A 57,671-nucleotide genomic window follows, 5' to 3' on the forward strand; every position below is an offset into this window, starting at 1 on the left:
CGGGTAAAAATGGTAGTACCGACTTTGGGCAACTTCGACTGAATTGCTGATGTAGCGGAAGGCATAAATGGATGGCAGATTAATTGAAAACAGCACCGGTAACCCGGATGATTCAAATATAATTGAAACAGCCAGACCGCCGGTGCCGGAGGATATATTTTAATGACTTTATTTTTTCTCTTTCCAGTGATAAACGGATTTCAATAATTCTTTACGATCAGGTGTTCCGTCAAAATTTTCATCTACAAAAACATAAGATACTTTTCTGTCTTTCCCGATCACGAATAGTGAAGGAGTAAAAACTTCTTCCGAAATTCCGGCAATACGATCCCAGATAGGCGAAGTTTCAGAATAAACTCCGTACGATCTTGCTACGTTAAAATCCTTATCGTGAATAATCGTAAAGTCGAGATTCAGCTTTTTTGAAATCCGCGAGATTTCCTTTGGAGATTCGTTGGTTAAAACCAAAAGTTGTCCTCCAAAAGCTTCAATCTGCGGAGCCAGCTCCTGCAAAGCTGCCAAATGTTTCGGTGCGTAACTTCCCCAGCATGGACAATAGAAACTCAAAACAAGTGGATTATAAGCAATCAGTTCCATTAGGGATTTGGAATCATCTGCAACAGAAAATCCCGAGACGGAAGTTACCTGCACGCCGTCTGCTGATTTAAGATAAAAGATTGGAGCAAAATCGCCGGTTTTTAATTCTTCCGTACGCTCATCCAATTCTCTTTCTTTTAGCTGAATGGTAGAAATATTCCCCAGTTCATCTTCGATTTCGTAATACATAATCGTTAGGGTTGTATACCTGTTTGAGTTTCTAAGCACAAATATATTATTAATCTATTTAATCTACAATATTAATAGACTTTTAATTTGTAAAGTTTTTTTCTAGTAGAAAGAAGAAGCATCTTTGTTTACTTACTATTATAAGCATTGGCACATGTTTGTAACCAGACATACCCTTTGATTTGACCCGACTATTATGAAACGTAAATTTCTGCTACTCTCATTTTTCGTTTTTTATCTTTCATTTTCAAGTTATTGCCAGTCCGTAAACTGGCGGGAAATCTATCCGGGTGTCTGGAAGGGTGTTGTAGGTAAACCTGATGTTTATAACCTATTAAATGCCGCAGATGTCCAGCCATCATCTGCACTTCAAAAGTTACAAAAGGCCACTTTTCCGCTTAATAATTCGAGTATAGTTGTTGAAGTAAAAAATGGAAAAACCTATTTACGTTTTCCTTTGGAACGGAATGAACAGCTTTATGGCTTTGGCTTGAATTTCCAGACAGTGCACCAGCGTGGCAGAATTATGCAGCTTCATGTCGATCATTATGGAAAGTCTGATAACGGTCGAACCCATGCTCCTACCCCTTTTTATATTTCTTCTCTGGGTTATGGCGTTTTTGTAAATTCTGCAAAATATATTGATGTTTACGCAGGTTCTTCGGTCAGGAAAGACAGCAAAAATCCACCGGAAGTACAGGACCGCAATACGGATGATACATGGAGCGCGCATCCATATTCAGACGCAGTAGAAATGCTGGTTCCGGCAGAAGGGATTGAAATGTACGTATTTGCAGGTCCAAAACCAGTGAATGTGATCGAGCGGTTTAATTTGCTTGGCGGCGGCGGTTGTCTGCCTCCAAGATGGGGATTAGGATTTACACAGCGTGTAAATCGTTTATATACCGACGCACAGGTAAAAGCCGAAGCCAAAGCTTTTTCTGATAAAGGTTTCCCGCTGGATTTTATCGGACTGGAACCGGGTTGGCAAAGTAAATCCTATCCCTGTACGTTTGAATGGGATAAAACACGTTTCCCGGATCCTGAGAAATTTGTAAAAGAAATGGATGAAGTGGGTGTAAAAATCAATTTATGGACCAATCCCTACGTATCACCGGATGCTGAAATTTATTCAAAAATAAAACCTTTCACAGGTTCGCACACCGTTTGGAATGGTATCGTGCCAGATCTTTCGATGCCGGAAGCCAGAAAAATTTTATTTGATCAGTTTGAAAAAGAACACGTCAAAATTGGAGTGAGCGGTTATAAAATAGACGAGGTCGATGGTTTCGATTCTTACGTTTGGCCTGATGTCGCTACTTTTCCTTCCGGGCATACCGCAGAACAAATGCGCCAGACTTACGGATTGCTTGTCCAGAAATATTCTTATGAAATGTTCAGGAAAAATAATCGCCGGACTTACAGTTTGGTCCGTGGTTCCAACGCGGGCGGTTCTTCCTTTCCTTATGTGATTTACAACGACAATTACAGCCATGAGGATTTTATTACAGCCTTGATTAACAGCGGTTATGCCGGTGTGCTGTGGACACCTGAAGTACGTGCATCAAAAACGAGTGAAGAGTGGCTGAGAAGATTTCAGACCGTTTGTTTTTCTCCAATGGCAATGATCAACGCATGGGCGAGCAGCACGCAGCCCTGGACTTTCCCGGAAGTAGCAGAGCAGGTAAAAGAAGTGGCGCAGCTTCGAATGCGGATGATGCCTTACTGGTATTCCACTTTTGCAAAATATCATTATGAAGGAACGCCGCCTTTTCGCGGAATGAGTTTGGAAGAAGGGTTTGGAAGTGATTTGACAAAAGAAAAAACTACGGCAAATCTGGAAGAAAATCCATACGAAGAAGCTACTTCAAAAGAAGTAAAAGATCAATATATGGCTGGGGAATATTTGCTGGTGGCACCGATGTTTACAGGCCAGACGTCAAGAAAAGTAATCTTGCCAAAAGGAAAATGGTATGATTTCTACAACGGAAATTTTGTTGGCGACGGTCAGGTTATTACCATCACACCGGGACTTGCCAAAATTCCTGTTTTTGTAAAAGAAGGAGGAATTATTCCTATGATGCCACCTCTGTTACATGCACCAAAAGCTGGCGAAAAAGTAGATCTGGAAATTCGTGTTTATGGTAAAAAACCTGCCGTTTCAAGATTATATGATGATGACGGTGAAACATTCGCTTACGAAAAAGATCAGTATTCCTGGCGTGATTTGATAGTAGAAGAAAAAAATGGCGTTTTAAAAGGGCATATTTCAGAGCCAGAAAGTGGAAAACCAAACTCGATCGGAAGGATAAAATGGCACTTTATTACCAAATCGATCAAATAACATTCAGATTTTTAAAATTTAGCGTGATATGCTGGATCGACGAAGTATTAAGTAGTAAATCTTTGGTAATAAATTCCGGATAAATGCTTTCGGGATTTATATTGTCAATTTCTCTCCAATGAAATAGCAGTTCTGTTTCGTCTTCTTTTATGATAAAATCATCCTGATTTTGAAGATCCGTGATTTCCATCTGATAATAAAATCCAATTTCATGATGTTTGATATCGTTGTATTCAAAGAAGTTTTCAACAATCCAAAGAAGATTACCGACGCTAATTGTTTTGCCAATTTCTTCCAGCATTTCACGTAAAAGCGTTTCTCTGGAAAATTCAAACATATCAACCCGTCCGCCCGGAAGACTCCAAAAATTATCAGTTAGCGTTTTGTGCAGAAGTAATTTTCCATCATGAATAGCGACGCCAGCTACCCGGAAGTTAAAAAGTGCGTTTTCAACAGGAAGACAAATCGCCGAAGAACCGTTCATGAATTATTTTACACTAGGAGACATTTACTATTTTCCCGGCAGTAGATTCCCGGATGATCAGAGAAGTTTTCAATGATCTGCTTTCAAAAATAGTAGGTTTTTTAGGATGTTCAATCAGTTTGATCAAAAGCTCCGTAGCCTGATTTCCCATATCCATGGCAGGCTGAACGACGGCCGTTAGTGGTGGATTAAGTAATTCGGCAACACCAATATTTGTAAAACCCACAATAGCGATTTCATCAGGAATCCGGATATGTTTTCGGTGTAAAACAGAAAGACAACCAGTCGTGATCCTGTCGCTGGCCGTGAAAATTGCATCCGGAACTTCATCCATATCCAGCAATTCCTGCACAGCGGCTTCATTTTCACTTACTACCATACCGCCGTGATGGCAATATTTCACATAAGATTCATCAAAAGGAATTCCGTTATCTTCCAATGCTTTTTTATAACCCGCAAGCCGTTCCATCGTGATCGACAAATAGATCGGACTGGTAATATGCGCTATTTTTCTTTTTCCTGTTTTGATCAAATGTTCCGTAGCCTGATAACTTCCCCCAAAATTATCAGCAACGATCTTATGTGTTTCTACTTTTTTAGGAACCCGGTCGAAGAAAACAATTGGAAGTCCTTTATCCAGTAATTCCTCAAAATGGCTTATATCCGTCGTCAAACTTGACAACGAAACCAGTAAACCATCTACTTTTCTGGAAACGAGATAATTTGTGTTGGCAACTTCCCGCTCATATGACTCATGACTTTGAAAAATCACAACATGGTAGCCCATATTGTATGCGATGGATTCAATGCCATTGATAAGCTGAGAGAAAAAGTTATTGGCAATTTCAGGAAGGATAACACCGATGGATTTGCTTTTACTATCCCGCAAACTTAATGCAATTGGATTAGGCCGGTAATTCATTTTCTCGGCATATTCCAAAACGAGTTTTTTGGTTTCAGTATTGATCTCATAACTATTCCGCAACGCACGGGAAACCGTCGAAGTGGATAAATTTAAGGCCCGGGCAATATCTTTTATGGTAATCGTTTCCAAAGAATATATTTGTTTATTTCAATTTATTCCTGAATTAACTCTACAAATCCTTCCAGTTAGTGAAGATACAAAATTAGACTACAAATCTGCAATGATCCTTTTGTAAACTTCAAATTTGAATCGATGATAACGTTCCCGATAACGATTGCACAAAAAAAGGCCAGGCATTGTTTGATGTTTCTGATTATTAAATCTAAACTCGTTAAAATTCATATTCGTTTTCCGGTACTTTCTTTTTTATTCATTGAAATACCGCAAAAGTTACAAGACCCATTTAGATGAATAGTACAAATTTATTCGACCTGACCGGAAAAACCGCGCTGGTTACAGGTTGCAACCGGGGAATAGGCAAGGCAATGGCCGAAGCCCTTGCCGAAGCAGGTGCAGATATCATCGGTGTTTCGTCTTCCCTTCCCGCCACTGAAAGTGAAATTCAAAAGTCAATCACAGAAATCGGGCGAAAATTTTATCCTTATCAGGTTGATCTGGGAGATCGTGCGAGCTTATATTCTTTTATCAAAAAAGTAAAAGAAGAACATAAAACGATTGATATTCTGGTGAATAATGCCGGCATTATTCTGCGCCAGCCAGCTGCCGAACATTCGGATGAATACTGGGATCAGGTTTTAAACATTAACCTGGACGCTCCGTTTATTCTTTCGCGTGAATTGGGTAAAGAAATGGTCGCCAGAGGTTATGGTAAAATTATCTTCACAGCTTCTTTATTGACTTTCCAGGGTGGAATTAATGTGCCGGGATACACCGCTTCCAAAAGTGCCATCGGCGGTTTGGTAAAAGCACTTGCCAATGAATGGGCTGGAAAAGGTGTCAATGTTAATGCCATTGCGCCGGGTTATATTAATACGGATAATACGGAAGCGCTGAGAAACGATCCGGTCCGAAGCAAATCCATTCTCGACAGAATCCCTGCCGGAAGATGGGGAATGCCTGAAGACTTCAAAGGCCCTGTTTTATTCCTGGCTTCGGATGCTTCCAATTATGTCAGCGGAACTACTTTGACTGTTGATGGTGGATGGATGGGGCGCTAATTTTGAATGAGTGAATGATAGAATGAGTGAATGTTGGCTCGGTCAATGTTGAATGATAGAATGAGTGAATGATAGAATGTTGGCTCATATAAACTTATAGATAATAGAATTTACAGAAAGTGCTGTTTTGCAGGAAGCTAATCGGCTAAATGCTAATAGCTAACAATCACCCCCAACTATGGAAATCAGATTTGAGAGCAGCCGTAAAGAAGTTTCCCAGATGAATACTGAAACTTTACGCGAGAATTTTTTAATTGATACTATTTTTGAAAACGATAAAATCAGCTGGGTTTATTCGCATTACGACCGCGTGATGATCGGCAGTGCAGTTCCGGCCACGGCTCCCTTGACTTTGGAAACTTTTGATTCTCTGAAAAGCAATTATTTTTTGGAAAGACGAGAAATTGGTATCATTAATATAGGCGGCGACGGAAAAGTTATAGCAGACGGAGAAGAAATTGCGATCAATAAAATGGGTTGTATTTATGTTGGAAAAGGAACACAGAAAGTAACATTTTCAAGTGACGATAGCAGCAATCCGGCAGCATTTTATTTATTGTCTTCCCCGGCGCATCATACCTACCCAACCCGCTTGTTTACCAAAGAAGATGCTACGCCGATAACCATCGGAAGTATGGAAACTTCCAATCACAGAACGATTTACAAGTATATTCATCTCGACGGAATTCAAAGTTGCCAGCTTGTCATGGGGCTTACCGTTTTAAAAACCGGAAGTGTTTGGAATACCATGCCTTCACACGTGCACGATAGACGAATGGAAGCTTATTTATATTTCGACGTTCCCGCAAGCCAGCGCGTCTTACACTTAATGGGAGAACCTTCGGAAACCCGTCATTTATGGATTTCTGACCGTCAGGCGATTATATCTCCGCCGTGGTCGATACATTCAGGATGTGGGACTTCAAATTATTCTTTCATCTGGGGAATGGCCGGAGAGAATAAAGATTATACGGATATGGACGCCGTCGCGATCAGCGATTTGAAATAATAATACAAAAACTTAAAAGAGTTTGGAAAGTCTGATGGCTTTACCAGACTCTTTTTTTATTGGTATAATACTAAATGGATCTTATTTGATTTAATGTAGTATCCTTTGAAGAATAAAACTTTCGGTTTGTTTACGGTTAGAATTTACATTTTACCAATAAAATTCACCGACTGGCAACGTTCCCGATAACGATTGCACAACAAAAGACAATTTATTATTTGATAATTATAATTAATTGCTCTAAACTCGTCATATTCGATTAGTAGCTGATTTCAGATTAATATATGATTTATCAAAAAAAGTCAATTATCAAACATGGTGCAGCGTACCTAAGTAATTGTAGAATGGAAAAATAAACTTCCGAATCAAAAGGTGCAGCGCACCGTAATAATTGTAGAATGGAAAAATAAACTTCCGAATCAAAAGGTGCAGCGCACCGCAATAATTGTAGAATGGAAAAATAAACTTCCGAATCAAAAGGTGCAACGCACCGTAATAATTGTAGAATGGAAAAATAAACTTCCGAATCAAAAGGTGCAGCGCACCGCAATAATTGTAGAATGGAAAAATAAACTTCCGAATCAAAAGGTGCAGCGCACCGTAATAATTGTAAAATGGAAAAATAAACTTCCGAATCAAAAGGTGCAGCGCACCGTAATAATTGTAGAATGGAAAAATAAACTTCCGAATCAAAAGGTGCAGCGCACCGCAATAATTGTAGAATGGAAAAATAAACTTCCGAATCAAAAGGTGCAGCGCACCGTAATAATTGTAAAATGGAAAAATAAACTTCCGAATCAAAAGGTGCAGCGCACCGCAATAATTGTAGAATGGAAAAATAAACTTCCGAATCAAAAGGTGCAGCGCACCGCAATAATTGTAGAATGGAAAAATAAACTTCCGAATCAAAAGGTGCAACGCACCGTAATAATTGTAGGAAGAACAAAGAAATCCGCAAATCCAGAAAGGTGCAGCGCACCGTAATATTTGATCAACCAACAATGAACCAAAAAGGAAAACAATTTATAAACGATTCAGATATCGACTGGCAAGATTTAGGAGGCGGCGTTAAACGTAAAATAATGTCTTACGACGAAAATCTAATGATGGTAAAAGTCTCCTTTGAAACAGGTGGGATTGGCTCCTTACATAATCATGTGCACAGACAAATAAGCTATGTCGATAGCGGCATATTTGAAATTACGATTGAAGAAAATAGAAAAATACTAAAACAAGGAGATGCTTTTTTCATCCCTCCAAATCTCGTTCACGGCGCTTTATGCATTGAAAGAGGAACGTTAATTGACATTTTCACCCCTTTCCGGGAAGATTTCATATCAAAATAAAGCTAATAAATACTACTCAAAAACTTGACATTCCTAAAATGAAATACGTTAGCCAGATTCTCAAAATATCATTTTTCTGCTCCATACTTTTTGTTTCAGCAACACAAACATTCGCTCAAAATGCCCAGGCAAAAGCTGCTAATGGAAAACAATTTATCGTAGATGCAGATATTCCATGGCAAGACTTGGGTGGCGGATTGAAACGAAAGATCATGTCTTACGACGAGACGATGATGATGGTAAAAATTGATTTTCAAAAAGGTGGAATCGGGACAGCACACAAACATGTACATACCCAAATGAGCTACGTTGTCAGCGGTGTTTTTGAGGTTACTATTGGAGATAAAAAACAAGTGTTAAAACAAGGCGACGGATTTTATATTCCTTCCAATATTATGCATGGTGCTGTTTGTCTTGAACCGGGCGTTTTAATCGACATGTTTACACCGATGCGTGAAGATTTTGTTAAATAAAACCCTCCTCTATTCACTTACCCATTTTTAAAAAATCAATTTCACCCGTTTCCGCATGAAACCAACGATTACTTTTCTCCTTTTTTGTTTTTTGTCAATAACTGCAAACGCTCAGACGCCCTGGTCGAGGCGAATGGCGGATTCATTTATTGCCCGTAATAAAGATTCAATTCTGGTAGGAAAAAGCACGCTTACCCGTTGGGATTACGAGCAGGGGTTGATGCTGAAAGCAATTGAAAAAGTTTGGTATCGGGCCGGAGAAGGTAAATATTTTGAATATATCCGGAAAGATCTTGATCAGTATGTGAAAGAAAACGGAAGTATCAGAACGTATAAACCGGAAGATCTGAATCTGGATAATCTGCCAACTGGACGGGCTTTGCTAACTGCTTATCAGCAAACTCAACCGGATAAAGAAAAATACAAAAAAGCGGCTGATCTGCTTTGGAAACAATTGGAGGAACAGCCAAAAACCAAAGAAGGCGGTTACTGGCATAAAAAACGTTATCCAAACCAAATGTGGCTCGACGGACTTTTTATGGCCGAACCGTTTGCGGCAGAATATAGCGTCTTGTTTAATCATCCTGAACATTTCGATGATATCGCTAAACAATTTGAGCTGATTGAAAAATATGCTGTTGATCCAAAAACAGGTCTGATTTATCACGGCTACGACGAAAGTAAGGAACAGAAATGGGCTGATAAAAAGACCGGCGTTTCACCGCATTTCTGGGGACGGGCCATTGGCTGGTATGCCATGGCTCTGGTAGAAGTGCTGGATTATTTCCCAAAAGACCACCCCAAACGCGCAGAATTGATAAAATATCTTCAAAGATTGGCTCCGGTTTTGACTAAATATCAGGACAAGAATTCAGGTCTGTGGTATCAGATTGTTGATCAGGGAAACCGTAAAGGCAATTATTTTGAAGCATCTGCGTCCTGCATGTTTGTTTACGCCTTGGCAAAAGGATCCCGTTTGGATTACATTCCTGCCACTTACGCCGCAACCGCCAAACGTGGTTATGAAGGAATTTTGAAAACATTCATTGTAAAAGAATCAGATGGATTAATCAGTATTGACAAAACCGTTAGCGTTGGCGGACTTGGCGGCACTCCTTACCGTGACGGTACCTATGAATATTATCTCAGCGAACCGATCCGGAAAAATGATTTGAAAGGAGTCGGACCGTTTATTATGGCCAGTGTTGAAATGGAGATTGCTGCTGAAAATAATATTGGGAAAGGTAAAAAAGTTGCTTTGGATTATTATTTCAACCACGAATTCAGAAAAAATGCGGGTCAGCAGGAACCATTTCATTATACCTGGGAAGACCGCCAGCATTCGGGATTCTGGCTTTGGGGTAATATTTATCACGACTTAGGAGCACAAACGGTTTCCATTCCTGCTGCTCCAACTGCCGAAAATCTAAAAGGGATTGATGTCTACATCATTGTTGATCCTGATACTAAAAAAGAAACAGTTTCTCCTAATTTCATTCAGCCAAAAGACATTGCTGAAATTGAAAATTGGGTTAAAGCCGGCGGCGTTTTGATGCTGATGGCAAATGATACTTCAAACTGCGAAATCCCTCATTTCAATGAACTCGCGAAAGTTTTTGGTATTCAATTTACCAATAAAAACAGAAATATGGTACAAGGAACGCAATTCGAACAAGGCCGGATTGATGTCACCACTGACCGAAATATTTTCACATCGGCCAGCAAATTATATATCAAAGAATTATCTCCGCTGGCTTTATCAAATAATGCAAAATCTGCTTTAACGGATCACGAAGATATTATTATGGCTGTTTCCAAATATGGAAAAGGAACCGTTTTCGCGATTGGTGATCCATGGATTTATAATGAATATCTGGACGGAAGAAGAATTGACAATAGTTTTCAAAACTTCGATGCAGCGAAAGAGCTTTCAATCTGGCTGTTGAAACAAACTGTAAAAAAATAAAAATGTGCCGGTTATTATGATCAAGATTTACAACTTATGAATCAATTATTTCGTGAACATTTACGGCGACTGCGGAATAATCCGGACGTGATCGTCCCAGACGATTCCATTTTTCAATTACCCGAAAAAATCATTCAGTTTGGAACTGGAGCGTTTTTACGCGGACTGGCAGATTATTATGTTGATAAAGCAAATCGTCAGGGGATTTTCAATGGACGGATCGTTGTCATAAAATCAACAGATCAGGGAGATTTGAAGGCTTTCGAACGGCAGGATAATTTGTATACGCTGGCTATGAAAGGCGTTCAAAATGGAAAACTTGTAGAAGAAACAATTATTTCTTCTTCTATCAGTCGTGTTTTATCGGCCAAAAATCAGTGGTCTCTCGTGCTTGATTGTGCAAGGAATCCTGCTATTAAAATTGCATTTTCCAATACGACCGAACTTGGTATTCAGCTAGTTCAGGATGATATCTATCAATGGCCGCCGGTCTCCTTTCCGGGAAAATTACTTGCTTTTTTATACACACGTTTCAAAGCTTTTGGCGGAAATCCTGATGCGGGTCTTGTGATCGCTCCAACTGAATTGATTTCTGATAATGGGAAAAAACTGGAATCGATTGTTTTGGAACTCGCGCATAGAAACGGTCTGGAAAGTTCGTTTATCGACTGGCTTGAACAATGTAATTCATTTTGTAATTCTCTTGTTGACCGCATCGTTCCTGGAAGACCTGACGATTTAATAAAAAAAGAAATTGAAGAACAGCTCGGTTACAAAGATGATCTGATGATTATTTCGGAATACTATGGACTCTGGGCGATTGAAGGCGATCAAAAAGTAAAAGAAATTCTATCATTCAGTCAGGTTGATTCTGGTGTCATCATAGAGCCCGATATTGAATTATACCGTGAATTGAAACTTCGGATACTGAATGGTGCGCATACGCTCGGTTGCGGATTGGCGTATCTGAGTGGTTTCCAAACGGTAGCAAAAGCTATGGAAGACGAATTGTTTTCTGCTTTTATAACGAATTTAATTCAGAACGAAATTGCTGTCGCTATTCCTTATCCGGTTAGTACGGAACGTACGCAAAAGTTCAGCAAATTGATACTGGATCGTTTCAGAAATCCTTATATCGGACACAAATGGATTAATATTACGCATAATTACTCTGCCAAAATCAATTCAAGAGTGATACCTGCCTTTCTTGAATTCAACAAAGAATACGGCGTTGCACCCGAATATATGACTTTTGGTTTTGCGGTATATATCTTTTTTATGAAAGCTACCAGAAAGGATAGCGATAATTATTACGGATTTTCCAACGGTACTTATTACTTAATTCAGGATCAGCGAGCAGCTTATTTTTATCAAAAATGGCAGCTTTCATCATTACCCGAAATGGTACATCTGATACTAAAAGATCCATTTATTTGGGGAACTGACTTAACAAAATTGGGGGTATCGGAAGATAATGTCGTCCACTATTTAGAATCTCTGGTCACCCACGGCGCTGCTCAAACGCTCGCTGAGTTTCTTACAAAAAACGAATACGCCAAAATATAATTTCTAACCCCAGTCACTCTATCCCGTCGCAATTATGCTTACAACCGAAATTCCGAAAATAGAAACTCAAATGACGAAATACCGCTGGCGAGTTGTGGCACTTCTATTTTTTGCAACAACCATCAATTATCTCGACAGACAAGTTTTAGGTTTATTAAAACCGGCTCTGGAAGCAGATTTCGCCTGGACAGAAAAAGATTTCAGTCATATAGTTATGGCTTTTCAGGCTGCTTATGCTATTTCGCTGATTGGTTTTGGAGCTATTATTGACAAAATCGGGACAAAATTAGGTTACACAATTTCAGTGGTTGTGTGGAGTATTGCGGCAATTTTACATGCTACTGCAACCGGAACTTTAAGTTTTGGTTTTATGCGTGCTTTACTGGGTTTGGGAGAAGCAGGAAACTTTCCGGTGGCAATAAAGGCCACGGCTGAATGGTTTCCTAAAAAAGAAAGAGCTTTGGCAACAGGGATTTTCAACTCCGGAGCTAATATTGGAGCGGTTGTTGCCCCCATTATGGTTCCGTGGCTTTTAGGATCATATGGCTGGCAGGAAGCGTTCCTGATTACAGGAGCTTTGGGTTTTGTATGGTTATTTTTCTGGTTCAGATATTACGAAGTTCCTGCAAAACAGGCTCGAATTAACCAGGCTGAATTTGAATATATTCATAGTGATAATGAACCGGATACCAGTAAAGAAGCACCCGTAAAATGGCTTGATCTTTTCAAAGTACGCCAAACCTGGGCTTTTGTTTTTGGTAAAATGCTGACGGATCCGATCTGGTGGTTTTTCCTTTATTGGCTTCCATCCTATTTTGCCGAAGCTTTCAAACTTAATCTTTCAAAACCCAGCATAGAATTGGTAATTGTTTATACCGCTACAACGATTGGAAGTATTGGCGGCGGTTATCTGTCTGGTGCTTTGATCAAAAAAGGCTGGCCCATTTTCCGCGCTCGTAAGACTTCCATGTTTATTTTTGCGGTTCTTGTTACACCAATTATGCTTGCTCAATACACAACGAATATCTGGCAGGCAGTTTTTCTGATCAGTCTGGCTGCTGCGGCGCATCAGGCGTGGAGTGCAAATATTTTCACAACAGCTTCGGATATGTTTCCTAAAAAGGCTGTGAGTTCCGTTGTAGGAATTGGCGGAATGGCCGGATCAGTAGGTGGAATACTTTTTCCGCTTATGGTAGGTATTATTCTGGATAATTATAAAACAGCAGGAAATATTGGTGGCGGTTATAACATCATTTTTATAATCTGTGGTTTTGCTTATCTGCTTTCATGGACTGTAATGCACTTTTTTGCTCCGAAAATGGAACAGGTGAAAATTTAACAAGGCTTTCGGCTGTCAGTGATCGGCTTTTATTCCTAAGGTTTAAAACATTTTAATGACTCAAATTATTTTAGTGAAATTATGAAAAGAACATTTTTTGTTGCCGCCTTTTTTTTACTTACAAGTCTGAGCACTTTCGCACAAAGCGCTGATGAAAAGGCGGTCGGCGATGCGGTCGAAAAGCTTAGAAAAGCAATTATTGATGCCGATGGAGCGACATTGACTAAACTGACTTCTCCCTTATTATCTTACGGACACTCCAATGGAAATCTGGAAGATCAAAAGGAGTTCGTTCGCGCTATTACAAGCGGTGAATCACATTTTACTCGTATTGATCTTTCGGATCAAACGATTTCAATTTCAGGAGATCTGGCTATCGTTCGTCATAAACTGATGGGCGATACACATAATAAAGGGAAAGATCCTGCACCTGTGAAGTTAGGTGTGCTTTATGTTTGGCAGAAAGTGAAAGGAAATTGGTTGTTGTTGGGGAGACAGGCGTTTAAATTGCTTTGATTTTTTTGACAATCAAATTCTATTAAAAATTCCCAAATAATATAAATTTTTCGGGCAATCGTTGGGGCAATCCCTCGTGGTTGCCCTTTTTCAATTATCCGGAAATTAATTCCGGGCTTGGGGTCTGCGACTACAACCTTCCGGGGATTATTGGGCGACCACAAGGGTCGCCCCTACCGAAACCTATCCTCGTTCCATCTTTTTGGGTTTTCTATGATGTAATTGGCTATGTTGTTTAATGAAATTTCGTTTCTGATGATATGCTCGTAATAATTGCGCTGCCATAATTTCTTATCAAATCTTTTCCAGTTAGAGGTTTTTATTCCTTGAATGTATTTTACGGTTGTGAGAGATTTAAAGGCTGAAACTATATCTCCAACCGTTGGAGGCTTCAGCAGGGCTTCAGTTGAAGCAATCGTTGGGACATCCGTTGGGGCAATCCCTTGTGGTTGCCCTTTTCCTTTTCCTATATCTGGGTTGTCCAGGGCGCGACCACAAGGGTCGCCCCTACGATCTCCAAAACCGCGTGAAAATGATTTGGCATGATTACGAATTCATGCAATCGGATATTTCCAAAACGATCAGGCAAATTCAGCCATTCTTCCTCAATCATTTTCCCAGCATCGTTCAAAATCATTTCTCCGCTAATTATTTCTCCGAAAAAATATTCCCGATACTGACAACAACATGTTAAAAAGTATAACCCTTCTTTTGAATAATCGTAACAATGTAATCGTATTGACCGTCGGTGATGAATTTCCGGATCATAATAACCCATAACTTTTACAGATTTGAAAGTGTAAAAGTTACTGACGCAGATTTGCCAAAAAGTAATGACCTGGCAATTACAAGTTTTAAAAGTTATGATTTAATAACCACCTTTCAGGACACCGAAATGTTTTTTTCTATTTTTCATCATACACTTTCAAACTGCCTTTGTAAAATCCAGTCAGCTGTTTTCCGGCCAGATCTTCTTTACAATCGAAAGTGATCGTATAATCGTTTCCCTCTTTTTTCACGACAACTTTCCCAGACATAATTTCATGAAATTCACCTTGGGAAGTGGCGTAATTGGCATTAAAAACAGTGTACGAGTTGCTAAAAGTCTTTGCCTTATAAGTGAAATAAGGATCAAAAGTATATTCGCCATCACCTAATATGGTAGAAGTAGGGCTAAATATTTCGAAATATACCGTGTGTCCTGTACCGGATGTTGAATCAATCTTACCGCCGCTTTCATGAATTTTAATACCCGATGAGTAAAGGAATAAAACCTGCGCATTCCCTTGACTTGACGATAATTGACCAAAATCCAGAATAAGACCGCTGGCAAGTTCAAAATCAGTACCATCATAAGTGACTATATTTTTCGGAACTATTTCATCATCCTTTTTACATCCGGAAAAGATAAAAGTGATGATGACAAGAAGAAAAAATGATTTGGTAAAGTGCAACATACAGCAATGTGGGTTAGAGATGAGAAATGGCAAGCGTACTATTACTATCTAAGAAATAAATTCTTCAAGTACTGCACTTATTCATCTTCTGACATTTCTGCTTCTAAATCCCGGGCTCTCTACCAAATGTTCGGAGATGTAAAAAGGCATTCAGATTGTAATAAACCAGATACAATCTGAATGCCTGAAAACTGTTTGATATAAATTATATTAATGAGGTTCAATTCTCACTAATATACTCATTTACAAAATATTAACATTGAAAACTAATAACTATTAGTGTGATGGCCTATCCGGCGCAGGAGCCGAAGCATGATAATCGTTCTGAATAATTTCTGCGTACTTATCCAAAAGTTCAATCACTTTATCACGTTGTTTTGAACGGACAACCAAACCAACATGATATTCTTCATCCATTCTCCAGACAATTTCCGGATCATTAAAAACCGACACATCCGGCCATTGCTGACGGGTTAGTGAAATAATAATTCCTGAATATTCTTTACGGACCGGCGGCAATTTAAAGTTTTCACCGTTTGCCTCAGCCGTTTCCATTTTCGCCCATTCCTTCCATAAATTAATCCCGGAAGATGCTTCTACCATTTCCGATAAATGCGCACCTCCTACTCTGGAAGAAGTTTCCAGAAAATAATATTTCCCGTCATCTTTCGACCGGATCACTTCGGTATGTGAAGCACTATGTCTCAGTCCGAAAGCTTTTAAAACATCAACAGAAATTGTTTCCAGTGCATGTGCTTCCGAAGAATCAAAAGGAACGGTAACTGAACGGAAAATTCCGCCGCCATGCGCTACGTCAAATGGAGGGGCCAGATATTTGCTGTTCCAGGAGAAAATAACTCTCCCGTTCATGGACAAAGAATCAACGTGGTATACGTCACCAGGTTTAAATTGTTCCACAAGATAAGCGTGACGCTTGTCGCCAAGTTCGTGAATTGTCTCCCACAATTCTTCGCGGTTATGCATTTTTTTAATACCGGTAGCCGATGCTTCCGAACGCGGTTTAATCATCCACGGACCCGGATGATCATCTAAAAAACGATTAATAATATCATCATTAAAAAGTGCACAAAAACCCGGAACCAGAATGCCAGATTCTAGTGCTTTGGTGCGCATAGCCAATTTGTCACGAAAATATTTTCCGGTCGTTTGGCCCATGCCCGGAATCCTGAAATATTCACGGATCAGCGATGCTTTTTCCACATCAAAATCATCAAGCGCCACCACACGATCAACCATACGGCTACGCATGACATAAGCGAGGCCAGTAACGACCTCATCCATATTATATGTTTTATCTTCTCCTTCTTCTATGTAAAAAAACTCGTCGACCGATTCACGCGCCCATGGTTTTTGATCCAGTTTTTTGGCCGTTAACAAGTAAACCGTGTTACCTGCGTTTTTGCAGGCTCTCAGAAAATCATTTCCTTTGAAATAGGTGGAAATACATAGAAAAGTTAAAGGACGCGCCATAAAAGTAGATTAATGTGATAGGTATGTATGTCAAATTTCCCCGGCAAGAAAAACCATTCCCGGAAAACTTCCTTTCTCAAATCTAACAAAAACAAGCTATTAATCAAGTAAAGCCCCGGTTAAATTTATGTCACTTTAAAATTTAGAATAATAGCCCGAAATAATTTAAATTAAAGCGAGCTATTTTTCATTTTCAAAATAAACAGTTACTATAAAGCTGATAAATAATCTCGTAATAAACGGATCCCGAACGCAGTTCCGGCCCTGCCCGGAGCAAATTCCGCTTCTCCAAAAGCCATTCCGGCAATATCCAGATGTGCCCATTCCGGATGTTCGTCTGTAAAAACTTCCAGAAATTTAGCAGCGACAATAGCACCCGCCAACGGTTTTCCATGGTAATTTTTAAGATCCGCTATATCCGAAGAAATTTCCTCTTTGTATTCATCCCAAATCGGTAAACGCCACAAACGTTCCCCCGTATTTTCTCCTGATCTTATTAAATCGGCAGCCAGATTATCGCTTGAAGAAAAAAGTCCTGCTGCTTCATAACCAAGCGTTTGGATAACGCTCCCGGTCAAAGTTGCCAGATCAATAACGATGTCCGGTTTAAATTCTCTTACCGCATAACTAAGTCCGTCTGCCAGAATTAATCTTCCTTCCGCATCTGTATCAATCACTTCAATTGTCTTTCCTGCATAAGAATTAATCACGTCGCCGGGTTTCATGGAAGAACCATCCACACAATTTTCAGTAGAAGGAATGATTCCGATAATTCTGACAGGTAGGTTTAATTGTGCAGCCAGTTCAATCATTCCTAAAACAGCCGCCGCGCCGCCCATATCACTTTTCATCAAATGCATATTGGCGGATGGTTTTATGGAAATCCCTCCGGTATCAAATGTGACACCTTTTCCAACCAGCGCAATAGTTTTTTGATACGATTCCGGTTCGTATTCACTGACAATCATGACCGGTGGAACATCACTTCCTTTACTAACTGAAAGCAAAGCTTCCATGCCAAGCTCTTCCAGTTTCTCCTTGTCAAAAACGATAACCTTATATCCGTTTTTCTCACCGGATTCAATCGCCCAGTCACCCAATATTTCCGGTGATTTATAATTTCCGGGGGCGTTCATCAAATCCATGATACGGATTTGTGTTAAGGCTGTTTTGCGAGCAAGATTAATAGCTGCCTCATTTCCATGAGAAATTTCATTGGTAAGAATGAACAGTTTTCCATTTTCTCCAAAGAAAGAACTGAAAATTTTCGGTTCCGATTTGTAAAGCTGAATATTATATCCGCCTAAAATTATTCCGTTAACAGCAGCTTCAATCCAGTCCGCGGATTTCCCTTTTGCATCCAGAACAATTTGTTCCGGCCAACGATCTTTACGTTTAAAGAATAATGAACGAAAGATTTTTAGTATCGCAGGAATCTTAGGAGTTCTCCCTAAACCGAGCCAGATTTCATTTTCTGAAGGCCACCAGATTTCTCCCCTTTCAGCTTTAAATACCTGTTGATTTTCCGGCTCCGAACCGGATTCAAAAGTGTGAAGTAGAAGTATGTTGGCTTGTGCTTCTATGGTTTGTATCAAATGCATATCAATTCGATTAGTAGTTTGGCATTAATCCAAAGCTAAGCATAGTCCGCGCTTAATTTAAAATTCCGGATGAATTTTATTGAAACAAACAGGAGAGTACGGGAATGTAAGAAAACTTTAAAAGATCATATTTGCAATTGGCTATAATACCATTTCTGACAAATAATCCAGGCAATACATGTACGCAAGACGTTTATCAAAACAATTTATACACCAGGGATTTATCCTTTTTTCATTATTCGCAGGGAACACACAAAACGCTAACGCCCAGAGAAATGAAACAAAAGCAAACGATTCCAATACGCCGCTTCATTTGTTGCAGCCAGATTATCCTGTACCGTATGGTTTGGTAAAAAAAGAAAATATTGTTAATGATCTAAATCGAATTCATGCGTATTTAAACAATGTGACTCCCACTGCTTTTGTCGATACAAAAACGGGAAAAACGGTTACTGATTTAACCAAAATCGATCAGAATACAGCATTACAAAAAGGCGATTACCGGATTGTAAGTTATGAATGGGGCGTTACTTATTCTTCAATGCTGCTTGCAAGCCAGGTTACCGGCGATCCAAGGTTCAAGGAATATGCGGACAAGCGACTTCAATTTATAGCGGAATCTGTACCTTATTTCAAAAAAACGAGTGCAGAACACGCCGATTGGGGAACAGCCGGACCGCTTCGAGGCTTGGTAAATCCACATGCGCTGGATGATTGCGGTGCGATGTGCGCAGCGATGATTAAAGCAACAAGAGCTGGAACAACAGGAAATTTCCGTCCGTTAATTGATAGCCATATCGATTATATTTTAAACAAAGAACACAAACTGAAAGACGGCTCACTCGCAAGAAACAGGCCTCAACCAAATACAATCTGGCTCGACGATTTGTTTATGGCCGTTCCGGCTTTGGCGCAAATGGGAAAACTGACGGGTGATAAAAAATATTATGACGAAGCCGTAAAACAGGTTTTACAGATCTCCGGCAGAATGTTTGATAAAAGCAAAGGCGTATACATGCACGGCTGGGTGGAAGGGATGACCGAACATCCGGAATTTCACTGGGCACGTGCAAATGGCTGGGCGATTTTGACAAAAGTAGAATTGTTGGACGTACTTCCGTTAAATCATCCGGGCAGACCTAAAATTTTGGAATTATTAAAAGCACATGTTCGAGGCTTGGCTTCATACCAATCCGGTTCAGGTTTCTGGCATCAATTACTGGACAGAAATGACTCATATCTTGAAACTTCCGCCACAGCGATTTATGCCTATTCGATAGCAAAAGCAATCAACAACGGCTGGATTGACGGCCTGACTTATGCGCCGATGACACTTTTGGCATGGAATGCAGTATCAACAAAGATCAATAAAGAAGGACAAGTAGAAGGCACCTGCGTAGGAACCGGAATGGGATTTGACCCGGCGTTTTATTACCACCGCCCAATCAGCCCTTTCGCTGCTCACGGCTACGGACCCGTAATTATGGCCGGGGCGGAAGTGATTACGTTATTGAACAATAAGGCTTTTGAAATCAATGACAGTTCTCTCCAATTATTACAGAAAAAGTCAAATTAAAAATAATTTAGACAGTTTTGACAAAAAAAGAGGAGCCGAATCATAAGATCCGGCTCCTCTTCACTATAAGAACAATTAGTTATTCCGCCGAGCCAATCATTAACCCTTAACCATTAACAGTTAACAATTATTCCACGCCGCCTTTCCGCGTAGGACTCTTAACCGCAGGCCAAACACCCGGTTCTCCTTTTGAATTTGAAGGAAGAACACTTTTTTCACGGGAAGTTTTCGCAGGATCTTCACTCGCCTGATATGCCATAATTGCAGCTAAAATTGCATTGCTGCGAACATCATCAAAAACGATTTTATCGTAGGTATCACGGTTTGTGTGCCATGTGTATGTCCCGTAAGACCAGTTTAATGAGCTTAACGAAAATGCAGGAGCACCAGCCGCCACGAACGAAGCAAAGTCAGATCCGCCTCCGCCCGGAGCACCTGGAAATCTGGTTTCAATCGGCGCTTTGATCGCTTCAGGAACTTTGGACAACCAACGCGTCAAATAATCATAAGCATTCAAAAATCCTTGTCCTGATAAATTTACAACACGTCCTGTGCCATTATCCTGATTGAAAACGGCCTGAATGTTTTTAATAATTTCAGGATGATCCTCAACAAAAGCACGTGAACCGTTCAAGCCTTGTTCTTCACTTCCCCAATGTCCAACCAAAATTGTTCTCTTTGGATTTGGATATACTTTTTTCAAAATGCGCATCGCTTCCATCATCGTCAAAGTTCCGGTTCCGTTATCCGTTGCTCCGGTACCGCCATCCCATGAATCAAAATGCGCAGAAAGAATTACATATTCCTCAGGATTTGTGCTTCCTTTAATTTCAGCAATGGTATTGAAAGTCGGCACCAAACCGTTTTCTTTTGAATCGGCTTTTACGCTTATTTTCGGCGTATGACCCGATTCTGCCAAACGATATAACAAAGCGTAATCTTCTAGCGCAATGTCAACCGTTGGTATTTTTTTAGTAGATGCACCGAAAATTTTATTCACGCCAAACCCCTTAGACCAAAGCGAACCAACGACACCTGCTGCTCCTGCTTTTTCCAAAGCTGCCGGCAATGTACGTCCTGTGTATCCGGTTTTAGCAATACGTTTTGTCCAGGCCTCCGTCTGTGCATCACGTTCTTTTTTCATTTTGTCAAACGATTCTTTGGTCGCAAATTCCTGCCAGTTGTAGTCAGGACGGCCTGTTGGCTGCAACATACTTGTCATTACAAATTTGCCTTTAACCGAAGGAAGCCACTTTGCAAAAGCAACAGAATCAGCCAGATCCGGAATGATAATAACCTCTGCAGTTACTGTTTTTCCGGCTGTCGACGGACTCCATGCCAACTGCGTTCCTTCCAAAGATTTCACCCGCGGGAAAACCATATCAATATGCGAAGCGCCTCTTTCCCAGCCTCTCCACTCGCCCCATTTTTCATTTTTAGCAGGAATGCTCCATTCCTTGTATTTCGCTACTGCCCAGTCATTTGCCTGCTGCATTTGTGGTGAACCTACGAGGCGCGGCCCGATTACGTCAAGTAATTCGTGCGCCAGTTTTTCCAGTTGTGAATTTTCAGTTGCTTCTTTTACAATTCCTTCCACAACAGGATCTTTCGTTTGCGCCTGTGTCAAAGCGGAGGTAATCAGAAGTAATCCCAGTGATAGCCCGGATAGTTTTTTCATGCTTTGTAATCTTATGGTTTTGGTTTATGTTTCTAAATTAGGAATATTGTTTCAACAACCAATTTAATCCTTGAATGTTACTTTTCCGTCATTGAATAACCTTATAATTGTTATAAAAATAATATGGAATATGCCAGACTACTTAATCTGATCAGCTCGATTATAACCATTAATGACCGGGATAACGATTTAGTGCACGAACTTTTCGAACCGTTTTCAGGAAGCCGGGGAGAAATTCTGGAACCTCAGGGAAAACCTGCGGAATTTCTGTATTTTATCAACAAAGGTTTTCTAAGATTATTTTATTTTGAAGATGGAAACGAGGTTACTACCAACATCAATTGTCCGCCTGGCTTTATAACTTCCTTCACCAGCTTTATTGAAAAAACCCCATCCACGATTAACCTGCAATGCATCACCGATTGCGAGCTTTTAAGAATTGACAAGAAAAATCTGGACTATTTATACCGGCAAGGTCAAAAATGGGGCGAATTTGCAAGAGTTGTAACGGAGCATTCACTCAACTATAATGAACAAAGAACCCGGGACATGCTAGTACTGAATGCCGAGCAGCGTTATCAAAAACTGATTCTCAAACAACCCGATATTATCCGGAATGTACCTTTGCAATATATCGCCTCTTTTATAGGCATCAAACCGGAGTCACTAAGCAGAATTCGCCGACAGATCATTTCCTAACATTTGTCAAGTAGCGCTGAAAAGTCCCTTTTTACTTTTGTGAAGCAAAATAATTAAAGCAGCACAATGAAAAATTTAAAAGGAAAAACAGCATTTGTTACCGGTGCGTCATCAGGAATTGGATTGGCTTTTGCACACGCATTAGCTGAAATGGGGATGAATATAATTCTTACGGCCAGATCCACAGAAAAACTAAATCAGGAGGCGAATATAATTTCGAAAAAATTTAGAGTTAAAACGTACGTCGTAGCATGCGATCTGTCTCAAAAAGAAACTCCCGACAAACTTTATCAATTTGTAAGAGAAAACCAGCTTTCAGTGGATTTACTGATCAATAATGCCGGTTTCGGGAAATGGGGTAATTTTCTGGAAGAAACGATTCCAACCTATGAAAACATGCTTGAAGTGAATATCAACGCCGTGGTAAAACTCAGTCATTTATTCCTTCCTGAAATGCTGGCAAAGGGAGAAGGCGGAATTATCAATGTTGCCTCCACCGGCGCCTTTCAACCCTGTCCTTATATTGCCACGTATGCTGCCAGTAAGGCTTTTGTTTTATCTTTCTCCGAAGCGTTATATGGTGAATATTATAAACGAGGAATTACGGTAACCGCACTTTGTCCGGGCAATACAGCTACGGGATTCCAGGAAGTTGCAGGTGCGGATACCAGTAAAATGTATGCCGAATCTGCCGAAACAGTAGCAAAAGAAGGAATTCAGGCATTCATACAAGGACAAAATTGTAAGGTTAACGGAATGGGTAATAATTTACAATCGCTGATTCCCAAATTCTTACCTAGAAAAATGGTTATTAAGATTGTTGAAAAAATGATGAATAAGAGAGTTAACGCCCAATGAATACCTGAAACCAATAAAAATGATTAAATAAAGAATGCGGTTGCCACAAAAAGGGAGAATCATCCGTATTCCATATTATCATAAACAAAAGATTTTCCTATGAAAGAGCAAATCAGGACATTACTGGCAACGAATTCCGGCCTTCCGTTTCAGTCCATCACAGACGACGCAAATCTTTCACGTGATCTTGGACTTGATAGCCTTGACACGGTCGATTTGATATTACAAATGGAAGATCAGTTCAAAGTGTCTATTCCTGATGAAGATTATCCCAAGCTGCAAACGGTGAAGGAAATTAGCGAATATCTTCAAAATAAAATGGCTGTTGTTGCATAATATAGTTGAGGCTTACCCGATTTACAGGTAAGCCTTTTTGAGAAAAAAGGTGATTTGATTTTATAAATTAGTAGCTCCTAATATTCCTAATTTCAAGCTATAAATGTCGAAGCTGCAAGACGGCTTAGCCGTCACCTGTTTATAGCTGGAATGTAGGAGCTTGCTGAGGCCAAACTCCGTAGGAGTTCCCTGGAATTGTCTCGCCAAATTTTGAAAACATCAATAATTCCAGGTGGCTCCACGGGAGCCAGGAAACACATCCACATTAGCGTTTTTCTATAAACAGGTGGCTCCGAAGGAGCCGGATAAATCGAATTTTGTTGATTCAGAAAAATTAAACGCCAAAGAATTACAATTGCTAACCACAAATTTCGAAGCTCCAAGACGGCTTAGCCGTTACCTGTTTATAGCCGGAACGTAGGAGCTTGCTGAGGCCAAACTCCGTAGGAGTTCCCTGGAATTGTCTCGCCAAATTTTGAAAACATCAATAATTTCAGGTGGCTTCGAAGGGAGCCGAAAGATAGTTAAACTCTTTATTGATATTTATTTCAAATACCTTTTCTTGAATTCTGAAGGATTTTCACCTTCAACTTTTTTAAACAATTTGTTGAAATAAGACAAACTCTCAAAACCAACCGCAAAGCAGGTTTCTGAAACTGTTTTATCCTGCAACAAATAATTTTTCGCCTGATTGATACGATATTGATTTACAAAATCAGTAAAAGTCATTTTCACATTTTTCTTGAAAAACCTGCAAAAAGCTGCCGTGGTAAGGTTAACCTGTTCTGCGATAAAATTAACATCAGGTTTTTGATCGAAATGTGTTTCAACATACTTATAGATCGAATCCATCCGGAACTGTTCTTTTTGCAGCGATTTATTTCCAGCCGGCGTATTGTTCAAAACGCTTACCTGGTCGGAAGTTGCCAGTATTCTTAAAATTTGTAATAGAGACATAAGCTGATCGAAGTGATCAAGATGTGGTAAAATTTTTAACTTTTCACCTACAATTTGTTTGGTTGAACCGGCAAAAGAAAGCCCGAAATGAGATTGACCAAATAGCCTTTTGATCGCTGCAAATTCAGGAATTTCCAGAAAATCCTTTCCGAGGAAATTTTCTTTCATTTGAATAATTACCTGCTCACATTCTGTCCTTACTCCGTAATCAAAGTTCAAATGCGGAATATTTGGACCAATAAATACAAGATCGCTGCCTTCATAAATCGAAGTATGGTCGCCGACGTGGCGAGTTCCGCTTGTTCCTTCTACATAAACAATTTCATATTCCGGATGAAAATGCCATAGAAAAGTATCATTCAATCCGGGCGTTAGCAGGACTTTAAAGGAACTTCCTTCATCAGGTGCGATTTCTTCACGAATGATTTTCATTGTTAGCTGTTGGCTTTTAGCGGTTAGCCGTTAGGTAGCTCGAACTGTCTTGATTAACGATAATCGATACTCAAATTAGTTACTTTTCGACTACTCTTTGCTCTTTTGAGAATTTAATCTATTAAAAATATCAATAGAGAGCAAATACTGGATATTGGAGCAGTTGAAGCTAAGCCGTTAAGTAAAGTAACTTTGTCCTATTAAATCACGCAAAAATATCATCTCAAATGGAACATCAAACTATGGCTCCAACGATGGCGCCTGCCAACGTGCATAAAGACATTCCAGGAAATCCTTCCACTGCGAAATCAAGTAACATCAAACTGAACGATCGAAGTAATGGAAAACCTCTTGGGCTATTGACCGAAGAAGATTGGCAATTCTGGGTAACGAACGGATACATTGTGATTAAGGATGCCGTTCCAAAAGAGCAGGTGAAAAAGCTTGCTGATTTTCTTTGGGAATTTGAAGAAAAAGATCCAAACGATCAGGAAACCTGGTATGCGCCGCCGCGTGCAGAAATGCAGATGAAAGAACTGACGAATACCGGAATGGTTGAAGTTTATAATCATCAGTTGATGTGGAACAATCGTCAGTTCCCGAAAGTACATCAGGCATTTACAGATATTTGGGGCACAGAAAAATTGTGGGTAACAATTGATCGTGCAAATCTCAATGTTCCGTTAAGGCCTGGTTTTGATTACAAAGGTTTTATCCACTGGGATTATGATCCGGAAACAAAGCCACAAAATGTACAGGGAGTTTTGGCTTTGGCAAACCAGGACGATGAAAATATGGGTGGTTTTCAATGTATTCCTGAATTGTTCAGGACTTATGATACCTGGAAATTAACCCAGCCCGAAGACCGCAATCATTTCAAACCGGATACAACTGGTTTTGAATTGGTTAAAGTAAAAATGAACGCAGGCGATTTGTTGATTTTTAATAGCGCACAGCCACACGGTATCCGGGCAAATCGCAGTGCAAATAAAGTACGGCTGGCTCAATACATTGCAATGATGCCAGCACAGGAAGAAGATGAAGAATTGCGTCAATGGCGTATAAACTCCTGGAAAGAAAGACAAGCACCGGAAGGTTATGCATTTCCGGGCGATCCTAGAAATTGGGAAAAAACGAAATATGAAACGGCTGAATTGTCGGAATTGGGGAAGAAATTGTTGGGGTTGGAGAAGTGGTGAGAGGATATTGATAATATACAAGACTGCCTTGATAAAATTTTATCAAGGCAGTCTTGTATATTGCCGGAAATGCAATATACATTAGCGACCCTTCTTGTAATTTTAATTAATACCAACCCTAAATTCGATGCAAAACCCTTCTACTGTAAGTGCCGGATCTCGCTTGGCATCCATGCTTTTGGATCACTTTATTATGTCAATGATAGCCGTATCGTTTAGTATTCCGGCCATGATTTCAACCTTTTCTAACGCCTTTGAAACATCTCACGATCAGCAAGATATTGACGTTTTTGGTGGAAACTTTTTCTTTTTTTCCTTGATTGGATTTGCACTCTATTTTTGTAAGGATGCGATAGACGCCAGAAGTCCTGGAAAAAGAATCTTAAAAACACAAGTAGTTAACAATTCAGATGGACTACCCGCCAGTCCGGTAAAGTGCATGGTAAGAAATATTTTCTGTGTTTTATGGCCAATTGAGCTTGTAGTAACGATTATAAGCCCGAGCCGCAGAATTGGTGATTTTGTAGCAGGGACAAAAGTTGTACCCTTTGAAAATGAGAGCGCATATAAACCAGATTATTCAAAATTAGGGCTGAGTGTCATTCTGGCGTACGGCATTATGATCGCAGTTTCTTATCCGTTTATTGTATTAAATGAATCTTTTAAACCCAAAACGATTCAATATGTTAAGGAATCTTTCAACCAAGCGGAAAGCACGAATTTAGATAAAGTAATCTCGGACAGTTTACACATCAAATCTGATAGCAAAGTTTACGACAAGATTGAAGGGGAAGACCTCAAATTTATCTCAGTTATCGTGAACCTTGATGATAATCTGTTGAGCAATGACTCTGATTACAATAATCTCAAATCAAAATTTATACCCGTTCTGGCGAATGTACATCCTGATAGCACTTTCGTGGGTCGAATTCAGTTTGTCTACAAAACAGAAAATTCCATGCAAACAAGGGTTGAAAATTATGATTGGAGATCTGAAAAATGATAATTGAAAATTAACGTTAATTCAAACAAAATACCTAACTTGATTAAAACAGCTTATCGAACGTCTAAATTTTCAAAATATCAATGAAAGTTAAATACGATAAAGAAACCGATATTTTATATATCAAGTTGAGTGACTTGGCAATTGCAGAATCAGATATTGATAAAAAAGGCGTAATTCTTGATTATACTGCTGATGGACAACTAGCCGGAATCGAAATATTAGAAGCATCAAAATCCACAATTCAGCCTTCAAAAGTTGAATACGAATCTGTTTAAAGCTATCCTTCCCGACTCGATCCAGTCGGGAATTTAGACTATATCCCAGAATAAATCCGCTGGTGCTTTGTAAATTCTCTTCACAAAGCCGGATAAATCAAATTTCAGTCACAAATAGTTAATCCATATTGGGAATTATTTATTCCTGTGACCGTTCTTTGTATAAACTATTGATTCAGTAAAAACATCAAAATGTCAGATATTAAGCTGGTTGCAACCGATATGGATGGTACGCTTCTCAATTCGAAGCATGAGTTAAGTGATTCTTTTTTGCCTGTTTTCAGAAAATTAAAGGATCAGGGAATCATTTTTGTCGCAGCAAGCGGTAGACAATATTACAATCTTTTGAAAACGCTGGATGAAGTAAAAGACGAGGTCATTTTTGCTGCGGAAAATGGGAGTTATGTTGTTTATCAAAACGAAGAAATTCATGTTCAGGATATGGATCATCAGATCGTGAAAGATCTTATCGTTAAATCCAGAAGTATCGGCGGAACTTACGCGGTCATTTGTGGCAAGAAAAAAGCGTACGTAGAAAGCAATGAACCGGAATTTATCGATCACCTGAAATTATATTTTGAGAGATATGAAGTTGTTGAAGATCTGTTAAAAGTAAAGGACGACCAGTTTCTGAAATTTACATTATGCGATCTGGCTGGTTCAGAAGGTAATAGTTATCCACATTATAAATATTTGCAGGACACACTTCAAGTAAAAGTTTCCGGGCCTATCTGGCTGGATATTTCTCACAAACAAGCCAATAAGGGAAAGGCAATGGAAGTTTTGCAGGCGAAATTTGGCGTGACTTTTGAAGAAACTATGGTTTTTGGCGATTATTTCAATGATCTTGAAATGCTTCAAAAAGGCTATTATTCTTATGCGATGGCTAACGCGCATCCGGATATCAAAAACGTCGCCCGGTTTATTGCCAAAAGTAATGATGAAAATGGCGTCGTGGAAGTGCTTTCAGCTTTGGTTGATCATACCATTACTACAGAAGAATAAAATTATTTTGCAATAAAAATCCGTCAGATTCAGCCAGGTTTGATTAAGCTCAACTACTGAATCTGATGGATTTTTTATTTGTTAAAAATGATAATTAATTTGGATTCATTGCTGCCAAAGCTTCTGCCGGTGATGCGTGAAATAATTCAAAGATCTGAGCAGTTCTTCCTACATGGATTTCATAGGTGTCAGTTTCCAGTGCATTGATCAAATCTTCTGCTACAATAACTGGCGATATTCCATTGGCTCCTCCGATTTCCTGAGAAAAATCGGTGTTAACCAAAGGCGGCATTAATTCAAAAACTTTGATACTTGTCGATTTAGCCAAAGCAATCCTAAGCGACTGGCTATAAGAATGTAAAGCTGCTTTTGTAGCTCCGTACGTTGCCATCACATGATTTGGCACAAAAGCTACAATGCTGGAAACATTAACAATCGCCGCTTCTTTCTGTGCACCCAGCAATGAAAGTAATTTTTCATTAATCCGAAGTATCGAAAGATAGTTTGTAAGCATTTCTTCTCCTGCTTTTTGGAAAATATCTGCTTTTTCTGCCAGCTTGGAAAGATTAGCTTTTCCTGCATTATTGATCACCATGTTAAGTGTTGGGAAATCTTTTGTCAACGTTTCAATCAACTTATCCACATCTTCCTCTATTGTGACATCATAAGCAAATCCTACCACATCCGGCAGTTTCGATAAAGCATTTTTCAGTCTTGTTTCGTCTCTTCCCGTTATAATTACTTTGTTTCCTTTTTCTGACAACAATTTGGCAATTTCAAAACCAATTCCTGCACTTCCGCCTGTGATTAAAACCGTATTATTTATCGTTTTCATTTTTATTAATTTTAGTTATATACTGATCGGTATATATAGATTCAAAAAATAATGTCAGCCCTGAATTTTGAAATATTTGGTTTTGTAATCGCTTCAAGAATAACACTGTAAAAATATACCGATTGGTATTATAATGCAAGAATTCGAGGAGAAATATTTTTGAATTGGTGGATGATTGAATTTCGTTGCCCAGAAAATAAATTTTCCAGGGAATAAATTCCCTGGCTACAATGTAGGCCGTGCCTACGGCATTTGTTAAAAAAAAGCCCGATTCATCAGAATCGGGCCAATCTATTTTATTCCTCAAAGCTAATTCCTTATTTGGCACTTACCCTCCAGATTGTGTTTCCTGAATCATCATTCACCAACAATGAACCATCTTCCAAAACAGCAATTCCAACAGGACGACCGTAAACTTTATCTTCATTTTCAATAAAACCAGTTAAAAAATCTTCCGGTTTTTTTTCGACAGATTTAGTAGCAAACGGAGTAGGTAAATAATATAACTCCCGCAAGTGTGCAGAGCGTTATAAAGTGAATCTTTTTCATAAGTCAGTTTTATGTCTTAAAAAACAAAAGCATCAGCCATGATTCCGGCCGATGCTTTTAATGCACCAAATAATAATGCCAACGATATATTAACAAATCAACTCATTAATTTTCCTTTCAAAACAGGTCTTACGTCTTTCGTTTTCCCCAGTATCGCCAGACTACGCATAAATTCTGTTTCAATTCCTCCTTCATCAAACCGGCATTTTACGACTTCATAATGCGCAGATTCAATAAAACGCCAGGTCATTTCGAAAGTTTTATCATCCGTCCAGGCACCGCTTGCAGCAATTTTTGTTTTTGTCTCACCCGGAATAATCGTTGCTGTAAGTTTCAGAGGAACAATATTTAAATCGGTAGTGCCGATTTTCCACTTATTAATTCCACAGCTGATCACATGTTCGCCCTGTGCGTCTTTCATTTTAAAATCGCAGCCATCTTCTTTGAAAGTCAATGAAACGGCACTAACGGCCAGGGAATTTTCTACTATACCAAAACTTTTACCGCTTATCGTACTAGCCAGTTGCGAAGTTGATTTTCCCTTTTCCAAAGGCACGGCAAGTGTCGCTAGTTTTTGTTTTAATTGTCCGGTAACCTGTTTGTCGGCGGGTAGTGCTGCACTTTTCACCCCAGGCAAAATATGATTCCAGACCTGATCCAAAATCCCCTGCATATCACCTGTTTCACTGGTGATGGCTATAACAAGATCCTCTTTGGGTAAAACAATGCAATACTGACCGTAAGCTCCATCGCCACGATATCCATCATGTCTGCAACGCCAGAATTGATATCCATACCCTTGAAGCCAGTCATTTTCTTCTTTTTTCCGGGATCCACCTTTCGACTGAACTTCAAAACTGGTAGCATCTTTTATCCAGTCTTCTGCAATTATGCGTTTCCCGTTCCAGATACCTTTCTGCAAGTACAATTGCCCGAATTTGGCGATATCCTCCGTTTTTAAACGCAAACCCCAGCCGCCGGTATTAATTCCGCCTGGATCTACTTCCCAATCTGCGCCTTCAATATTTAATGGTTTAAACAGTCTTGGCGTTAAATATGCCAAAACTGTTTGTCCGGTTAATTTTTGAACAATGGCAGATAACATATAAGTCGCGCCGCTGTTATAAACAAAAAATGACCCAGGCTCATGGTCTACCGGTAACGCAAGAAAACTTTTCACCCAATTGGTTTCTGCCGAATTTCTCAAAGATGGTGTGCTGTCCGTATCATGACCGGTTGACATGGTCAATAAATCCTTCACACGCATCGCAGCCAGATTTGCACTGATTGTTGCAGGAACATCCTTTGGAAAGAAAGAAACCACTTTATCTTCTACTTTTAATTTTCCTTCCGCAACCGCCAGACCAACTGCCGTTGACGTAAAACTTTTGCTCAGCGAATAAAGCGTATGTTTCAAATCCGGTGCATAAGGTCCCCACCAGCCTTCTGCCACTACATTTCCATGGCGCACCACCATGATACTATGCAAATTCAGCTTATCTGTTTCAACCGCATTTACAAAATCCAGAATTCCCGAAGACGCGACACCTTGTGCTTCCGGCAAACTTCTTGGCAATTGTAATCCCGGAACTTTGGCCGCCCAGGATGACATAGGAAGCTGACTGATCAGCCCGATCGAAAGGGCGCCAAAACCTAATTTTTCTAAAAAATCTCTACGATTTAGTACCATGGTTTCAGGAAAGTAATGTCTGATTGATATTGGTTTTCAATGGTTTAGTATATTCTCAAAACGATGATTTTCGAGGTATCCAAAGATGGTAGCTGGCTTATTGGTATATTTGCACCGGCCTTTGCAGCCTTTTATCTTAACAATACAAAAATCATATGTCTTTCAAAACGCTCGGTTTATCCGAACCTTTATTAAAAACCATAGCAGAACAAAATTATACTCAACCGTATCCGATTCAGCAGGAAGCAATTCCGGCAATTCTGGCGGGAAAGGATATTTTGGGAATCGCTAAAACAGGTTCGGGGAAAACCGCAAGTTTTGTTTTGCCGATTCTCGAAATGTTTCAGACCAAAAGCGCTCCCAAAAACCGTTTTATTACCGCACTGGTTTTAGTACCAACCAGAGAACTTGCCGTTCAGATTGGTGTAGTATTTCAAACTTTTGGAGAAAAAATGCCGAGAAAAGTAAAGTCTCTGGCTGTATATGGCGGCGTTTCCATTAATCCACAGATGATGGCTTTGCAAGGCGTTGAAATTTTGATCGCTACCCCCGGAAGATTACTGGATTTATTATCTTCAAAAGCACTGAACATTACAGAAACAGAAATTCTGGTTTTGGATGAAGCGGATAAAATGCTAAATCTGGGCTTTGCGGATGAAATGAAGGATATCTTTTTTCTTCTTCCCAAAAAGCGTCAGAGCATTTTGTTTTCTGCAACGTTGGGTGATGAAGTTGAAAAAATCCATAAAAGTATTCTGAGAAATCCGGTTACAATTGAAATTGAGGAAGAAGAGCAAAATCTTGATCTGATCAAACAAAGCGGCTATTTCGTTGACCCGGAAAGAAAAGGCCCGTTGTTGCGTTACCTAATTAAAAAGGGGGAAATGAAGCAGGTTCTTGTTTTTGTTTCTTCAACCAGAACGGCAGATAATCTTGTTGAAAAGTTATCAAAAAACGGAATTCAGGCAGCTGCAATGCACAGCAAGAAAAGCCAGGGTGCAAGAACTGAGGTTTTGAATAAATTTAAATCCGGAAAACTGACCGTTATGGTCGCGACGGATTTGGTTTCCAGAGGTATTGATATCCAGTTTTTACCCTACGTTATCAACTTTGAATTGCCCCGTTCGCCAAAAGATTATATCCACCGTATAGGCCGCACAGGGCGCGCCGAAGCAACCGGCGAGGCCATTTCCCTGATCATTCCGGAAGATGCGCATCATTGGAAAATTATCCAGAAAAAAATGGGCAAGCGGGTAGAGATGACGGAAACTTTTGATCTGGAATTGATGGGATTTTAATCTCACAGGAGAGAGCAGGAAGGTTTATCAAATGCCTCACCTAATTTTACGTCCGGATAAATTACATTGTCCGTCAATTTTAATAATTTTCAATTATGGAAAGACGTAAAGTTCTGGGAATATTACTTACGGGAAGTGCATTATCCAATGTTTGGGCATCAGAATCTGATTCTGCTAAAATTGATAAAAAAGACCTCCTGAAGTCGCTCAGACTTGCTAATGACTACTTTGTGAAAAAGTGGCCTGATACCGGAAAATCCATTATTACAAACCGTGAACGTCCAAGTAATATATGGACACGGGCCGTTTATTACGAAGGTTTGATGGCACTTTATAACATAGATCCACAAAAAAGCTATTACGATTACGCAGTTTCCTGGGGTGAAAATCATAAATGGGGATTAAGAAATGGTATTCAAACCCGAAATGGTGACGACCAATGCTGCGGTCAAACTTACATTGATCTTTACCTGATCGATAAAAAAGAAGAGCGGATTAAAGATATCAAGGCTTCCATAGATCTCATGGTTAATTCAGAAAAAGTCAGCGACTGGACCTGGATTGATGCTTTGCAAATGGCTATACCTGTTTATGCTAAACTGGGTACTATCTACAAAGACGACCGTTATTTTGAAAAAATGTATGCGCTTTACACACATACAAAAACCAAAGAAGGCGGAACGGGTTTGTACAATCCGGAAGAAAAATTATAGTGGAGGGATAAGGACTTTTTGCCTCCTTACAAAACTCCTGCCGGCAAAAATTGTTATTGGTCGCGCGGGAATGGATGGATTGTTGCTGCACTTGTCCGAGTGTTGGATATCATGCCAAAAACTGCACCTCATCGCTCTGAATATGAAAAAATGCTGCTTGATATGTTGGCCGCAGTGGCTCCACTGCAACGTGCGGACGGTTACTGGAATGTAAGTTTGACAGATCCAACTGATTTTGGCGGAAAAGAATTGAGCGGAACCGCGTTGTTTATTTACGGAATGGCCTGGGCAATTAATAACGGTTTAGTCAAAAATAAAACATACAATCCGGCTATTGTAAAATCCTGGAACGCACTGCAAACGGAATCACTCCACGAAGATGGTTTTCTGGGATTCGTACAGGGCACCGGCAAAGAGCCAAAAGACGGACAACCCGTAACCTATACCAGTAAACCCGATTTTGAAGATTACGGATTAGGATGCTTTTTGCTTGCCGGAAGCGAGATTTACAAAATGCAATAGTCAGGATTAAAGTGAACCGCGACGGATCATAAAAAACGGATTTTTCACTTTGATCTGCTCTTTGTTCAAAATCAAAGCTGCGGCGGTGCGACCCATATTTTCAAAATCTGTGGTAATGACAGTGATTCCAAGCAATTCTTTCAGTGTGGTTTCATTAAAAGAAATCACACCAACTTCCGTTCCCATTTCATAGGATGATTGTCTTGTCTTTTTTACAAGTTCGGCCAGATCATTTTCCTCAACGACTATATAGGCAGTACCCGGAAGGAGATTTTCTCCATGAACGCTTTCCAGGACTTCAAAATCTTTGTGGTAATTGATACAGTAATTCCGAAAACCACTCACGATTTCTTTCGGATAATTTCCATCAAACGGAAATACCAGAACCATGCGCTGGTATTTAGCCATCAGATCATTCGCATTTTCCAACGCGCCAAAAATATCCTTATCAAAACTTTGATAAATACTGGATACAGGCTGCGTTAATTCAGGAATTTCGCGATCAAGCAATACCAATTGTGATGACGGAATATTTTTTAAAATGTCCATGTAATCCTCTTCCTCGGTCTGGTCAAAATGAGGCATGATTACATAATGATTATACTGTCCGAGATTTTTTTCGATGATCTCCCTGAAACGTTTTACGCTGTAATGATGGATTTCAAGATCTACAACCACATTATCCCCCAAAGCCTTAATAAAGGAATAATAAATTATTTTCTTGTAAGAACTGAGTTTATTGAAGACCAAAAGAATCTTTATTTTTTTATCCTGACCGGATTGCACATAATATCCTTTCCCCTGTACCGAAGTAATATATCCCTGATTCCGCAGTTCCCGGTACGCCTTTTCCACAGTATCACGCGCCAGCAGATAATCCACACTTAACTCACTGATGGAAGGTAATTGCGTCCCTTTTTTTAAAATCCCCCTTTCAATATCAGTCAGGATCGACTGCACGATTTGCTTGTATTTCGGCATTTTGTCATTCCGGTCAAACTTCATTTGAAAGTCGTTTTCACGTTCATTAAAATAAACGTCTTTGAAAACGAAACGCTGGGTTCCCAGGTTAGCACGGGCGGTGTTATATCCTGTCATTTTTCACTGATTATTGAAATTTACTAATAAACCGGAGACTCAGTTTCTTCTCAAAACATGAATTCGCACTGTATATTAGTCAATAAATAATCTGTAAAATGCAATTATCGAGAGTATTTTAATGCAATCGTTATCGGGAACGTTGCCAATTATTTTGAATGGAGATAATGTATATTCAAAATTGAAAATGACTAACGATTTAAGATTTGTTTTTTCCGGGAGGCGTTGAGCGTAAACCGTAAGCCCATACTAACGTTAACAACCTCTCTATCCGTACCTGTTTGAAGAATATCTACCGATGGAGTATAACTGACATAAGCTTTCATATTTTTGAAACCACCGCTAAAACGAAAAGTTGGTTCCCAAAATAAAAGCATAGGACGATTTACAAGATTCTGTATCCTTCTAACATTAGAATGATACATGTCGTCAACCACTGTAAAACTTTTCAGATCGTAATTGACACCAGAAAATTTCGACGCGATCCCAAATTCGAGATTTTTATAAAGATGTGTATAACTCAGTGAAGGCTGGATGAAATATTTATTCATATCAATTTTTGAAGTCTGGTAATCATTGTACCAAATGCTGTAATTACCCTTTCCACCACCACCGTAAACTTCAAAAAGCCATTTTCTGTTGTCCTCAAATTTTGTAAAATAGCCCAATCCTGCTTCGAGATATTGGCTTTCAGTATCGTTATTTTTTGAATAATTCTGAGTTTTCGAAAATGCTCCATTGACCATGACGCCCAAATGATCAATCGGTGCATATGCAAACTGCAAATCCGCACCCGCACTGACCAGACCGACACTGAAACCTGCATCAATACGGACATCATTTTTTTCCCTCATATTAGGGATATTTCCTTTATTGGGAGCGTAATAATAAGGTGAGCAGCTGCACAACATCAAAGTCGCACAGCCGATTAGAGTAGTAATTATTTTCATGGCTATTATTTATATCAAATCAGAGATATCAATCTAATATAAACAATATGTCACCATAAAATACAATTAATGATCGAATTTATTTCATTTCTTGGCAGCAGCCATTTTCTTGATATCATTCTTTGTTCCCAGCCAGACAGCAATTTTTTGTCTGTTCCAGGTATAACTTACTGCCACGGAATCTCCCCAGCTGATAATGGCCGGATAAGAGAATTCATCCGTTTTTTTACCGGTTTCGATGTCAATTTTATCAGGCCAGGTTTTACCATTATCAAATGATAAACCAAGAGATAACGGTGAACGTGAACCCCAGTCTTTCGCATCCGGATTGTAAGCCAAAACCAATGTACCATCTTTCACTTTTGTCACATCAATACCACTATTAGGATTAGGAAGTTTAGAGCTGACGATAGTAGACCAGGTTTTTCCATAATCTTCCGAATCACTGCGGCCAATCATTCCTCCTGTTGTACGGACTAACATATGTACTTTCCCTGGCTTGGTTTCCCAAAGCGTCGGCTGAATCGCGCCTTTTCCTTTTATCTCTGTTGTATCAAGTTTTAAATGGGATGAAGCTATCCAGGTTTTCCCTTTATCCTCACTTCTGTCAACAAAAACTTCCCAGCGTTTAAACTCATTGGAAGCTCCGGCAAGCCAGGTTCCGTTAGAAAGTTCGATCAGTTTATCTTTTACAGGACCTCTTCCACCTTTATCACCCGGAACAAGCTCATAAGCTTCCGACCAGGTTTTTCCCCCGTCGGACGATTTTTTTACCCAGGTCTCCCAGTAAGGAATCGTTTTCCCAACTTTGAAATATAAATAAACCGTACCGTCAGGTGCGTTTTGCAGAACCGGATTCCAATGCGCATCTTCTCTTATTTTCGCCACTTCAACCGGTGCACCCCAATGCCCCGGACGTCCTTTTGAAAGCCAGATCCCCACATCAGGATTTTTCTCTTCCGTACCGCCAAACCATGCCACAAGAAATTGCCCGTCTTTCAAACGCACTAAGGTTGAAGCATGACATTGCGGAAAGGGCCGGTTGTCGCCAAAAACAAAATCTTTAACCGGCTCCGCATTTTTGACTGAATCTGTTTGTTTCGGATTGCAGGCAACAAATATGGAAAGAGTAAAAAATGAAGCAGCAAATAAGTGTTTGTACAAAGTCATAATGCAAAAATAAGATCGAAATCAGGTGAGTAGTCTCGTTTTCAAGTACCCGTTTTAGTACAAAATGGGCTACTACTTTAAGTTCTTTTTCAATTCTTCAATCACAACAGACGGAGATTCTTCTTCGTAAAGTATCCTGTAAACGGCGGTTGTAATCGGTAAATCTACGTGTAATGTTTTATTCAGTTCATAAATACTTTTGGTAGCGTAATAACCTTCCGCAATCATTTTCATTTCAAGCTGAGCCGCTTTTACGCTGTATCCGCGACCGATCATATTGCCAAATAAACGGTTCCGGCTGAATTGGGAATAGGCCGTCACCAACAAATCACCCAAATAGGCAGAAGTACTTAGCTGACGCTCGCGAGGATCCAGTGCCGTTACAAAATGTCGAATTTCCTGCATGGCATTGGAAACCATTACCGCCTGGAAATTATCACCATTTCCCAAACCATGCGTAATCCCGCAAGCCAGGGCAATGATATTTTTCATAACCGCCGCATATTCCACACCGTATAAATCAGCCAGCGGATGTGCAGTAACAAACCGGCATGTCATCAATTTGGAAAAATCCTCGGCGCAGACAGCATCCGTGGACGCGATGGTAAGATAGGATTGTTTTTCAAGTGCGACTTCCTCCGCGTGGCAGGGACCGGCGATCACGGCAATATCATGCAACGGGACATGGTATTTTTCCGAAACCCAGTCCGTCACCAGAATATTTTCTTCGGGAATCATTCCCTTAATTGCAGAAACGATTCGTTTCCCTTTCAGATGTGATTCGTTAAGATCCTGCAATGATTCCTGAATAAAAGCCGCAGGAACCGCCAAAATCACAAAATCTGCACCCTTTACAGCATCACGGGTTTTCTCGTATACTTTTACTTTTTTAGGAGACAAATAAACATCGCTCAAATAACTTGGATTGTGGTGAAATTTACGGATATGTTCAATATCCTTAGCATTCCGTAACCACCAGCGGATCTGAATATTGGGCTGTTCACATAAGATTTTGATAAGCGCCGTCGCCCAGCTCCCTCCTCCTATTACTGTTATTTTGGTATTATTTAAAAAACTCATGTTTCCGTCGAATACTATTAATTCCTTCTCAAAATCGAAAAAGAATGTACCAGAACCTGCTTTGGCCGAATTGTTAAAAAACGAAACCTCAGCCAAAAGTAAGGCTTTATTACAATTCGAAAACAATCTTAATTCACACCGAGCTTCATAATCTTTCCACTCGCATAGTTAGCGAAATAAACTTCTCCTTCAGAATCCTGCCCGAACGTAGAAATGGTGCCGCTGATTTTCATCAAAAGCGTGTTAGCCTTAACCGTATTTCCATCCAGTTCCAAAGCCCAGATCCTGCCGCTGGCATAATCTCCGTAAATATATTTTCCTGCCAAACTGGCGATCGTAGAACCTCTATAAACATAACCTCCCGTAATTGAAACATCACCATCAGCTCTTCCGTAATCCAAAACCGGCTCAATCAAACCCGTTGCATCGCAATTAGAAGAAGGACTGTAACAATTTTTCCCTTCCTTAATTTTCCAGCCATAATTACCACCTTTCGTGATCAGGTTTATTTCTTCTTTGACGCTTTGTCCTACGTCTGCCGCGAAAAACCGGTCAGAACCTGTATCAAAACTTATTTTCCATGGATTTCTCAAACCATAGGCATAAATTTCTTCGTAGAAGCCTTCCGTGTTTCCAACAAAAGGATTGTCGGCCGGGATGCCGTAATTGCCTTTTGTAGTTACGTTAACATCCAGTCTTAATATCTTTCCCAAAAAACTTTTCTTATTCTGTGCGTTATTTGCCGGATCACCTGCACTTCCACCGTCACCGGCCGCGATATACAGATAACCATCTTTTCCAAATTGCAAGGAGCCTCCTTTGTGATTCGAAAAAGGCTGATTATAGGTTAGAAGAATGGTTTCACTGGAAACATCGGCAACATTTCCCGTTAAAGGATTGGCTTTATAGCGGGCAATCACGGTTTGCAACGGATTACTTTTTGTGTAATTCACATAGAAATAACCGTTCGTTTTGAAATTTGGATGAAAAGCCAGCCCCAGAAGTCCCAGCTCATTACCAGAACTTACCTTACTTTTTATATCAAGAAAAGTAGAACTTGAAGAGACAGCACTATTATTATCAAAAACCTTGATAACGCCTGCTTGCTCGACAACAAAAATTCGGTTTGAAGAATCTGCCGGTGTTTTTATTTCAACCGGAGAACTGAATGCAAGGGCTGGGAAGGCATCAATAGCCGCAATGGTATTATCAGATCCGGTATCTACTTCGGTGACTTCCTTATCCGAGGACGAACAACCGATTATCAACACGCCTAAAATTATTGTGAGTAAAAGTGGGATGTGAGTGGTTTTCATGACGTTACTTTTTTCATATTAAACGTCATGAGGAAACGAATGTTTTGAAAAATGAGAAAATCGATAGTAAAAAGCACATCGAATGTCTTTATGAAAGTATTAATATTAATAGCGTTCGGCGTTATTATATTTTCTCTATTGCTCCTTGTTTTCATTTATCTTGAAACACTGTTTTTCCCCCTGCCATTTATAGTTGGAAAGTTTGGAGACAAATTCGAGGTAAAGGATGTTTCCAGAGATACAGTTTTTGGCTGGGATAGATTTACTCCTTTTGTTGATAGAATAAAATCAAATACAATAAGCTTCGGCATTCCGTTTACCATTACTGCGAAAGGTAATATAGACGATTCAGCAGAAGTTTATTTTCAATATGTTGGTCATCCGGGTAACTCATCTTATACCTGCATACTTCCCAAAGGAAAGGTTAACACTATTTTTTACGGAGAAATTTATGCGGATGAGTGTGAAGTAGTGTATTCGCATGAAAATGTAAAAAACGGAAATCTTAAAGTAAGTTTTGAACTGGGGCACCACAAGAAATAAGATGCCCCATTATACCAGCCCAAATCTCATTTACAAAGTAAATTATATTTTTTTCACTTTAAATTCCAATAAAATGACAACCTCAGAAGTAGCTAACAAATTGGTAGAGCTTTGTCGCCAAGGTAAAATTGACGAAGTACTGGAAACTCTGTTTGCAGACAATGCACAAAGTATTGAAGCAAACGACATGATGGGGCCTCGGGTAGTGGAAGGTCTGCAAGCCATTAAAGCAAAATCAGCTGCATTTCAAGCCGATGTAGAAGAATTCCATGGTGCTAAAATATCGGATCCTATTGTTGCTGCTAACAGTTTTGCCCTTACCTGGACACTCGATGCGACGTTTAAAGGACGTGGAAGAATGAGTATGGAAGAAGTATGTGTTTATCAGGTTAAAGACGGAAAAGTTATATTAGAGCAATTCTTTTATTAATTTTGTAGGGTGTTAAAAAAATAAGTCCGTGGAAGGTTTTACATCTTTCACGAGCTTATTTATTCAAAAATATGTATGACTAATTTTGAAAAACAATATCAACAATTAAACTCTAAAATTAAGATATCCCGTCTCTAAAATCTTTTTTTCCAGAATTGATTTTTCGATACCTATTTCAATAAAAAAAGCGCTTACTAAAAGAAGTTTCAACTGCTCCGATAGCTTATGAAGGTCAAAAACTTTTAAAGCTTTGGATTCCTTATTCTTATTGTAATGGGTAAGGTAATTCCTATTTTCTTTTACAATTTGCACAAAGTTAGCTTTATCACCTATTGCCTTGTCCAAAAATTCGGTTGAATATTTTACCAGCAATTCTGTTAATCTGTCATTAAGAGTTAAATTATTACCAAACTGAAATTGGTTTTTCAACCAAAAAACATAAGATGGCTCTTTAACTACGTCAAGAATATCTTCCTTCATTTTGTTGTAATCTTTTTTTGGTATTCTTTCATGATCATAAAACCGTGAATGGAAAGTCTCGGCAGCTTGGGCTAAATTTAAAAATGTATTTTCGTTGAATGTTGAGTTAAAAAATTGCTGAACAACCAGTTGAATTGCAGGTTTTACGTTTTCATATTTTTCATACCAAGTTTCAATAATTTTTGGAAACGTATCCTTTATATCTTGATAATTGATTAACATATTCCAAGAATTTTTAATCCTAAAATCAATATTTTTCTTAGAATAGGACTTATACAATATTATTTTCGAATGTTTGGAAGATTCACTCTCTGTCATTTTTTTGTCAGTGAATAGCTCAATAGCTATTGGATAAGTTTCTTTATACAAAGAGATTACTAATAACTGTTGAAATATAAAAAGTTGATATAGTATGTCCGCCAGAGTTTGTTTCTCTTCATTTTGTAAAACGAATCGAATACTTTGTTTTACCGAAATATCCTTTTGATAAGCATAGATGGTTGGATGTTTGATGTGAAATGTGAAACTCCCTTTTAATTTTGGATTGATAATAAAATTAATATTGTCAGGAAGATTATAATTAATATTGACCTTAGATAAGTCATCGCTATCCAGTTTCTTTGTGTCAAATCCGCTTATTCCAAGCCACTCATCAAGATTGTACAATTCTGCATTCAAGCTATTGAACATAAGCTCATCTACACTAAAAAAATGAGCACCCTCTAAAATATTATTTATAGCATAGATATTTAAAGGAGTTCCAATTTCGTGATATTGTCTTAAAGTAGACCCTCCCCTTGACAGTAAAAAATTATCAACTAATGTTATCTGTTTCGAATCAGAGGTAACTCCTAGAATAATTGGGATGTCTGTAAAATTGGCATTTTCACCATTTAATTCTCCCATTAGTTCCAACCTACAACCTATATTATTTTCAAATGTAAGTGTGCCAAATACCCTTTCGTTGCTATTAGGTAAAAACCATTGTCCGGAATATTTTAGATTTTGATTCATAATTCTAGTCTCGATTCTTATAATGAATGAAGCAGTTCTTTTATTGATTTCTAACTGGGCAAAAAACAAACAACCCCGATTGCAAATCGGGGCGAACGCTTAAAACAAATGATTCCAAATCACATCATACACATCCACAGCCTCAATTTCTTTTGTTTGCGGCTCGTCTGTAACCAGAATCGGGAAATATTCACGCGGCACATTCACACTTCCGTGTGATCCTTTTACGAGTGTTGCATCCAACGGAATAACATCCATCAGATATCTGAATCCTAATAACTTTCTTCCTAACTTATACCCAGCACGAAGTTTGATAAATGGATTTTTCGGATCCATAAACATCTCAACAGGATCATATCCCGGCTTTTTGAAAATTTCAACAAGATGTGCAAAGTCGGGTGCTTTTGCATCGTCAAGCCAATAGTAATAGGTAAACCAACTATCCGGTTTCGCAACGGCAACAATATCTCCCGAACGGTCATGGTTCAAATGATATTCCTTTTGCTGTTCTTTGTCAAGAACCAGATCAATTCCGGGTGTTGCTTTTAAAACTTTTATAACCTGGTCTTTTACACTTGGATCGTTTAAGTATACATGTGAAATCTGGTGATCAGAGGCAGCAAAAGCCTTTGACGCACCAGCATCTAATAATTCATACCACCGTTCTGTTCTTATTGAAATCAGCCCCTCTTTTCTTAAAATACGGTTGATATCAATGTGATTGCTAACAGGATTAATCCCATATTCTGACAGGAGAATAATGCTGGCATTTTTCGCTTGGTAAAACGTTACCAGATCTTCAACAATCTTATCGATTTCACCTAGTTCTTTACTGATCTTGGAAAAATCAGGTCCAAATTTTTGCAGGCAATAATCCAGGTGCGGAAGATATATAAGCGTTAAAGTCGGGTTATGTTTATCGTCCACATACATGGAAGCATCTGCAATCCATTTTGTCGATTTTATATTAGCATTTGGTCCCCAGAAACTAAAAAGTGGAAATTGGCCGAATTTCTCTTGCAGTTCATCCCTTAATTCGGGCGGATAAGCATAACAGTCCGGTGCTTTAACGCCATCGGCATGATATTGCGGACGAGGGGTTACCGAAAAATCGGCCGTCGAATACATATTATACCACCAGAACATTTTCGAGCAAGTAAAAGTTGGATCCGCCTTTTTCGCCGCGTCCCAAATTTTATCAGCCTGAACAAGTTTGTTCGATTGTTTCCAGAATTTTATTTCTGAGTCATCTTTATCGTACCAGCCATTTCCCACAATACCATGCTCCACCGGCCATTTCCCGGTGATGTAGGTAGATTGTGAAGTAGTAGTAACCGCAGGAAGAACCGGTTTTATTGAAGTAAGATGACGTTTTTCAACATATTTTTTCAAAAACGGAGTATGTTCTCCAATCAAATTGGCACTAAGCGCAACGATATCGATGACAACAGTTTTTTTCATTTTGATCTTAACTTCGAAGTTAATTCAGTAACGAATATATTAGTAATGCAAAGCCCCAAACAGGAGGCTCCGAAGGAGCCCGGAATTATTCAGGGACGCAAATTATTTCTATAAACAGGGGGCTCCAAAAGGAGCCAGGAAATTTCTCAACAATCAATCAGCTTCTGAAAAAAGGAGGCTCCGAAAGATCCAGAAATTATTCAGACAGCAAATTATTTCTATTAACACGACGCTCCAAAAGGAGCCAGAAAATTTCTCAACAACMAATCGTTTTCCAGAAACAGAAAGCACCGAAATTCCAAGRACCTATTCAGACACCAAATTATTTCTATAAACACGAGGCTCCAAAAGGAGTCAGGAAATTTCTCAACAACAAATCGTTTTCCAGAAACAGAAAGCACCGAAATTCCAAGGACCTATTCAGACACCAAATTATTTCTATAAACACGAGGCTCCAAAAGGAGYCAGRAAATTCCYCAACAACAAATCGTTTTCCAGAAACAGAAAGCTTCGATAGAGTTATCAAATACCCAAATGACCCTTCCTTTCCAGAAACTCTATAAGAAGTTGAAAAGTAATAAATCACGAATTATTCCAGACCTCTCCTGCTCCACCATTAACAATTAATCCTTAACAACTAACCATTAAAAAGCACTCCTTTCACCCATTCCATTTCCCTCACAATAGAATCTCCAATAGGTTTTTGTATGTCTTCCGGCAACACGCCCCAGGTATAAGTTTCCACTTCCAGACAAGGAGCGAAAGGCGTTTTTTTATGAATAGCAAGCGTTTTCACGATTGCATTTTGCGTTGAATCAAGTGCGCCGTAAGAATCGATAAATAAGGGAACGTGAAAATGTACGCGCCATTCTTTTTGTTTACCTTCTTTATAATCTTCCAAAGCTTCCGGAAGATCGGGATAATATTTTTTACCGTCATTAGTTTGCGCTACTACCTGATGCAGATAAACCGGCTCGTCAAATGCTTTGATCGCTTCGTATTTGGTCTGAGGATCTGTTGAAAAGTCAACTTTCAAGGCAGAACTCACTTGAATCCTTCCAACTTTTATGCCAACTTCGTCAAGGCGATTCAAGATATCTTCCGGCTCTTCAAAAGCCACAGCGGCGTGACAGATATCATAGCAAAGACGGACGTAGTGTAAAATCGTCTCCTTGCTTTTATCTTCTGAAAACCCGTATTTCTCTTTCAAATAAGCAATTCCGGTTGGAAGAAGATCGTCGCGGTACCAGTTTACGAAATCAACCGTATTGTCCAGAATTCCGTCTGGTTCCGGTTCAATATGCAGATGCATTACCTTTCCGGATTCTTTTTCTATTGAGATCAAATGATCTACAACGGTAAGGATATTTTTAGTCGCTATGTCAATAGTATTACGCTTCGCTTCTTCTGTTTTCCACCACAAACGGTATGATAAAGGAGGAGTAGAAACGCCGCCTTCTGTATTTTCCGGAAGAATTTGAGACAAAATTGTAAAAAGACGTTTGGTATAATCCACCCGATCAGATGTTGTCCAATCCGGTGTATGCACGTCGTCTTTTACACGCGTTGCGTGAAAGCCACCGTACGGAAAACCATTGATGACGGTGATATATACATTATTTTCGGCAAGCCACCTTTTAAATTCTGCCAGACGTTCCGGTTTGATCAGTTCAATTGAGGCGTCATTTGCAAGTCTCAAACCCAGCGCGAAAGGTTCGCCAGGGGCCAGTTGTTGCCTTATGTAAGGAACATTTTCTTTTAAAGCCTTGAAATGATCATCCCATTTTTCTCCGGGATGAATATTGCTGCAATAGGTTAAATGGCCGAATGGGGTAATCATACTTTCTGGTTTAGGAAATTGCAAATTAGGATTCTGATGAAGATTATCAAAAGGCTGTTAACCTTCCGTTAAAACCTTTTTCTCAGAAATATATTTTTCAAGAATATCTACCGATTCAGCAATGATATCAGCATCCATTTCATGCACTTCCACACCTTTTCCTATCTTTTCCAAAAGCATAATGGTCAACCGACCACCCAAGTGTTCACGGAATTCCTGTAAGCCGTTTCTCAGGTTAATTTTGTCGTTTTCTGCGAGTTTGATATGATAAAGATCAAAACCCAACTTCACCAATACGTTATAGATTCTGTCCAGATCCGCATCCGAAAGCATTCCGATCTTATTGGCATACACACAATCCAGCGCTATTCCGATGGCCACGGCTTCGCCGTGACGAACTTCAAAATCAGTCAGATATTCCAGTTTATGCGCAGCCCAGTGACCAAAATCCAACGGACGTGAAGAACCAAATTCAAACGGGTCACCGCTTCCGATATGTTCCGTATGCATTTCTGCGCAACGATGAATCAAGTAGGACATTACCGCTTCGTCACGTTCCGCCAAAGCCGTTACATTTTCTTCTATCCAGTCAAAGAAAGTAGCATCTTTGATCAAGGCCACTTTTATAGCTTCCGAAATCCCTGAACGCCAGTCGCGATCATCCAGCGTATTCAAAAAAGTAAGATCATTAAATACTGCAACCGGAGGTGCAAATGTGCCCAGGAAGTTTTTCTTTCCATGGAAATTAATCCCGTTTTTAACACCAACACCCGAATCGTTTTGGGATAAAACAGTTGTTGGGATCCGGATCAGTTTAATACCTCTGTGCGAAACCGCAGCGGCATAACCAACCAGATCCAGAACGGCTCCTCCACCAATACCGATCACAAAAGAGTGACGATCAATGCCATATATATCAACAGCCCGCGCCAGTTTTTCAAACAAATCCGGATCGTTTTTCGATGCTTCACCACCAGGTACCACAATCACATCTTTTGCTAACTGGATATGTTTTACCTGCGTTGCAAAATAGTTTTTGATATCATCCACCAATCCTGAATAAAAGGAAAGAAATCCTCCGTCCACCACAACCAGTACTTTACGCTGAAATCCTTGTTCCGTGTAAGCGCTAAAAAAATCACTTAACAGATTATTGGTATCATTAAAAAGATTGTGTGTAAAAAAAATAGAATAGTTATACTCTATTTTGAAACTCTGTTTTATGGTTTGCATCTTGAAAAAACAATAATGGATGACTGAATGTCAGAAAGACTTAGTTCTTATCTTTTTCCCCTGCATTCTATTATTTTATGTTACCGCGAAAACGCGTGCTAAAAGTATTGATAATGGTAATAAAGCTAAAACTGCCAGTGCAACCGGCCACAATCCAAAAGCCATACACCAGGAAGCATTCATCACAATTAATGATAAAACACCTGCTTTCACTGCTTTCCCAATCAACGGTCCGATCGGATTTTGAATGGCATTGTATAGTGGACGACCGATTAACCAGGCATGCAAAAGAACGAATGGAAGTGCAAAAAGCACATTTCCCTGTCTGTCAGCTATCAATAATTGTGCCGTCAAAACAACCAGATATAGAAAAACGGCTATATAAAGCGTTCTTTTTTTCCCTCCATGTACTTCGTCCTGACTAATTAAAGTTATGGCTGCGATATAGGCAATCGGCAAAAGTGCTACGAAACTCCATTGTTGAAATGACTCCGGTAAAACACTCATACCTAAAAGCAAATTTCCTCCACGACACATTCCCATCGTAAGCGGACCAAAAAACACATGATGTTTAGCAAAACGATTGTAAAGAACTGTAAGTGCCGCCACGACAACCGCTATCATTCCACTTTGGTAACTGAATAATGTTGCAGCGAGAATACCAATGAAAAGTAAAGTCAACCCTAAAATCGTAGCGGATTTCAAAGGTACTTTTCCACTTGGAATCGGGCGCTCTGGTCTTTCGATCGCATCCAGCTTAGCATCAAAAACATCGTTCATCACGACGCCGCCGCCGTAAAGTCCAAGTGTGGAAACAACCAGCAAAGCCGGATTGAAACTTGAAAATGTAAATTGTGCAATCGCCATCCCTGCCAGAATATCAGCTACGGCAGTAACCAGATTCGCTGGCCTTGTTAATTGTAAATAGGGTTTTAATTCAGCCACGATTATTGAATTACTAAGGAATCTTTGGAAACGTCAGGTTGCTGGCCTCCGCGCAAAATTGAATTACCGTGAAATTTCTCTGTTTTTTCAACAGATAGCCCGCTTTCAAAATCAGAAACATCAATTTGTCCGCTTTTTCCAAATGCATCAATTGCATTCTGATACGTCACCATACGAATTGTTTCATCAGAAATACCACGCATTTTCATCAAAGCAGCTGTTTTAGGAATCGCCAACGGATCTGAAATCCCCCAGTCAGCAGCAGAGTTAACCATGATACGCTCCGGACCGTATTGTTCCACAACCTTAACCATTCTTTCATTACCCATTTTGGTAAAGGGATAAATCGTGAAAGCTGCGTAAAATCCTTGGTCTAAAACACTTTTTACAGTTTCTTCATTATTATGGTCAATGATCACCCAGGAAGGATCCAATCCATGTTCCAGCGCGATCGCCATGCTGCGTTCCGTTCCGCGTTTTTTGTCGCGGTGCGGCGTATGGATCTGCACCGGAAGTTTTGCTTCTTTTGCCAATTCCAGCTGCAACCGGTAATATTTTTCTTCCGCAGGCGTCTGGTCATCAAAACCGATTTCTCCAATGCCTACAACTCCTTCTTTGTAAATATATAAAGGCAAAATCTCCATTACCTGTTCCGCAAGCGGCTCATTATTTGCTTCACGGGAATTTAGCCCCATCGTACAATAATGTTTTATACCAAACTGCGAAGAACGGAAACGCTCCCATCCTACCAAACTGCTGTAATAATCTTTAAAACTTGAAAGTCCTGTACGAGGCTGGCCAACCCAGAAAGAAGGCTCTATCAACGCAACGATTCCCGCCTGGCGCATTGCCTGGTAATCATCGGTTGTACGGGAAACCATATGAATATGCGGATCAAAAAACCGCATCCCTTTGATCAATTCATTATATTCACTCCATGCCATATCAATGTGAGCAGGAGAATTTGCCAGCCCGTCGCCTTCCTCAAAATGCGATGGATTGGGCGCGCTACTATCTTTGCAATGTTGGCACATAGGTATTTAAGTCAGTAATTTCAAGACTGGACCAGGTTAGAGCCCCTTCCGTAATTGATTTTTCGCATTCAGAATATTCGGATAACAGTGCTTTTGCAGGTGCATATTCAGAATCATAACATGCCAACGCAGCAGCCTCCTGATTTTGCGTCTGACGTGATTCAAACAAATGTTTCATATCCGATAAAAGTGGCTCATTCATGAATTTACTCACCAAACGCCACACATTAGGCGCTACCGAGCGGCCTGCTGCCCAACGCTCATGAGCAAAATCTGAAAGAATAAGTGCCAGATTTGCATTTTCTCTTTCTTCCAGTCCGGTAATAAAATGGACCGGCTTGTCATTGAAAATCGTTTTTAGCACGAGCTGGTTCCACGCAAGCTCACTGAAATATTTTGCAGGAAACGGATTGTGTAATGCAATCGCATCAAACACAAATCCCATATTGGAACGAACCGCATCCGTTGCCCTGAAAAGCCACTGTTCAGGATATGCCAGAAGCGGAAGCGCTGAATAAAGCGCCACGAGCTCGTTCATTTCGGCTGTATCAAAAAGCGTTTCAATATTTTTAATAAACGTCTCCTTTTCCGTTTCGTCCAATTGTGTCAATAGCCACACACGAGACAAACGGACCAGGCTCCAGCCATTTACCGAAAAACCGGCAACAATATTATTCAGAGCTTTTTCCTGCTCTAATTCAACATTTACAATTTTTTTTGGCAAAAACCGTGGAGAAGAAACGAAAGCGGTCATTAACTCAATGGGTGAGGAATTCCCTTTTTCAGTCAGCCATTCCGACTCGGAGTCAGAAGTATTCTGGCTGATAATTTCCCAGAGTGCTCTATTTATCAGGTGTGACATAATTTAATTTAAAAGTCAGTTCCAGACTAATTGCCTCTGAACTGTTTAAGAAATGGGTTATTGGTATCGGTATTTTTCAAACACCAATTTTTTTATACTGGTTTATTGATAACGTTTTTATTTATGGATCTGTCTCATTTTTTACGCCAATCAGTAAAATCTAAGCAAAAATTAATACTATAAAGTACCCGTTAGTTGCTAAAAGTCAAATTCAATAATATCAGAATCATTTAAAAGATATTCCGTCAGTTTTTCATGCGTCTCATGCGAACCTTGTAATAACCAGTTTCCCGTAATATGGCTTCCTGATCTGTTTTGTTCTGCACCCAGAATACTTAATCCGTAAAGTGTAAAAAGCTGTTCATAATCTTTCAGCGTTTTTTTCTGATAAACACACATCAGGCGGTAACTTTTGATCTGGTTTTTATTCCTGATCCACTTTTGAATCGGAGATAAAATAACCAGACACATGCCGGCAACAACAAAAGCATAGAGCGCAATCACATAAAAGCCTGCCCCTATTGCCATCCCCAATGCAGCAGTTACCCAAACGATAGCCGCCGTTGTAATACCCACGACCCGGTTGTTTTCACGAAAAATAATCCCTGCGCCGATAAAACCGATTCCGGTAACGATATTGGCGGCAACCCGACCGGCATCACCGCTAATACGGATTGACACCAAAGTAAAAAGCGTGGAACCTACGGCTATTAAAATAAGAGTTCGTAATCCTGCCGACTTGCTGCGATATTCCCTTTCAGCACCGATAATAGCGCCCAGCAAAAAAGAAAAAAGCAGCTTGTAGAGGTCTTCGGTATAAAACTCCATGGTATTTAGATTGGCCATTTGTTTGAATGAAAAGCCGGAAGAATAAAGAATCTCCCGGCTTTTCGTTCAAATTTATATTTTTCAGGAATTCATTATTTCCTCAATTTCTTCTGCTTCGATCGGAATATTACCCATCAGGTCAATATTGCCATTGGCTGTGATCAGAATATTATTTTCAAGTCTGATCCCCAGACCTTCTTCTTTGATATAAATTCCCGGCTCACAAGTGAAAACCATCCCAGGTTCGAAACGGCGGTATTTATTTCCAACGTCATGAATATCAAGTCCCAGGAAATGAGAATTCCCATGTGGAAAATATTTCTTATACGCCGGCCAATCCGGATCCTGTTTTTCAATATCCTGTTTGGTAATTAATCCTAAACCGATTAATTCACTTTCCATGATCTTGCCCACTTCCACATGATATTCGTCCCAAAGTCCGCCCGTAACCAGCATACTTTTTGACGCTTTAAAAACACGTAAAACCGCATCATAAACATCCCGCTGACGTTTTGTAAACCGTCCGTTTACGGGGATACTTCTTGACAGATCGGAACCGTAATTTGCATATTCAGCGGCAACATCGAGGAGAATCACATCCCCATCTTTGCAGGTTTTGTCATTCTGAACATAATGCAAAACGCAGGCATTTGCTCCCGAAGCAATGATCGGCTGGTACGCAAAACCTTTGGAACGGTTTCTTATAAATTCATGCAACAGCTCGGCTTCAATTTCAAATTCCTCAACGCCGGGTTTCACAAATTTTAGTAATCTTTCAAATCCAAGTTTTGTGATATCACAGGCTTTTTGCATCAAAGCAATTTCCTGAGGCTGTTTGATTGCGCGCAACTGGTGCATCACCGGTGCTAACCTTAGCAATTGATGTAAAGGGTACTTTTCCTTAAATTCAGTAATAAAACGTGCATCACGCGTTATAACCGGCGAATCGTTTCTGGTATGTTCGTTTGAATTGAGATATACATTTTCAGCTTCGTAAACGATATTTCTGAAAACGGTTTCGTATTGATGCGTCCAATAAATGGTCTGTATTCCTGAAACTTCACGTGCCTGTTCCTTCGACAATTTCTCACCTTCCCAAACTGCAATCATTTCATTTGTTTCCCGAACAAATAAAACCTCCCTGAATTTTTCGTCCGGATGACCTGGAAAAACAAGCAAAATCGTTTCTTCCTGATCCACACCCGTTAGATAAAAAAGGTCCGTATTCTGGCGAAAACCCATAGAACCGTCCGCGTTCGTCGGCATGATATCGTTGGAATTCAGAATTGCCAAAGATTTCGCTTTGAGCAAACTTGAAAGCCTGCGACGATTTTCTATAAACAGGTTTTTATCTATGGCCGAATAACGCATAAGCTATTAATTTTTGTAACTGGTAATTTAATTCGTAAAATTACGTTTTACTTCTTAAATAATATAGAAGATAAGTCAAAGTAATCCATGAGGAAGGTCATTCATGAAGAAATTCAAAATAACCTGTTATCTTGGAGTAACATTAATACGCAGGCAACCTAACAACTTTAAAAGACTCAATGAAGCGAATTTTCCTACTGGCACTTTTGTGTGTCCCGGCATTACTGTCTGCGCAGCCTAAGTACTGGATATATCTGAAAGATAAGAATTTAGACAATTCCCCCGCTGTTTCCCAGTTAACGTTAGAAACCCGCCAAAAATTTGGTCTGGCCACTGACGATACAGATTTGCCTGTCCGTGCGGATTATCAAAATCAGCTACAAGATATTTCCGTAAAAATTGCTAACCGTTCCAAATGGCTCAATGCAGTTTCCGCGGTGCTTACATCTGAACAGGCACAGGAAGTCCGGCAGCTAAGTTTTGTAAAAGAAGTTGTCCCGATGACATCCGGTTTTTATATCGCCCAGACAAAACCCGTTGAGCGCGCACAAATGGCGCAGGTAATGTCACAGGTACAGGCAAATGCTTTCCAAAAGGCAGGAATTAGTGGAAAAGATGTCACAATCGGTGTGATCGACGCAGGTTTTTACGGGGCAGATTCTTCACTTTCTCTGCAACATATTTTTTCAAACAAAAGAATTTTAGGGATTCATGATTATGTAAAACCGGGAAGATCAGGTGATCTGCTTTTCAGTACCGCAGAATCATTTTCGGATATGCACGGAACAGAAGTTTTGACAGCGATTTCAGGTATTGATAATCAGGATCAAATGCAATATGGTTTGGCCTTGAATTCCAAGTTTTATCTGGCACGTACCGATTATTCACTGCGCGAATGGCGAGGAGAGGAAGATAACTGGATTGCTGCGATGGAATGGATGGACAGTCTTGGCGTTCGGTTGATCAATACTTCGCTGGGTTATGCCAAAGGATTTTCGGATCCGTCAGAAAATTACAAACCATCTCAAATGGACGGAAAAACCAGCGCAATTACCCGTGCAGCGCAAATTGCTGCCGATAGAAAAGGTATCATGATCGTAGTTTCTGCCGGAAATGAAGGTGAAGATAAAAGCTGGGGAATCATTTCTGCTCCGGCGGATGCAAGAGGCGTTTTATCTATTGGCGCAACCAACGCAAAACTTTGGAACCGGATTGGTTACAGCAGCGTCGGACCGGAATTTTTAAATTATGTCAAACCTAATGTTTCCTGTTTTTCGCTATACGGCACATCACTTTCTGCACCCGTGATCACCGGATTTGCTGCTTGTATGATGCAGGTTAACCCAAAACTTAGCAATAAAGAAGTAATTGAGCTGATAGAAAAATCCGCTCATTTGTATCCATACGGGAATAATTTTGTGGGTTATGGAGTACCACTGGCATCAAGGGCGCTGGCATTGGCAAGGGCTCCCTATTTGCCAAATCATTCCAAACTGGTTACTGCAACAGGCAGAAATTGTGAAGTGGAAGTTACCACTAACGAAAATCTTGTTGCGATTTACAGAAAGAAAAACAGCAAAGACGTTTTGTCACAGCAAACTGCAAAAGTGCAAAACGGAAAAATATCGTTGAGACGCCAAAATGGAGAACATTTTACGACGATTGATTTGAAAGAATACGCTGTGGAAGTACAGTGGAATTAAGAAAATTTGTCGAAGATAATTCGTAATTTAACCATTCGTTTAAAGGATTAAACGCTCAAATTTTCAGTTATGGAATCTTATAATACGCTTGTTGAAGCAATTGCAGGATTGGAAAAAGAAGGTTATAACGAAGAGTTTAATCTCAAACAAAACTACATCGAAAGCAGTCATGGCAAATTTCAAATTCTGCATCATGAATTTGAAATTGATAAATTTTTCCGTTTTGAAGGCGAAACTGATCCGTCGGACGAATCTATTGTATATGCAATTTCTTCTGAAAAATATAATCTGAAAGGCGTTTTAGTAAGTGCTTACGGAATTTACAGCGATCCTTTGGTCGATGAAATGATGAAGAAATTTTCCTTTACAAAGTAAGGTTAGGTGGAAAGAGCAAGATCTCTGCTAATTTGAAATTTCAGGATAAAGAATTTAACTAAAAAGCTCCTTCGAAAATATTTCGAAGGAGCTTTTTAGTTTTCAGGGTGAATCTCTTAAACGGGCTTCTTCAAAATCCAGCTCACGTTCCCTGGCTTTGAGCATTTCATCAGAATAGATTCTTTCCCTTCTTAATTTTTGTAGTTCATCCCGCTTGATCGAAACAATTTCGACCAGCATACTTCTGTATTTTGGAAGAAAATCAGCGTTTGCACTTTTGGTTTCTTTTTCTACCAAACGATTATTCGCATTATCGATCATACGCTCGTAGCGTTCCTTCAACCGGCTGAAAGCATCAATCATTTGCACCTCTTCGCCATAGGTAGACTGCATGTGGCTAAGGCTGGCCGTTGCCAAACGTAAACGAACTGCAATTTCCTGCTCTTCTTCATTTCCGCCATCATCCGTAATGTTCAGCCATTTGATCAGATATGGCAGACTTAATCCTTGTAAAACAAGCGTAAATAATATCACAACAAATGTGATGAAAAGAATCAGATCACGTTGCGGAAAAGCTGTTGTATTATTTGTTAAAGTGAGCGGAACTGCCAAACCCGAAGCAAGCGAAACAACGCCACGCATACCACTCCAGCCAACAATAAAAACGGTTTGCCAAGGCGGTCTTGCTTCGTTTTCCCGAACTTTCCTGCTTAGTATATGTGGCAAATACGTACTTGGAAAAACCCAAAGCAGACGAATTATGATTGTAACGATACTAATTATTACGGCATAGGTGACAGATTCCATCACAGAGTTTTTCCCTAGCCCTTCAATAATATCCGGCAGCTGTAATCCTATTAAAATAAAGACAATACCATTCAACAGAAAAACGACCGTTTCCCAAACATACTGAGATTGCATTCTGGAATTATAAGAGAAAATTTCATTTGATCGGTAACTTAAAAATAAACCTCCGCTCACCGTTGCCAAAACACCTGAATAATGAAAATGTTCCGCGCCGATATACATCAGATAGGGCGCTATAAATGTCAATGCTGTATCAATACTTGAACTTGTTGGAAAAAACCGGTGGACAAGATAAAGCATATGAGCGATAGCCAGCCCAATAATAATCCCCATGATTGAAACCAGAAAAAAATCAAGGCCGGCTTTCCAAAAAACAAATTGTCCGGTTAACAAAGTCGCCAAAGCAACCCGGAAAACGATCAGTGAAGATGCATCATTTACCAGACTTTCACCTTCCAGAATCGCTACAACCCGTTTTGGAATTTTCAAACCCTGTAAAACAGAAGTCGCTGCAACAGCATCTGGTGGAGAAATGATTCCTCCTAACACAAAACCCATAGCCAAAGTAAAATCCGGAATCATCGCGTTCGATAAATAGGCTACGGCGGTTGCCGTAAAAACGACAAGTCCAATAGCCAAAAGTCCTATAGGTCGTTTAAATTGCCAGAAATCTTTCCAGGAAGTATTCCAGGCTGCGAAATATAAAAGCGGTGGTAAAAAGAGCAGAAAAACCCAATCGGGTTCAAGCGAAATATGAGGAATCCCTGGAATGAAACTGATTAACAATCCGGCGATTACCAAAAAAATGGGATACGAAATGCGTAATTTTTCGCTCAGCATTGTAAGCATTGAAACAACAAAAAGAAGTGATATAACGATTAGTAAATTATCCTGGATATTATCCTGAGCCATAAGCCAGATCGATGTTTTCATTTTAAGGTCAAAATTCCACAAAGCCAAAGAAATGTATAATTTACGAAATTTAAATTATTTGGCCACCATTTTTTCCTATGCTAAATTTGTGGTTTGGTGATTTTACCGAACGTTTTTTGAAGTTAATTGGCAAAAAACTAAGAGAATTATTTATCTTTAAACCTTTGCATAAAATAGAATGATGCGTTGTAAAACTTTAAGATTTTATGTGATTCTATTATTTAAAAACCTAATCCCTTATTTAACATGAATGCTTCTCGTAGAGATGTTTTGAAAATGGCAGGTGTGGCCCTTGCAGGCAGCGCTTTACCTGCTATCACGATTCTTAATCCAAACAAAGCCTTTGGTGGAACTAATTCTGATACCCTGAAAATCGGCTTGATTGGTTGCGGAGGAAGAGGATCGGGAGCTGCTAACCAAGCTTTGAAAGCTGACCCAAATGTTGTATTACATGCAATGGGTGATATTTTCCCTGATAAATTACAATCGTCACTCGAAAACCTTACGAAGGTACATGGTTCAAAAGTGAAGGTTGATGACGGACATAAATTTGTAGGTTTTGACGCTTATAAAAAAGTATTGGAATCAGGCGTTGACGTTGTGTTGCTTGCTACTCCTCCGCATTTCCGTCCGGAACATTTAACGGCGGCTATTAATGCCGGAAAACACGTTTTCTGTGAAAAACCTGTTGCTGTGGATGCTCCTGGTGTTCGTAAAGTTTTGGATGCGGCTAAATTGGCAAAGCAGAAAAATCTTTCTCTGATGTCAGGTTTCTGCTGGAGATACCATGAGCCAAAACGTGCAAGTTTCGGAAAGATTCTTGATGGTGCAGTAGGTGATATTTCTGCAATTTACAATACATATGATACCGGCACATTGTGGTCGTTCCCACGTGTACAAGGCTGGACAGATGCGCAGTATGTGTTGCGTAACTGGACTTACTATACATGGCTTGCAGGAGATCATATTGTTGAACAGGCTGTTCACAGTATTGATATGATGTCATGGGCTATGGGTGGAAAATTACCGATCTCGGCAACCGGAACCGGCGGACGCCAGGTAAGAACTGAAGAGCTTTTTGGTAATATATTTGACCATTTTGCTGTAACATACGAATACGAAAACGGAGTAAAAGGCTTCCACCATTCAAGACAACAGGCAAATTGTGAAAACAGCTACCTGGTTGAAACAATCGGTACAAAAGGAAGAGCGATGGTAAACTGTGCCCGTAACGTTCACGAAATCTACGGCCAGAATCCATGGAAATATGAAGGAAAACAAAATGATATGTACCAAACTGAACATGACGAACTGTTTGCTTCGATCCGTAAAGGTACTCCGTTGAATGATGGAGAATTTATGGCGCAAAGTACACTATTGGCTATCATGGGAAGAATGGCAGCCTATACAGGTAAGAGAGTAACCTGGGAAGAGGCAATGAATTCGACAGAAAAACTGGGGCCTCAAAGTTCAGCAGATTTCAGTTTTGACATGAAGCCTCCGATTGTTGAAGTTGCAAGACCTGGTATCACTGCTTTCTCGTAATATCGATATGGATAGAAGAGAATTTCTCAAAAATACTGCGTTTGCAACGGCTGCCTCCACAGGCACGGTCATGGGAATTGGTGCAATGACTGACGTTATTGCATCACCTTCCAATATCATGCTTCCTGAACAAATCAGTGCTGCACCTGCTGCCAGGGCGATGATCAAGAAAAGCCTGAAATGGGGTATGGTGAAAGAGGATTTATCTGTTATGGATAAATTTAAAATGCTGAAAGATATTGGGTATGATGGTGTTGAGCTGGATTCGCCTAATGATCTTAACATGAAGGAGATACTGGCTGCAAGAGATAAAACAGGGCTTGAACTTCCAGGAACTGTTAACTCAAAACACTGGAAATTACCTTTATCGGATCCGGACCCTAAGAAACGTGCGGAGTGTGTAAAATCGATTGAACAGGCTTTGTGGGATACCAAGCAATATGGCGGAACTACGGTTCTCGTTGTGCCGGGTGTTGTTAATGCGGAAGTTTCTTATTCAGAGGCTTATGAGCGTTCACGTGCTGAGCTTACGAAATTGTTGCCA

At 39.7% G+C, this 57,671-nt stretch carries 52 protein-coding genes and 2 pseudogenes (2 of these 54 cut by a window edge); 26 read left to right on the plus strand and 28 right to left on the minus strand.

Annotated elements, in window-relative coordinates:
• Both FDK13_RS12580 and FDK13_RS12585 read right to left on the minus strand, forming a co-directional pair.
• Positions 1-65: the 5' end (the start) of a methionine aminotransferase gene (locus tag FDK13_RS12580; RefSeq protein WP_137340343.1), read on the minus strand. Its footprint begins 1,099 nt before the window's first position; 65 of the gene's 1,164 nt are visible here — the first part of the coding sequence; the start codon lies at positions 63-65; its stop codon lies beyond the left edge, outside the window.
• Positions 66-168: 103 nt separating this feature from the next.
• Positions 169-786, minus strand: coding sequence for a redoxin domain-containing protein (locus FDK13_RS12585; RefSeq protein ID WP_137340344.1), 618 nt, complete (start codon positions 784-786; stop codon positions 169-171).
• A gap of 196 nt (positions 787-982) precedes the next feature.
• On the opposite strand from FDK13_RS12585, the gene FDK13_RS12590 reads away from it, so the two are divergent.
• A complete protein-coding gene (locus FDK13_RS12590; protein ID WP_137340345.1) occupies positions 983-3,130 on the plus strand; it encodes a glycoside hydrolase family 31 protein in 2,148 nt (715 codons plus the stop codon).
• Here the strand turns inward: FDK13_RS12590 and FDK13_RS12595 are convergent.
• Both FDK13_RS12595 and FDK13_RS12600 read right to left on the minus strand, forming a co-directional pair.
• Entirely contained in the window at positions 3,123-3,614 is a 492-nt protein-coding gene (locus FDK13_RS12595; protein WP_137340346.1) for an NUDIX hydrolase, read from the minus strand. The two genes, FDK13_RS12590 and FDK13_RS12595, sit on opposite strands and share 8 nt — an antisense overlap.
• Before the next feature lie 13 nt (positions 3,615-3,627).
• Complete coding sequence (locus tag FDK13_RS12600) at positions 3,628-4,668, minus strand: LacI family DNA-binding transcriptional regulator (RefSeq protein ID WP_137340347.1); 1,041 nt, start codon at positions 4,666-4,668, stop codon at positions 3,628-3,630.
• Between the two features lie 278 nt (positions 4,669-4,946).
• Between FDK13_RS12600 and kduD the strand changes: the two genes are divergently transcribed.
• The 9 genes from kduD to FDK13_RS12645 all read left to right on the plus strand — a co-directional run bounded on the left by kduD (position 4,947) and on the right by FDK13_RS12645 (position 13,932).
• Positions 4,947-5,717 carry a 2-dehydro-3-deoxy-D-gluconate 5-dehydrogenase KduD gene (gene kduD / locus FDK13_RS12605; protein ID WP_137340348.1) on the plus strand — a complete coding sequence of 257 codons (771 nt, stop codon included), beginning with the start codon at positions 4,947-4,949 and terminating at the stop codon, positions 5,715-5,717.
• A gap of 178 nt (positions 5,718-5,895) precedes the next feature.
• On the plus strand, positions 5,896-6,726 hold the full coding sequence (gene kduI / locus FDK13_RS12610; RefSeq protein ID WP_137340349.1) for a 5-dehydro-4-deoxy-D-glucuronate isomerase: 831 nt from the start codon (positions 5,896-5,898) through the stop codon (positions 6,724-6,726).
• Between the two features lie 372 nt (positions 6,727-7,098).
• Positions 7,099-7,710 (plus strand): hypothetical protein, encoded by a 612-nt coding sequence (locus FDK13_RS12615; protein WP_137340350.1) that lies wholly within the window; start codon positions 7,099-7,101, stop codon positions 7,708-7,710.
• Positions 7,711-7,727: 17 nt separating this feature from the next.
• Entirely contained in the window at positions 7,728-8,072 is a 345-nt protein-coding gene (locus FDK13_RS12620; protein WP_137340351.1) for a cupin domain-containing protein, read from the plus strand.
• 38 nt (positions 8,073-8,110) lie between these two features.
• The gene (locus FDK13_RS12625) at positions 8,111-8,545 is read left to right on the plus strand and encodes a cupin domain-containing protein (protein WP_137340352.1); all 435 of its coding nucleotides are present in this window, start codon (positions 8,111-8,113) and stop codon (positions 8,543-8,545) included.
• Between the two features lie 55 nt (positions 8,546-8,600).
• Complete coding sequence (locus tag FDK13_RS12630) at positions 8,601-10,511, plus strand: glycoside hydrolase family 88 protein (RefSeq protein ID WP_170982788.1); 1,911 nt, start codon at positions 8,601-8,603, stop codon at positions 10,509-10,511.
• 36 nt (positions 10,512-10,547) lie between these two features.
• Complete coding sequence (locus tag FDK13_RS12635; protein ID WP_137340353.1) at positions 10,548-12,077, plus strand: tagaturonate reductase; 1,530 nt, start codon at positions 10,548-10,550, stop codon at positions 12,075-12,077.
• A 34-nt stretch (positions 12,078-12,111) separates the two neighbouring features.
• The gene (locus tag FDK13_RS12640; protein ID WP_229216027.1) at positions 12,112-13,416 is read left to right on the plus strand and encodes an MFS transporter; all 1,305 of its coding nucleotides are present in this window, start codon (positions 12,112-12,114) and stop codon (positions 13,414-13,416) included.
• A gap of 81 nt (positions 13,417-13,497) precedes the next feature.
• Positions 13,498-13,932 carry a nuclear transport factor 2 family protein gene (locus FDK13_RS12645; RefSeq protein ID WP_137340354.1) on the plus strand — a complete coding sequence of 145 codons (435 nt, stop codon included), beginning with the start codon at positions 13,498-13,500 and terminating at the stop codon, positions 13,930-13,932.
• 466 nt (positions 13,933-14,398) lie between these two features.
• Here the strand turns inward: FDK13_RS12645 and FDK13_RS36615 are convergent, their stop codons facing one another.
• The 4 genes from FDK13_RS36615 to FDK13_RS12665 all read right to left on the minus strand — a co-directional run bounded on the left by FDK13_RS36615 (position 14,399) and on the right by FDK13_RS12665 (position 18,481).
• Positions 14,399-14,569, minus strand: coding sequence for a hypothetical protein (locus tag FDK13_RS36615; RefSeq protein WP_220417363.1), 171 nt, complete (start codon positions 14,567-14,569; stop codon positions 14,399-14,401).
• A 268-nt stretch (positions 14,570-14,837) separates the two neighbouring features.
• Entirely contained in the window at positions 14,838-15,389 is a 552-nt protein-coding gene (locus tag FDK13_RS12655; protein ID WP_137340355.1) for a hypothetical protein, read from the minus strand.
• A gap of 276 nt (positions 15,390-15,665) precedes the next feature.
• Positions 15,666-16,880: an ATP-grasp domain-containing protein gene (locus FDK13_RS12660; RefSeq protein WP_137340356.1), complete on the minus strand. Its 1,215-nt coding sequence runs from the start codon at positions 16,878-16,880 to the stop codon at positions 15,666-15,668.
• A 209-nt stretch (positions 16,881-17,089) separates the two neighbouring features.
• Positions 17,090-18,481 carry a leucyl aminopeptidase family protein gene (locus tag FDK13_RS12665; RefSeq protein ID WP_137340357.1) on the minus strand — a complete coding sequence of 464 codons (1,392 nt, stop codon included), beginning with the start codon at positions 18,479-18,481 and terminating at the stop codon, positions 17,090-17,092.
• 178 nt (positions 18,482-18,659) lie between these two features.
• On the opposite strand from FDK13_RS12665, the gene FDK13_RS12670 reads away from it, so the two are divergent.
• On the plus strand, positions 18,660-20,057 hold the full coding sequence (locus tag FDK13_RS12670; protein WP_137340358.1) for a glycoside hydrolase family 88/105 protein: 1,398 nt from the start codon (positions 18,660-18,662) through the stop codon (positions 20,055-20,057).
• A gap of 127 nt (positions 20,058-20,184) precedes the next feature.
• On the opposite strand, the gene FDK13_RS12675 is transcribed toward FDK13_RS12670, so the two are convergent.
• On the minus strand, positions 20,185-21,735 hold the full coding sequence (locus tag FDK13_RS12675; protein WP_137340359.1) for a M20/M25/M40 family metallo-hydrolase: 1,551 nt from the start codon (positions 21,733-21,735) through the stop codon (positions 20,185-20,187).
• Between the two features lie 123 nt (positions 21,736-21,858).
• Between FDK13_RS12675 and FDK13_RS12680 the strand changes: the two genes are divergently transcribed.
• From FDK13_RS12680 to FDK13_RS12690, 3 genes are all read left to right on the plus strand, one after another.
• Positions 21,859-22,434 (plus strand): Crp/Fnr family transcriptional regulator, encoded by a 576-nt coding sequence (locus FDK13_RS12680; protein WP_137340360.1) that lies wholly within the window; start codon positions 21,859-21,861, stop codon positions 22,432-22,434.
• Positions 22,435-22,500: 66 nt separating this feature from the next.
• A complete protein-coding gene (locus FDK13_RS12685; protein ID WP_137340361.1) occupies positions 22,501-23,292 on the plus strand; it encodes an SDR family NAD(P)-dependent oxidoreductase in 792 nt (263 codons plus the stop codon).
• 99 nt (positions 23,293-23,391) lie between these two features.
• Complete coding sequence (locus FDK13_RS12690) at positions 23,392-23,628, plus strand: acyl carrier protein (protein ID WP_137340362.1); 237 nt, start codon at positions 23,392-23,394, stop codon at positions 23,626-23,628.
• 543 nt (positions 23,629-24,171) lie between these two features.
• Here the strand turns inward: FDK13_RS12690 and FDK13_RS12695 are convergent.
• On the minus strand, positions 24,172-25,017 hold the full coding sequence (locus FDK13_RS12695; RefSeq protein WP_137340363.1) for an AraC family transcriptional regulator: 846 nt from the start codon (positions 25,015-25,017) through the stop codon (positions 24,172-24,174).
• Positions 25,018-25,244: 227 nt separating this feature from the next.
• Here FDK13_RS12695 and FDK13_RS12700 point away from each other — a divergent pair, with 227 nt between their 5' ends.
• The 4 genes from FDK13_RS12700 (at position 25,245) to FDK13_RS12715 (ending at position 28,502) form a co-directional block, all read left to right on the plus strand.
• On the plus strand, positions 25,245-26,216 hold the full coding sequence (locus FDK13_RS12700) for a phytanoyl-CoA dioxygenase family protein (protein ID WP_137340364.1): 972 nt from the start codon (positions 25,245-25,247) through the stop codon (positions 26,214-26,216).
• A gap of 127 nt (positions 26,217-26,343) precedes the next feature.
• Entirely contained in the window at positions 26,344-27,219 is an 876-nt protein-coding gene (locus FDK13_RS12705; protein WP_137340365.1) for an RDD family protein, read from the plus strand.
• A gap of 83 nt (positions 27,220-27,302) precedes the next feature.
• Complete coding sequence (locus FDK13_RS12710; RefSeq protein ID WP_137340366.1) at positions 27,303-27,497, plus strand: DUF2283 domain-containing protein; 195 nt, start codon at positions 27,303-27,305, stop codon at positions 27,495-27,497.
• Between the two features lie 192 nt (positions 27,498-27,689).
• Complete coding sequence (locus FDK13_RS12715; protein ID WP_170982789.1) at positions 27,690-28,502, plus strand: HAD family hydrolase; 813 nt, start codon at positions 27,690-27,692, stop codon at positions 28,500-28,502.
• A 94-nt stretch (positions 28,503-28,596) separates the two neighbouring features.
• Here the strand turns inward: FDK13_RS12715 and FDK13_RS12720 are convergent, their stop codons facing one another.
• The 3 genes and pseudogenes from FDK13_RS12720 to FDK13_RS12730 all read right to left on the minus strand — a co-directional run bounded on the left by FDK13_RS12720 (position 28,597) and on the right by FDK13_RS12730 (position 31,576).
• Positions 28,597-29,337, minus strand: coding sequence for an SDR family oxidoreductase (locus FDK13_RS12720; RefSeq protein WP_137340368.1), 741 nt, complete (start codon positions 29,335-29,337; stop codon positions 28,597-28,599).
• A 317-nt stretch (positions 29,338-29,654) separates the two neighbouring features.
• A pseudogene (locus FDK13_RS12725) lies at positions 29,655-29,798 on the minus strand (PQQ-dependent sugar dehydrogenase); the annotation flags it as partial.
• Positions 29,799-29,983: 185 nt separating this feature from the next.
• A complete protein-coding gene (locus FDK13_RS12730) occupies positions 29,984-31,576 on the minus strand; it encodes a serine hydrolase domain-containing protein (protein ID WP_137340369.1) in 1,593 nt (530 codons plus the stop codon).
• A 155-nt stretch (positions 31,577-31,731) separates the two neighbouring features.
• On the opposite strand from FDK13_RS12730, the gene FDK13_RS12735 reads away from it, so the two are divergent.
• On the plus strand, positions 31,732-32,874 hold the full coding sequence (locus tag FDK13_RS12735) for a DEAD/DEAH box helicase (RefSeq protein ID WP_137340370.1): 1,143 nt from the start codon (positions 31,732-31,734) through the stop codon (positions 32,872-32,874).
• A gap of 95 nt (positions 32,875-32,969) precedes the next feature.
• Positions 32,970-34,109: pseudogene (locus FDK13_RS12740) on the plus strand (glycoside hydrolase family 88/105 protein).
• 6 nt (positions 34,110-34,115) lie between these two features.
• On the opposite strand, the gene FDK13_RS12745 reads toward FDK13_RS12740, so the two are convergent.
• The 5 genes from FDK13_RS12745 to FDK13_RS12765 all read right to left on the minus strand — a co-directional run bounded on the left by FDK13_RS12745 (position 34,116) and on the right by FDK13_RS12765 (position 39,723).
• A complete protein-coding gene (locus FDK13_RS12745; protein WP_137340371.1) occupies positions 34,116-35,207 on the minus strand; it encodes a GntR family transcriptional regulator in 1,092 nt (363 codons plus the stop codon).
• 191 nt (positions 35,208-35,398) lie between these two features.
• Positions 35,399-36,157 (minus strand): hypothetical protein, encoded by a 759-nt coding sequence (locus FDK13_RS12750; RefSeq protein ID WP_137340372.1) that lies wholly within the window; start codon positions 36,155-36,157, stop codon positions 35,399-35,401.
• Positions 36,158-36,241: 84 nt separating this feature from the next.
• Positions 36,242-37,327 carry a sialidase family protein gene (locus tag FDK13_RS12755; protein ID WP_137340373.1) on the minus strand — a complete coding sequence of 362 codons (1,086 nt, stop codon included), beginning with the start codon at positions 37,325-37,327 and terminating at the stop codon, positions 36,242-36,244.
• A 72-nt stretch (positions 37,328-37,399) separates the two neighbouring features.
• On the minus strand, positions 37,400-38,407 hold the full coding sequence (locus FDK13_RS12760) for an NAD(P)H-dependent glycerol-3-phosphate dehydrogenase (protein WP_137340536.1): 1,008 nt from the start codon (positions 38,405-38,407) through the stop codon (positions 37,400-37,402).
• A gap of 128 nt (positions 38,408-38,535) precedes the next feature.
• Positions 38,536-39,723: a PQQ-dependent sugar dehydrogenase gene (locus tag FDK13_RS12765; RefSeq protein ID WP_137340374.1), complete on the minus strand. Its 1,188-nt coding sequence runs from the start codon at positions 39,721-39,723 to the stop codon at positions 38,536-38,538.
• A gap of 51 nt (positions 39,724-39,774) precedes the next feature.
• On the opposite strand from FDK13_RS12765, the gene FDK13_RS12770 reads away from it, so the two are divergent.
• Entirely contained in the window at positions 39,775-40,266 is a 492-nt protein-coding gene (locus tag FDK13_RS12770) for a hypothetical protein (RefSeq protein WP_137340375.1), read from the plus strand.
• Positions 40,267-40,339: 73 nt separating this feature from the next.
• Entirely contained in the window at positions 40,340-40,696 is a 357-nt protein-coding gene (locus FDK13_RS12775) for a SnoaL-like domain-containing protein (RefSeq protein WP_137340376.1), read from the plus strand.
• A 105-nt stretch (positions 40,697-40,801) separates the two neighbouring features.
• On the opposite strand, the gene FDK13_RS12780 is transcribed toward FDK13_RS12775, so the two are convergent.
• The 9 genes from FDK13_RS12780 to FDK13_RS12820 all read right to left on the minus strand — a co-directional run bounded on the left by FDK13_RS12780 (position 40,802) and on the right by FDK13_RS12820 (position 51,764).
• Positions 40,802-42,190 (minus strand): ApeA N-terminal domain 1-containing protein, encoded by a 1,389-nt coding sequence (locus FDK13_RS12780; RefSeq protein ID WP_137340377.1) that lies wholly within the window; start codon positions 42,188-42,190, stop codon positions 40,802-40,804.
• Positions 42,191-42,289: 99 nt separating this feature from the next.
• Positions 42,290-43,651 (minus strand): alkaline phosphatase family protein, encoded by a 1,362-nt coding sequence (locus tag FDK13_RS12785; protein WP_137340378.1) that lies wholly within the window; start codon positions 43,649-43,651, stop codon positions 42,290-42,292.
• Between the two features lie 637 nt (positions 43,652-44,288).
• Complete coding sequence (eboE, locus tag FDK13_RS12790; protein WP_137340379.1) at positions 44,289-45,491, minus strand: metabolite traffic protein EboE; 1,203 nt, start codon at positions 45,489-45,491, stop codon at positions 44,289-44,291.
• A gap of 57 nt (positions 45,492-45,548) precedes the next feature.
• Positions 45,549-46,724: a 3-dehydroquinate synthase gene (locus FDK13_RS12795; protein WP_137340380.1), complete on the minus strand. Its 1,176-nt coding sequence runs from the start codon at positions 46,722-46,724 to the stop codon at positions 45,549-45,551.
• A 75-nt stretch (positions 46,725-46,799) separates the two neighbouring features.
• The gene (gene eboC / locus FDK13_RS12800) at positions 46,800-47,669 is read right to left on the minus strand and encodes a UbiA-like protein EboC (protein WP_137340381.1); all 870 of its coding nucleotides are present in this window, start codon (positions 47,667-47,669) and stop codon (positions 46,800-46,802) included.
• Between the two features lie 2 nt (positions 47,670-47,671).
• Positions 47,672-48,703 carry a TatD family hydrolase gene (locus FDK13_RS12805; RefSeq protein WP_137340382.1) on the minus strand — a complete coding sequence of 344 codons (1,032 nt, stop codon included), beginning with the start codon at positions 48,701-48,703 and terminating at the stop codon, positions 47,672-47,674.
• On the minus strand, positions 48,681-49,565 hold the full coding sequence (locus FDK13_RS12810; protein WP_137340383.1) for an EboA domain-containing protein: 885 nt from the start codon (positions 49,563-49,565) through the stop codon (positions 48,681-48,683). Before FDK13_RS12810 ends, FDK13_RS12805 begins: the two co-directional genes overlap by 23 nt.
• Before the next feature lie 198 nt (positions 49,566-49,763).
• Positions 49,764-50,411: an MgtC/SapB family protein gene (locus FDK13_RS12815; protein WP_229216028.1), complete on the minus strand. Its 648-nt coding sequence runs from the start codon at positions 50,409-50,411 to the stop codon at positions 49,764-49,766.
• Between the two features lie 63 nt (positions 50,412-50,474).
• Positions 50,475-51,764: an aminopeptidase P family protein gene (locus FDK13_RS12820; RefSeq protein WP_137340384.1), complete on the minus strand. Its 1,290-nt coding sequence runs from the start codon at positions 51,762-51,764 to the stop codon at positions 50,475-50,477.
• Between the two features lie 179 nt (positions 51,765-51,943).
• Here FDK13_RS12820 and FDK13_RS12825 point away from each other — a divergent pair, with 179 nt between their 5' ends.
• Together FDK13_RS12825 and FDK13_RS12830 are read left to right on the plus strand one after the other, a co-directional pair.
• Positions 51,944-53,467 (plus strand): S8 family serine peptidase, encoded by a 1,524-nt coding sequence (locus FDK13_RS12825; RefSeq protein WP_137340385.1) that lies wholly within the window; start codon positions 51,944-51,946, stop codon positions 53,465-53,467.
• Positions 53,468-53,536: 69 nt separating this feature from the next.
• Entirely contained in the window at positions 53,537-53,842 is a 306-nt protein-coding gene (locus FDK13_RS12830; protein ID WP_137340386.1) for a phosphoribosylpyrophosphate synthetase, read from the plus strand.
• Between the two features lie 102 nt (positions 53,843-53,944).
• On the opposite strand, the gene FDK13_RS12835 is transcribed toward FDK13_RS12830, so the two are convergent.
• On the minus strand, positions 53,945-55,582 hold the full coding sequence (locus FDK13_RS12835) for a Na+/H+ antiporter (protein ID WP_137340387.1): 1,638 nt from the start codon (positions 55,580-55,582) through the stop codon (positions 53,945-53,947).
• A 276-nt stretch (positions 55,583-55,858) separates the two neighbouring features.
• Between FDK13_RS12835 and FDK13_RS12840 the strand changes: the two genes are divergently transcribed.
• Together FDK13_RS12840 and FDK13_RS12845 are read left to right on the plus strand one after the other, a co-directional pair.
• On the plus strand, positions 55,859-57,127 hold the full coding sequence (locus tag FDK13_RS12840) for a Gfo/Idh/MocA family protein (protein WP_137340538.1): 1,269 nt from the start codon (positions 55,859-55,861) through the stop codon (positions 57,125-57,127).
• Between the two features lie 7 nt (positions 57,128-57,134).
• Positions 57,135-57,671: the 5' portion of a sugar phosphate isomerase/epimerase family protein gene (locus FDK13_RS12845; protein ID WP_137340388.1), read on the plus strand. 414 nt of this gene lie beyond the right edge of the window; the window shows 537 of its 951 coding nt (coding positions 1-537); its start codon is at positions 57,135-57,137; the stop codon falls past the right edge of the window.

Source organism: Dyadobacter frigoris (assembly GCF_005280585.1).
In the GTDB taxonomy this organism is placed as follows: domain Bacteria; phylum Bacteroidota; class Bacteroidia; order Cytophagales; family Spirosomataceae; genus Dyadobacter; species Dyadobacter frigoris.

What these genes read in the sequence shown, in the direction of transcription:
- FDK13_RS12585 (WP_137340344.1), bottom strand. Translation starts at nt 786, where the DNA reads ATGTATTACGAAATCGAAGATGAACTGGGGAATATTTCTACCATTCAG.
- FDK13_RS12590 (WP_137340345.1), top strand. Translation starts at nt 983, where the DNA reads ATGAAACGTAAATTTCTGCTACTCTCATTTTTCGTTTTTTATCTTTCA.
- FDK13_RS12595 (WP_137340346.1), bottom strand. Translation starts at nt 3,614, where the DNA reads ATGAACGGTTCTTCGGCGATTTGTCTTCCTGTTGAAAACGCACTTTTT.
- kduD (WP_137340348.1), top strand. Translation starts at nt 4,947, where the DNA reads ATGAATAGTACAAATTTATTCGACCTGACCGGAAAAACCGCGCTGGTT.
- kduI (WP_137340349.1), top strand. Translation starts at nt 5,896, where the DNA reads ATGGAAATCAGATTTGAGAGCAGCCGTAAAGAAGTTTCCCAGATGAAT.
- FDK13_RS12620 (WP_137340351.1), top strand. Translation starts at nt 7,728, where the DNA reads ATGAACCAAAAAGGAAAACAATTTATAAACGATTCAGATATCGACTGG.
- FDK13_RS12625 (WP_137340352.1), top strand. Translation starts at nt 8,111, where the DNA reads ATGAAATACGTTAGCCAGATTCTCAAAATATCATTTTTCTGCTCCATA.
- FDK13_RS12630 (WP_170982788.1), top strand. Translation starts at nt 8,601, where the DNA reads ATGAAACCAACGATTACTTTTCTCCTTTTTTGTTTTTTGTCAATAACT.
- FDK13_RS12635 (WP_137340353.1), top strand. Translation starts at nt 10,548, where the DNA reads ATGAATCAATTATTTCGTGAACATTTACGGCGACTGCGGAATAATCCG.
- FDK13_RS12640 (WP_229216027.1), top strand. Translation starts at nt 12,112, where the DNA reads ATGCTTACAACCGAAATTCCGAAAATAGAAACTCAAATGACGAAATAC.
- FDK13_RS12645 (WP_137340354.1), top strand. Translation starts at nt 13,498, where the DNA reads ATGAAAAGAACATTTTTTGTTGCCGCCTTTTTTTTACTTACAAGTCTG.
- FDK13_RS36615 (WP_220417363.1), bottom strand. Translation starts at nt 14,569, where the DNA reads ATGATTTTGAACGATGCTGGGAAAATGATTGAGGAAGAATGGCTGAAT.
- FDK13_RS12655 (WP_137340355.1), bottom strand. Translation starts at nt 15,389, where the DNA reads ATGTTGCACTTTACCAAATCATTTTTTCTTCTTGTCATCATCACTTTT.
- FDK13_RS12660 (WP_137340356.1), bottom strand. Translation starts at nt 16,880, where the DNA reads ATGGCGCGTCCTTTAACTTTTCTATGTATTTCCACCTATTTCAAAGGA.
- FDK13_RS12665 (WP_137340357.1), bottom strand. Translation starts at nt 18,481, where the DNA reads ATGCATTTGATACAAACCATAGAAGCACAAGCCAACATACTTCTACTT.
- FDK13_RS12670 (WP_137340358.1), top strand. Translation starts at nt 18,660, where the DNA reads ATGTACGCAAGACGTTTATCAAAACAATTTATACACCAGGGATTTATC.
- FDK13_RS12675 (WP_137340359.1), bottom strand. Translation starts at nt 21,735, where the DNA reads ATGAAAAAACTATCCGGGCTATCACTGGGATTACTTCTGATTACCTCC.
- FDK13_RS12680 (WP_137340360.1), top strand. Translation starts at nt 21,859, where the DNA reads ATGGAATATGCCAGACTACTTAATCTGATCAGCTCGATTATAACCATT.
- FDK13_RS12685 (WP_137340361.1), top strand. Translation starts at nt 22,501, where the DNA reads ATGAAAAATTTAAAAGGAAAAACAGCATTTGTTACCGGTGCGTCATCA.
- FDK13_RS12690 (WP_137340362.1), top strand. Translation starts at nt 23,392, where the DNA reads ATGAAAGAGCAAATCAGGACATTACTGGCAACGAATTCCGGCCTTCCG.
- FDK13_RS12695 (WP_137340363.1), bottom strand. Translation starts at nt 25,017, where the DNA reads ATGAAAATCATTCGTGAAGAAATCGCACCTGATGAAGGAAGTTCCTTT.
- FDK13_RS12700 (WP_137340364.1), top strand. Translation starts at nt 25,245, where the DNA reads ATGGAACATCAAACTATGGCTCCAACGATGGCGCCTGCCAACGTGCAT.
- FDK13_RS12705 (WP_137340365.1), top strand. Translation starts at nt 26,344, where the DNA reads ATGCAAAACCCTTCTACTGTAAGTGCCGGATCTCGCTTGGCATCCATG.
- FDK13_RS12710 (WP_137340366.1), top strand. Translation starts at nt 27,303, where the DNA reads ATGAAAGTTAAATACGATAAAGAAACCGATATTTTATATATCAAGTTG.
- FDK13_RS12715 (WP_170982789.1), top strand. Translation starts at nt 27,690, where the DNA reads ATGTCAGATATTAAGCTGGTTGCAACCGATATGGATGGTACGCTTCTC.
- FDK13_RS12720 (WP_137340368.1), bottom strand. Translation starts at nt 29,337, where the DNA reads ATGAAAACGATAAATAATACGGTTTTAATCACAGGCGGAAGTGCAGGA.
- FDK13_RS12730 (WP_137340369.1), bottom strand. Translation starts at nt 31,576, where the DNA reads ATGGTACTAAATCGTAGAGATTTTTTAGAAAAATTAGGTTTTGGCGCC.
- FDK13_RS12735 (WP_137340370.1), top strand. Translation starts at nt 31,732, where the DNA reads ATGTCTTTCAAAACGCTCGGTTTATCCGAACCTTTATTAAAAACCATA.
- FDK13_RS12745 (WP_137340371.1), bottom strand. Translation starts at nt 35,207, where the DNA reads ATGACAGGATATAACACCGCCCGTGCTAACCTGGGAACCCAGCGTTTC.
- FDK13_RS12750 (WP_137340372.1), bottom strand. Translation starts at nt 36,157, where the DNA reads ATGAAAATAATTACTACTCTAATCGGCTGTGCGACTTTGATGTTGTGC.
- FDK13_RS12755 (WP_137340373.1), bottom strand. Translation starts at nt 37,327, where the DNA reads ATGACTTTGTACAAACACTTATTTGCTGCTTCATTTTTTACTCTTTCC.
- FDK13_RS12760 (WP_137340536.1), bottom strand. Translation starts at nt 38,407, where the DNA reads ATGAGTTTTTTAAATAATACCAAAATAACAGTAATAGGAGGAGGGAGC.
- FDK13_RS12765 (WP_137340374.1), bottom strand. Translation starts at nt 39,723, where the DNA reads ATGAAAACCACTCACATCCCACTTTTACTCACAATAATTTTAGGCGTG.
- FDK13_RS12770 (WP_137340375.1), top strand. Translation starts at nt 39,775, where the DNA reads ATGAGAAAATCGATAGTAAAAAGCACATCGAATGTCTTTATGAAAGTA.
- FDK13_RS12775 (WP_137340376.1), top strand. Translation starts at nt 40,340, where the DNA reads ATGACAACCTCAGAAGTAGCTAACAAATTGGTAGAGCTTTGTCGCCAA.
- FDK13_RS12780 (WP_137340377.1), bottom strand. Translation starts at nt 42,190, where the DNA reads ATGAATCAAAATCTAAAATATTCCGGACAATGGTTTTTACCTAATAGC.
- FDK13_RS12785 (WP_137340378.1), bottom strand. Translation starts at nt 43,651, where the DNA reads ATGAAAAAAACTGTTGTCATCGATATCGTTGCGCTTAGTGCCAATTTG.
- eboE (WP_137340379.1), bottom strand. Translation starts at nt 45,491, where the DNA reads ATGATTACCCCATTCGGCCATTTAACCTATTGCAGCAATATTCATCCC.
- FDK13_RS12795 (WP_137340380.1), bottom strand. Translation starts at nt 46,724, where the DNA reads ATGCAAACCATAAAACAGAGTTTCAAAATAGAGTATAACTATTCTATT.
- FDK13_RS12805 (WP_137340382.1), bottom strand. Translation starts at nt 48,703, where the DNA reads ATGTGCCAACATTGCAAAGATAGTAGCGCGCCCAATCCATCGCATTTT.
- FDK13_RS12810 (WP_137340383.1), bottom strand. Translation starts at nt 49,565, where the DNA reads ATGTCACACCTGATAAATAGAGCACTCTGGGAAATTATCAGCCAGAAT.
- FDK13_RS12815 (WP_229216028.1), bottom strand. Translation starts at nt 50,411, where the DNA reads ATGGCCAATCTAAATACCATGGAGTTTTATACCGAAGACCTCTACAAG.
- FDK13_RS12820 (WP_137340384.1), bottom strand. Translation starts at nt 51,764, where the DNA reads ATGCGTTATTCGGCCATAGATAAAAACCTGTTTATAGAAAATCGTCGC.
- FDK13_RS12825 (WP_137340385.1), top strand. Translation starts at nt 51,944, where the DNA reads ATGAAGCGAATTTTCCTACTGGCACTTTTGTGTGTCCCGGCATTACTG.
- FDK13_RS12830 (WP_137340386.1), top strand. Translation starts at nt 53,537, where the DNA reads ATGGAATCTTATAATACGCTTGTTGAAGCAATTGCAGGATTGGAAAAA.
- FDK13_RS12835 (WP_137340387.1), bottom strand. Translation starts at nt 55,582, where the DNA reads ATGAAAACATCGATCTGGCTTATGGCTCAGGATAATATCCAGGATAAT.
- FDK13_RS12840 (WP_137340538.1), top strand. Translation starts at nt 55,859, where the DNA reads ATGGCAGGTGTGGCCCTTGCAGGCAGCGCTTTACCTGCTATCACGATT.